The sequence below is a fragment of the Citrobacter sp. Cb028 genome (assembly GCF_030336705.1).
Taxonomy (GTDB): Bacteria; Pseudomonadota; Gammaproteobacteria; order Enterobacterales; family Enterobacteriaceae; genus Citrobacter; species Citrobacter braakii.
Window position 1 is genome coordinate 57,672 of the sequence record NZ_JAOWCZ010000025.1, and the last position, 57,354, is coordinate 115,025.

General features: G+C 52.7%; 54 protein-coding genes and 2 tRNA genes (2 of these 56 running past the window's edge). 35 read left to right on the forward strand and 21 right to left on the reverse strand.

The features are described 5' to 3' along the window. The 3 genes from codB to gltB all read right to left on the reverse strand — a co-directional run. Window positions 1-1,155, reverse strand: partial view of a cytosine permease gene (gene codB / locus OGV75_RS02495; RefSeq protein WP_016154697.1) — the 5' portion only. 96 nt of this gene lie to the left of the window's left edge; the window shows 1,155 of its 1,251 coding nt (coding positions 1-1,155); it begins with the start codon at window positions 1,153-1,155; its stop codon lies beyond the left edge, outside the window. 185 nt (window positions 1,156-1,340) lie between these two features. Further along, window positions 1,341-2,759: a glutamate synthase small subunit gene (locus tag OGV75_RS02500; RefSeq protein WP_016154696.1), complete on the reverse strand. Its 1,419-nt coding sequence runs from the start codon at window positions 2,757-2,759 to the stop codon at window positions 1,341-1,343. A 12-nt stretch (window positions 2,760-2,771) separates the two neighbouring features. After that, window positions 2,772-7,232: a glutamate synthase large subunit gene (gene gltB / locus OGV75_RS02505; protein ID WP_049040924.1), complete on the reverse strand. Its 4,461-nt coding sequence runs from the start codon at window positions 7,230-7,232 to the stop codon at window positions 2,772-2,774. Window positions 7,233-7,916: 684 nt separating this feature from the next. Between gltB and mnmL the strand changes: the two genes are divergently transcribed. The 4 genes from mnmL (at window position 7,917) to mtgA (ending at window position 12,949) form a co-directional block, all read left to right on the forward strand. Then, the gene (gene mnmL, locus OGV75_RS02510) at window positions 7,917-8,846 is read left to right on the forward strand and encodes a tRNA modification radical SAM protein MnmL/YtqA (RefSeq protein WP_137352392.1); all 930 of its coding nucleotides are present in this window, start codon (window positions 7,917-7,919) and stop codon (window positions 8,844-8,846) included. 167 nt (window positions 8,847-9,013) lie between these two features. Continuing rightward, window positions 9,014-11,350: an aerobic respiration two-component sensor histidine kinase ArcB gene (gene arcB / locus OGV75_RS02515; RefSeq protein ID WP_016154693.1), complete on the forward strand. Its 2,337-nt coding sequence runs from the start codon at window positions 9,014-9,016 to the stop codon at window positions 11,348-11,350. Between the two features lie 229 nt (window positions 11,351-11,579). Beyond that, complete coding sequence (gene elbB / locus OGV75_RS02520; protein WP_049040921.1) at window positions 11,580-12,233, forward strand: isoprenoid biosynthesis glyoxalase ElbB; 654 nt, start codon at window positions 11,580-11,582, stop codon at window positions 12,231-12,233. Further along, window positions 12,230-12,949, forward strand: coding sequence for a monofunctional biosynthetic peptidoglycan transglycosylase (gene mtgA, locus OGV75_RS02525; RefSeq protein ID WP_016157575.1), 720 nt, complete (start codon window positions 12,230-12,232; stop codon window positions 12,947-12,949). The genes elbB and mtgA overlap by 4 nt, the downstream gene beginning before the upstream one ends. 98 nt (window positions 12,950-13,047) lie before the next feature. On the opposite strand, the gene npr is transcribed toward mtgA, so the two are convergent. From npr to OGV75_RS02580, 11 genes are all read right to left on the reverse strand, one after another. After that, window positions 13,048-13,320, reverse strand: a complete 273-nt coding sequence (gene npr / locus OGV75_RS02530) for a PTS phosphocarrier protein NPr (protein WP_003828770.1) — start codon at window positions 13,318-13,320, stop codon at window positions 13,048-13,050. Beyond that, window positions 13,317-14,171: an RNase adapter RapZ gene (gene rapZ / locus OGV75_RS02535; RefSeq protein WP_003025085.1), complete on the reverse strand. Its 855-nt coding sequence runs from the start codon at window positions 14,169-14,171 to the stop codon at window positions 13,317-13,319. Before rapZ ends, npr begins: the two co-directional genes overlap by 4 nt. A 45-nt stretch (window positions 14,172-14,216) precedes the next feature. After that, window positions 14,217-14,708 carry a PTS IIA-like nitrogen regulatory protein PtsN gene (gene ptsN / locus OGV75_RS02540; protein WP_016154690.1) on the reverse strand — a complete coding sequence of 164 codons (492 nt, stop codon included), beginning with the start codon at window positions 14,706-14,708 and terminating at the stop codon, window positions 14,217-14,219. An 83-nt stretch (window positions 14,709-14,791) separates the two neighbouring features. Then, on the reverse strand, window positions 14,792-15,079 hold the full coding sequence (hpf, locus tag OGV75_RS02545; protein WP_003025078.1) for a ribosome hibernation promoting factor: 288 nt from the start codon (window positions 15,077-15,079) through the stop codon (window positions 14,792-14,794). A gap of 22 nt (window positions 15,080-15,101) precedes the next feature. Then, entirely contained in the window at window positions 15,102-16,535 is a 1,434-nt protein-coding gene (gene rpoN, locus OGV75_RS02550) for an RNA polymerase factor sigma-54 (protein ID WP_016154689.1), read from the reverse strand. A gap of 46 nt (window positions 16,536-16,581) precedes the next feature. Next, window positions 16,582-17,307, reverse strand: coding sequence for an LPS export ABC transporter ATP-binding protein (lptB, locus tag OGV75_RS02555; protein WP_003025073.1), 726 nt, complete (start codon window positions 17,305-17,307; stop codon window positions 16,582-16,584). Window positions 17,308-17,313: 6 nt separating this feature from the next. Continuing rightward, a complete protein-coding gene (gene lptA, locus OGV75_RS02560) occupies window positions 17,314-17,862 on the reverse strand; it encodes a lipopolysaccharide ABC transporter substrate-binding protein LptA (RefSeq protein ID WP_047358523.1) in 549 nt (182 codons plus the stop codon). Beyond that, window positions 17,831-18,406 (reverse strand): LPS export ABC transporter periplasmic protein LptC, encoded by a 576-nt coding sequence (gene lptC, locus OGV75_RS02565; protein ID WP_047358522.1) that lies wholly within the window; start codon window positions 18,404-18,406, stop codon window positions 17,831-17,833. The genes lptA and lptC overlap by 32 nt, the downstream gene beginning before the upstream one ends. Continuing rightward, a complete protein-coding gene (gene kdsC, locus OGV75_RS02570) occupies window positions 18,403-18,969 on the reverse strand; it encodes a 3-deoxy-manno-octulosonate-8-phosphatase KdsC (RefSeq protein WP_046276014.1) in 567 nt (188 codons plus the stop codon). The genes lptC and kdsC overlap by 4 nt, the downstream gene beginning before the upstream one ends. A 20-nt stretch (window positions 18,970-18,989) precedes the next feature. Continuing rightward, window positions 18,990-19,976 (reverse strand): arabinose-5-phosphate isomerase KdsD, encoded by a 987-nt coding sequence (kdsD, locus tag OGV75_RS02575; RefSeq protein WP_016154685.1) that lies wholly within the window; start codon window positions 19,974-19,976, stop codon window positions 18,990-18,992. Window positions 19,977-19,989: 13 nt separating this feature from the next. Further along, complete coding sequence (locus OGV75_RS02580) at window positions 19,990-20,967, reverse strand: calcium/sodium antiporter (protein WP_016154684.1); 978 nt, start codon at window positions 20,965-20,967, stop codon at window positions 19,990-19,992. Window positions 20,968-21,181: 214 nt separating this feature from the next. On the opposite strand from OGV75_RS02580, the gene mlaF reads away from it, so the two are divergent. The 7 genes from mlaF to murA all read left to right on the forward strand — a co-directional run bounded on the left by mlaF (window position 21,182) and on the right by murA (window position 26,030). Further along, window positions 21,182-21,994, forward strand: a complete 813-nt coding sequence (gene mlaF, locus OGV75_RS02585) for a phospholipid ABC transporter ATP-binding protein MlaF (protein ID WP_155574412.1) — start codon at window positions 21,182-21,184, stop codon at window positions 21,992-21,994. Window positions 21,995-22,001: 7 nt separating this feature from the next. Further along, window positions 22,002-22,784: a lipid asymmetry maintenance ABC transporter permease subunit MlaE gene (gene mlaE, locus OGV75_RS02590; RefSeq protein WP_003025053.1), complete on the forward strand. Its 783-nt coding sequence runs from the start codon at window positions 22,002-22,004 to the stop codon at window positions 22,782-22,784. A gap of 4 nt (window positions 22,785-22,788) precedes the next feature. After that, window positions 22,789-23,346 carry an outer membrane lipid asymmetry maintenance protein MlaD gene (gene mlaD / locus OGV75_RS02595; protein ID WP_016154682.1) on the forward strand — a complete coding sequence of 186 codons (558 nt, stop codon included), beginning with the start codon at window positions 22,789-22,791 and terminating at the stop codon, window positions 23,344-23,346. Between the two features lie 18 nt (window positions 23,347-23,364). Next, on the forward strand, window positions 23,365-24,000 hold the full coding sequence (mlaC, locus tag OGV75_RS02600; RefSeq protein ID WP_016154681.1) for a phospholipid-binding protein MlaC: 636 nt from the start codon (window positions 23,365-23,367) through the stop codon (window positions 23,998-24,000). After that, window positions 24,000-24,293, forward strand: coding sequence for a lipid asymmetry maintenance protein MlaB (mlaB, locus tag OGV75_RS02605; RefSeq protein ID WP_016154680.1), 294 nt, complete (start codon window positions 24,000-24,002; stop codon window positions 24,291-24,293). The genes mlaC and mlaB overlap by 1 nt, the downstream gene beginning before the upstream one ends. Before the next feature lie 169 nt (window positions 24,294-24,462). After that, window positions 24,463-24,717, forward strand: a complete 255-nt coding sequence (gene ibaG / locus OGV75_RS02610; RefSeq protein WP_003025040.1) for a BolA family iron metabolism protein IbaG — start codon at window positions 24,463-24,465, stop codon at window positions 24,715-24,717. Between the two features lie 53 nt (window positions 24,718-24,770). Then, a complete protein-coding gene (gene murA / locus OGV75_RS02615; RefSeq protein ID WP_003839949.1) occupies window positions 24,771-26,030 on the forward strand; it encodes a UDP-N-acetylglucosamine 1-carboxyvinyltransferase in 1,260 nt (419 codons plus the stop codon). 59 nt (window positions 26,031-26,089) lie between these two features. Here the strand turns inward: murA and sfsB are convergent, their stop codons facing one another. Then, the gene (gene sfsB, locus OGV75_RS02620; protein WP_046276013.1) at window positions 26,090-26,374 is read right to left on the reverse strand and encodes a DNA-binding transcriptional regulator SfsB; all 285 of its coding nucleotides are present in this window, start codon (window positions 26,372-26,374) and stop codon (window positions 26,090-26,092) included. A 221-nt stretch (window positions 26,375-26,595) separates the two neighbouring features. Next, window positions 26,596-27,567, reverse strand: a complete 972-nt coding sequence (ispB, locus tag OGV75_RS02625; RefSeq protein ID WP_046276012.1) for an octaprenyl diphosphate synthase — start codon at window positions 27,565-27,567, stop codon at window positions 26,596-26,598. Between the two features lie 257 nt (window positions 27,568-27,824). Between ispB and rplU the strand changes: the two genes are divergently transcribed. From rplU to cgtA, 4 genes are all read left to right on the forward strand, one after another. Beyond that, entirely contained in the window at window positions 27,825-28,136 is a 312-nt protein-coding gene (gene rplU, locus OGV75_RS02630; protein WP_003025032.1) for a 50S ribosomal protein L21, read from the forward strand. A gap of 19 nt (window positions 28,137-28,155) precedes the next feature. Beyond that, a complete protein-coding gene (rpmA, locus tag OGV75_RS02635; protein WP_003025030.1) occupies window positions 28,156-28,413 on the forward strand; it encodes a 50S ribosomal protein L27 in 258 nt (85 codons plus the stop codon). Window positions 28,414-28,540: 127 nt separating this feature from the next. After that, window positions 28,541-29,506, forward strand: coding sequence for a DMT family transporter (locus tag OGV75_RS02640; protein ID WP_016154677.1), 966 nt, complete (start codon window positions 28,541-28,543; stop codon window positions 29,504-29,506). Between the two features lie 15 nt (window positions 29,507-29,521). Next, on the forward strand, window positions 29,522-30,694 hold the full coding sequence (gene cgtA, locus OGV75_RS02645) for an Obg family GTPase CgtA (RefSeq protein WP_016154676.1): 1,173 nt from the start codon (window positions 29,522-29,524) through the stop codon (window positions 30,692-30,694). 95 nt (window positions 30,695-30,789) lie between these two features. Here the strand turns inward: cgtA and dacB are convergent, their stop codons facing one another. Further along, a complete protein-coding gene (gene dacB, locus OGV75_RS02650) occupies window positions 30,790-32,223 on the reverse strand; it encodes a serine-type D-Ala-D-Ala carboxypeptidase (protein WP_046276011.1) in 1,434 nt (477 codons plus the stop codon). Between the two features lie 248 nt (window positions 32,224-32,471). On the opposite strand from dacB, the gene greA reads away from it, so the two are divergent. Continuing rightward, entirely contained in the window at window positions 32,472-32,948 is a 477-nt protein-coding gene (gene greA / locus OGV75_RS02655) for a transcription elongation factor GreA (protein WP_016154674.1), read from the forward strand. 153 nt (window positions 32,949-33,101) lie between these two features. Here the strand turns inward: greA and yhbY are convergent, their stop codons facing one another. After that, window positions 33,102-33,395, reverse strand: a complete 294-nt coding sequence (gene yhbY / locus OGV75_RS02660) for a ribosome assembly RNA-binding protein YhbY (protein ID WP_003025016.1) — start codon at window positions 33,393-33,395, stop codon at window positions 33,102-33,104. 125 nt (window positions 33,396-33,520) lie between these two features. Between yhbY and rlmE the strand changes: the two genes are divergently transcribed. From rlmE to glmM, 4 genes are all read left to right on the forward strand, one after another. Next, a complete protein-coding gene (rlmE, locus tag OGV75_RS02665; RefSeq protein WP_003025015.1) occupies window positions 33,521-34,150 on the forward strand; it encodes a 23S rRNA (uridine(2552)-2'-O)-methyltransferase RlmE in 630 nt (209 codons plus the stop codon). Between the two features lie 99 nt (window positions 34,151-34,249). Then, window positions 34,250-36,184 (forward strand): ATP-dependent zinc metalloprotease FtsH, encoded by a 1,935-nt coding sequence (ftsH, locus tag OGV75_RS02670; RefSeq protein ID WP_019077783.1) that lies wholly within the window; start codon window positions 34,250-34,252, stop codon window positions 36,182-36,184. 98 nt (window positions 36,185-36,282) lie between these two features. Beyond that, on the forward strand, window positions 36,283-37,131 hold the full coding sequence (folP, locus tag OGV75_RS02675) for a dihydropteroate synthase (protein WP_016154672.1): 849 nt from the start codon (window positions 36,283-36,285) through the stop codon (window positions 37,129-37,131). Then, window positions 37,124-38,461: a phosphoglucosamine mutase gene (glmM, locus tag OGV75_RS02680; protein ID WP_016157569.1), complete on the forward strand. Its 1,338-nt coding sequence runs from the start codon at window positions 37,124-37,126 to the stop codon at window positions 38,459-38,461. Before folP ends, glmM begins: the two co-directional genes overlap by 8 nt. A gap of 44 nt (window positions 38,462-38,505) precedes the next feature. Here the strand turns inward: glmM and dcuC are convergent, their stop codons facing one another. Further along, entirely contained in the window at window positions 38,506-39,972 is a 1,467-nt protein-coding gene (gene dcuC / locus OGV75_RS02685; RefSeq protein WP_181547265.1) for a C4-dicarboxylate transporter DcuC, read from the reverse strand. Window positions 39,973-39,982: 10 nt separating this feature from the next. Beyond that, complete coding sequence (gene iadA / locus OGV75_RS02690) at window positions 39,983-41,116, reverse strand: beta-aspartyl-peptidase (protein ID WP_286480324.1); 1,134 nt, start codon at window positions 41,114-41,116, stop codon at window positions 39,983-39,985. 148 nt (window positions 41,117-41,264) lie between these two features. On the opposite strand from iadA, the gene OGV75_RS02695 reads away from it, so the two are divergent. The 3 genes from OGV75_RS02695 to OGV75_RS02705 all read left to right on the forward strand — a co-directional run bounded on the left by OGV75_RS02695 (window position 41,265) and on the right by OGV75_RS02705 (window position 42,754). Then, complete coding sequence (locus tag OGV75_RS02695) at window positions 41,265-42,158, forward strand: LysR family transcriptional regulator (protein WP_115190125.1); 894 nt, start codon at window positions 41,265-41,267, stop codon at window positions 42,156-42,158. Between the two features lie 167 nt (window positions 42,159-42,325). Then, window positions 42,326-42,658 (forward strand): preprotein translocase subunit SecG, encoded by a 333-nt coding sequence (secG, locus tag OGV75_RS02700; protein WP_003025000.1) that lies wholly within the window; start codon window positions 42,326-42,328, stop codon window positions 42,656-42,658. A 9-nt stretch (window positions 42,659-42,667) separates the two neighbouring features. Then, a tRNA-Leu gene (locus OGV75_RS02705) sits at window positions 42,668-42,754 on the forward strand. 204 nt (window positions 42,755-42,958) lie between these two features. Here OGV75_RS02705 and argG read toward each other — a convergent pair. Beyond that, window positions 42,959-44,302: an argininosuccinate synthase gene (gene argG, locus OGV75_RS02710; RefSeq protein ID WP_003024998.1), complete on the reverse strand. Its 1,344-nt coding sequence runs from the start codon at window positions 44,300-44,302 to the stop codon at window positions 42,959-42,961. Window positions 44,303-44,636: 334 nt separating this feature from the next. Between argG and OGV75_RS02715 the strand changes: the two genes are divergently transcribed. The 12 genes from OGV75_RS02715 to mtr all read left to right on the forward strand — a co-directional run. Then, a tRNA-Met gene (locus OGV75_RS02715) sits at window positions 44,637-44,713 on the forward strand. Window positions 44,714-44,920: 207 nt separating this feature from the next. After that, on the forward strand, window positions 44,921-45,373 hold the full coding sequence (rimP, locus tag OGV75_RS02720) for a ribosome maturation factor RimP (RefSeq protein WP_003024996.1): 453 nt from the start codon (window positions 44,921-44,923) through the stop codon (window positions 45,371-45,373). A 28-nt stretch (window positions 45,374-45,401) separates the two neighbouring features. Then, window positions 45,402-46,889, forward strand: a complete 1,488-nt coding sequence (gene nusA, locus OGV75_RS02725; protein ID WP_003024992.1) for a transcription termination factor NusA — start codon at window positions 45,402-45,404, stop codon at window positions 46,887-46,889. A gap of 24 nt (window positions 46,890-46,913) precedes the next feature. Further along, window positions 46,914-49,604 carry a translation initiation factor IF-2 gene (gene infB, locus OGV75_RS02730; protein WP_016154667.1) on the forward strand — a complete coding sequence of 897 codons (2,691 nt, stop codon included), beginning with the start codon at window positions 46,914-46,916 and terminating at the stop codon, window positions 49,602-49,604. Between the two features lie 220 nt (window positions 49,605-49,824). Next, on the forward strand, window positions 49,825-50,229 hold the full coding sequence (rbfA, locus tag OGV75_RS02735) for a 30S ribosome-binding factor RbfA (RefSeq protein ID WP_003024988.1): 405 nt from the start codon (window positions 49,825-49,827) through the stop codon (window positions 50,227-50,229). Then, entirely contained in the window at window positions 50,229-51,173 is a 945-nt protein-coding gene (gene truB, locus OGV75_RS02740; RefSeq protein ID WP_016157566.1) for a tRNA pseudouridine(55) synthase TruB, read from the forward strand. Before rbfA ends, truB begins: the two co-directional genes overlap by 1 nt. A 272-nt stretch (window positions 51,174-51,445) precedes the next feature. Beyond that, a complete protein-coding gene (gene rpsO, locus OGV75_RS02745) occupies window positions 51,446-51,715 on the forward strand; it encodes a 30S ribosomal protein S15 (protein WP_000059465.1) in 270 nt (89 codons plus the stop codon). Window positions 51,716-51,961: 246 nt separating this feature from the next. Beyond that, a complete protein-coding gene (gene pnp, locus OGV75_RS02750) occupies window positions 51,962-54,094 on the forward strand; it encodes a polyribonucleotide nucleotidyltransferase (protein ID WP_008785911.1) in 2,133 nt (710 codons plus the stop codon). A 109-nt stretch (window positions 54,095-54,203) separates the two neighbouring features. Next, on the forward strand, window positions 54,204-55,088 hold the full coding sequence (gene nlpI, locus OGV75_RS02755) for a lipoprotein NlpI (RefSeq protein ID WP_286480325.1): 885 nt from the start codon (window positions 54,204-54,206) through the stop codon (window positions 55,086-55,088). A 106-nt stretch (window positions 55,089-55,194) separates the two neighbouring features. Further along, a complete protein-coding gene (gene yrbN, locus OGV75_RS02760) occupies window positions 55,195-55,275 on the forward strand; it encodes a protein YrbN (RefSeq protein WP_010723222.1) in 81 nt (26 codons plus the stop codon). Beyond that, window positions 55,268-57,199, forward strand: a complete 1,932-nt coding sequence (locus OGV75_RS02765; RefSeq protein WP_016157565.1) for a DEAD/DEAH family ATP-dependent RNA helicase — start codon at window positions 55,268-55,270, stop codon at window positions 57,197-57,199. The genes yrbN and OGV75_RS02765 overlap by 8 nt, the downstream gene beginning before the upstream one ends. 153 nt (window positions 57,200-57,352) lie before the next feature. After that, a protein-coding gene (gene mtr / locus OGV75_RS02770; protein ID WP_016154664.1) for a tryptophan permease crosses the window boundary here: on the forward strand, window positions 57,353-57,354 show a 2-nt sliver of it. 1,243 nt of this gene lie beyond the right edge of the window; only 2 of the gene's 1,245 nt are visible here; the start codon is cut by the window's right edge — 2 of its three bases fall inside, at window positions 57,353-57,354; its stop codon lies beyond the right edge, outside the window.

The window sequence follows — 57,354 nt, forward strand, 5'->3', positions numbered from 1 at the left end:
GACGGGTACAATACCGGGAATATAGTGACCGGCGGCAATGCCCAGTGCAACGGACAGGATAGCTATCCAGTTTACGGAAATAAATTGTGCTTTGCTGAAGTCGGCATATCGGCGATGGTTCAGCAGATAGTCGGCGATAATCACTCCACCAATTGGAGGAATCGCTGCCGACAAAAATGTCAGCCAACCGACAAAGTTATTGTAAAGCCACAGTGCGCACAGTGTGCCGATAATACCGTTAGCCACCGACAGCGAACGGCTGGAAAGGCCGGTAATATTGGCAAATCCCAAACCTGAAGCGTAGAGCGCATTGTCGTTGGTGGTCCAGATATTCAGGCCGAGCACCACAATCGCGGGCAGCAGCAGGCCCTGAGCAATCATCACGTCAGAGATGTCCGCCTGTCCAACAGCGGCGGCACCCGCAGCGCCGAAGATAAACATCAACGAGTTGCCAAGGAAAAATGCCACCATGGCAATCAGTACCGCACCTTTGGCGTTGCGGCCAAAGCGGACAAAGTCGGCGGTTAACGTGCCTGCGCTGATAAATGAGCCGACCACCAGCGCCAGTGCGGTTGAGAAATTCAGCGGTGTCTGCGGCACTATCGCTTTTAAATGGTCTAAACCGCCAACATCGCTCACCGCCAGCCAGACGGAGTAGCTGCCAAGAACGACGATGGCAGGTACGGCGATGATAGATAAAACGGTCAGCGCCGAGATGCCAAAAAAGATAGTCAGGGTCATCAACAGACCGGAAACCGCAATCAGAACATTGACGTCAATCCCCGTCGCTTTGCCAACCGGGATAGCAAACATGGCCACACCAACGCCAAACCAGCCTACCTGTGTACCGCCTAAGAGCAGTGAGGGAAGCCATGAACCTTTCAAACCAAATGAGTAACGTGCCAGAAGGTGGGTTGAGAGCCCTGTTTTTGCGCCGATAAAACCGAGAAATGCAGTGTAAATACCGAGGAGAAGATTACCGAAGAGAACTGCAAGGAAGAAATCATTATAGGAAAGACCGGTACCGAGTGTGCCACCGGTCCACATACTGGCGGAAAAAAATGTGAGTCCCAACATGACAAACGTTAGTGGAATCACGCCCTTCCGCGCCGCCAGAGGGACGGGGCCCTGGCTATAATTGTTGTCCTGCGACACAACGCCTCCATGAATTTTGCCCAAAAAATCCGCCGCATAATATACAGTTCTCAGAATAAAGCAAACGTTTCCGTATGTTTTTTTAGTTCTCTTTCACGGTGTTGATAGAGGGGAGGGGGCAGGGGTATTGCGAGGAATCTGGCATCTCATCAGCGTTTGAAGATGAGATGCCAGAAGACGCTTACTTACACTTCCAGGTAGTTCAGGATACCGTCTGCCGCTTTACGACCTTCGGCAATCGCGGTGACTACAAGATCCGAACCACGCACGATGTCGCCACCAGCGAAGATTTTTGGGTTGCTGGTCTGGAAGGCGTTATCGCTGCGTTCCGGAGCAATAATACGGCCCTGAGAATCCAGCTCGACGCTGTGCTCTTTCAGCCACTCCATACTGTGCGGGCGGAAGCCAAACGCCAGTACCACCGCATCAGCTGGAACAACGTGCTCGGAACCGGCGACGATCTCCGCGCGGCGACGACCCTTCGCATCCGGTTCGCCCATTTCGGTGCGCGCCATTTTCACGCCGCACACTTTACCGTTGGCATTCACTTCCACGCCTAAAGGCTGGACGTTGAACTGGAACTCGACGCCTTCTTCACGCGCGTTTTTCACCTCGCGTTTGGAACCCGGCATGTTCTCTTCGTCGCGGCGATAGGCGCAGATTACGTGTGCCGCGTTCTGGCGAACCGAGGTCCGCACGCAGTCCATCGCGGTATCGCCACCGCCGAGAACAACGACGCGTTTGCCTTCCATGCTGATGTACGGCTCGTCACTGCTTTCGCCAAATCCCATCAACTGTTTGGTATTGGCGATCAGGAACGGCAGGGCATCAAATACGCCGGAAGCGTCTTCGTTTTCCAGCCCACCGCGCATCGACTGATAGGTACCTACGCCAAGGAACACGGCATCGTAATCCTTCAGCAGATCGTTAAGCTGCACGTCGCGGCCCACTTCCACGTTTAGTTTGAACTCAATGCCCATACCGGTGAAGATTTCACGGCGACGGGTCATGACCTCTTTCTCCAGCTTGAATGCCGGGATCCCGAAGGTCAGCAGACCGCCGATTTCCGGGTGGCGGTCAAATACCACCGCCTTCACGCCGTTGCGGGTCAGCACATCAGCACAGGCCAGGCCCGCCGGACCTGCACCGATGATCGCCACGCGCTTGTCCGTCTGGCGAACGCCAGTCATATCCGGACGCCAGCCCATCTCGAACGCTTTATCGTTGATATAGCGCTCTATGTTGCCGATAGTCACCGCACCGAACTCATCGTTTAGCGTGCAGGATCCTTCACAAAGACGATCCTGCGGGCACACTCGGCCACAGACTTCCGGCAGAGTGTTAGTCTGGTGCGACAGTTCTGCCGCTTCAAAAATACGTCCCTCATTCGCCAGCTTAAGCCAGTTCGGGATGTAGTTATGTACCGGGCACTTCCACTCGCAGTACGGGTTGCCGCAGGAAAGACAGCGATCTGCCTGTGCTTTGGCCTGGCCTTCAGAAAACGGCTCGTAGATCTCGATAAATTCGATCTTACGGATCTTCAGCGGTTTCTTCGGTGGATCAACGCGCTGCAGGTCGATAAATTGGTATACGTTCTGACTCATTGCTGCTACCCCTTACTGCGCCTGCACACGCAGCTCTGCTGCGCTACGACTACGGTGACCCAACAGTGCTTTCACATCACTGGATTTCGGTTTTACCAGCGCGAATTTCGCCGAGAATGCTGGCCAGTTCGCCAGGATCTCTTCGCCGTGTGAAGAACCGGTATGTTGTACGTGCTCGGTAATCAGACCGCGCAGGTGTTCCTCATGAATAGCCAGCGAGTCCACGCTCAGTACTTCTACCAGTTCCGGGTTCACGCGTTTGCGGAATTCACCGTCTTCGTCGAGCACGTAGGCGAATCCGCCGGTCATGCCCGCACCGAAGTTGACGCCGGTTTTGCCGAGAATACACACGATGCCGCCGGTCATATATTCACAGCCGTTGTCGCCAATACCTTCAACCACGGTAATAGCGCCGGAGTTACGCACCGCAAAACGCTCACCCGCACGACCCGCAGCAAACAGGCGGCCACCGGTAGCACCATACAGGCAGGTGTTACCAATGATGCTCGCCTCATGGCTACGGAAAGCAGAGCCAACCGGAGGACGCACTGCCAGCAGGCCGCCCGCCATGCCTTTACCGACATAGTCGTTGGCATCGCCTGTCAGATACAGCTCCACGCCGCCCGCGTTCCACACGCCGAAGCTCTGGCCTGCGGTACCGCTGAAGTGCGCTTTAATCGGGTCAGATGCCAGCCCCTGATCGCCATGCGTCTGAGCGATATAGCCCGACAGCGATGCGCCGACGGAACGGTCGGTGTTGCGGATATCGAACCAGAAGGTTTTGCTCTGGCGCTCGTCGACAAACGGTTTCGCCTGCTGTAACAGCTGGGCGTTCAGCACGCCGTTATCAAACGGCGGATTGTTTTCAGTGCAATGCAGCGCTTTACCTGGATGCGGTTCAGCGGTTTCCAGCAGACGAGACAGCTCCAGTTTCTGCTGCTTGGCGGTAAACCCTTCCAGCTCTTTGAGCAGGTCGGTACGACCAATCAGATCCACCAGACGTTTCACGCCCAGTTGCGCCATCAGCTCGCGGGTTTCGCGGGCGATAAATTCAAAGTAGTTAGTCACTTTGAACGGCAGGCCGTGATAGTGGTTCTTACGCAGTTTGTCATCCTGAGTTGCCACGCCGGTTGCGCAGTTGTTCAGATGGCAAATACGCAGGTATTTACAGCCCAGCGCAACCATGGGGCCGGTGCCGAAACCGAAGCTTTCTGCACCCAAAATTGCCGCTTTAATGATATCGACGCCGGTTTTCAGACCGCCATCGACCTGCAGACGGATCTTGTGACGCAGACCGTTAGCCACCAGCGCCTGCTGGGTTTCCACCAGACCGAGTTCCCACGGGCAGCCCGCATATTTCACTGAGGAGAGCGGACTTGCCCCGGTACCGCCGTCGTAACCGGCAATCGTAATCAGGTCCGCGTAGGCTTTCGCCACGCCGGTCGCAATAGTGCCGACGCCCGGTTCGGAAACCAGCTTCACCGAGATCATCGCTTTCGGGTTGACCTGTTTCAGGTCGAAAATCAGCTGCGCTAAGTCCTCGATAGAGTAGATATCGTGGTGTGGCGGTGGGGAGATCAGCGTCACGCCCGGCACCGAATAACGCAGTTTGGCGATGTACGGGGTGACTTTATCACCCGGTAACTGACCGCCTTCGCCCGGCTTCGCGCCTTGAGCGACTTTAATCTGAATGACATCAGCATTGACCAGGTACGCCGGGGTTACGCCAAAGCGACCGGAAGCCACCTGCTTAATGCGCGACACCTTGTTAGTGCCGTAGCGCGCCGGATCTTCGCCGCCTTCACCGGAGTTCGAGTTACCGCCGATGCTGTTCATGGCTTCGGCCAGCGCCTCGTGTGCTTCCGGGCTTAATGCCCCGATAGACATCGCTGCGGTATCAAAGCGTTTAAACAGTTCGGTTGCGGGTTCTACTTCGCTAATGCTTACGGCTTCATCGCCAGGTGTAATCGCCAGCAGATCGCGCAGCGTGGCCGCCGGACGCTCATTGACCAGCTTTGCATATTCCTGATAGTCGCTGTACTCGCCGCTTTGTACTGCCTGTTGCAGCGTGCGCACCACGTCCGGGTTGTAGGCGTGGTATTCGCCGCCGTGGACGTACTTCAGCAAACCGCCCTGGCTGATAGGCTTACGCGCCAGCCAGGCATGTTTGGAGAGGTTCAGCAGATCCTGCTGGAAGTCGGTAAAACCCGCGCCGCTGATGCGACTGACCACGCCCTGGAAGCATAAAGCCACAACATCATCGTGCAGACCAACGGCTTCAAACAGCTTCGAGCAGCGGTAAGAGGCGATGGTCGAGATGCCCATTTTGGACATGATTTTGTACAGACCCTTGTTGATGCCATTACGGTAGTTCAGCATCACGGTCCGGTAATCTTTGGCAATCGCCTGAGTGTCGATCAGACGTCCCAGCGTTTCATACGCCAGATACGGATAAATGGCCGTCGCGCCAAAACCGAGCAGAACGGCAAAATGGTGCGGGTCACGGGCGCTGGCGGTTTCAACGATGATGTTGGCATCGCAACGCAGGCTTTGTTCTACCAGACGTGTTTGTACTGCGCCAACGGCCATCGGTGCCGGAACCGGCAAGCGGTTTTTTGCGATATTACGGTCAGAGAGCACCAGCAGCACCGTGCCGTTACGCACCATCTGTTCAGCCTTATCGCACAATGCTTTGACGGTCTCTTCGAGCGTGGTTTCAGTCACGTCGAAGGTGATATCCAGTCGGTCAGCGCGATAATGCTCCTCTTTCATGGTGGTGAGCTGGGTGAAATCGGAGTACAGCAGGATCGGCGACTTAAAGCTCAGACGGTGCGCCTGACCTTCGGCTTCGCAGAAGACGTTCATCTCACGACCGATGCTGGTGGCCAGCGACATGACGTGCGCTTCACGCAGCGGGTCGATCGGCGGGTTGGTGACCTGGGCAAACTGCTGGCGGAAGTAGTCATAAATGATGCGCGGCTGGCTGGAGAGCACGGCAAACGGGGTATCATCACCCATTGAACCGACCGCTTCCTGACCATTTTCACCGAGCACGCGGATAACGGAATCCAGCTCTTCAGCGCTGTAGTTAAACTGTTTCTGGTAGCTGGCGAGGGTGTCATCGTCCAGTTCACGGCTGCCGACCTGATCGTCAGCCAGGTCTTCGAAAGGCACCAGACGGCGGACGTTCTTCTCCATCCACTCTTTGTAGGGGTGGCGGCTTTTCAGATCGTCATCGGTTTCAGCCGAATGCAGAATGCGCCCGCTGCGGGTATCGATAACCATCAGCTCCCCAGGGCCGACGCGACCTTTCTCAACCACTTCATCCGGCTGATAATCCCAGATCCCGACTTCAGAAGCGCAGGTAATCAGCTTGTCTTTGGTGATGACGTAGCGCGCCGGACGCAGGCCGTTGCGGTCAAGGTTACAGGCGGCAAAGCGACCGTCGGACATAACGATACCCGCCGGACCATCCCACGGCTCCATGTGCATGGAGTTAAAGTCGAAGAACGCGCGCAGCTCCGGGTCCATATCCGGGTTGTTCTGCCAGGCCGGCGGCACCAGTAAACGCATGGCGCGGATGATATCCATCCCGCCAGCCAGCAGCAGTTCCAGCATGTTATCCATTGAGCTGGAGTCGGAGCCGGTTTCGTTAACGAACGGTGCGGCGTCGTGCAGATCAGGGATCAGCGGCGTCTGGAATTTATAGGTACGGGCGCGCGCCCACTGGCGGTTGCCGGTGATGGTGTTGATTTCACCATTGTGCGCCAGGTAGCGAAACGGTTGCGCCAGCGGCCAGCGTGGTACGGTGTTGGTGGAGAAGCGCTGGTGGAACAGGCAGATGGCCGATTCCAGACGCAGGTCCGCCAGGTCCAGGTAAAAGCGCGGCAGATCCGCCGGCATACACAGACCTTTATAGATATTGACCAGGTTCGACAAGCTACAGACATAGAAGTCTTTATCTTCCTGGAGGCGTTTTTCGATACGACGGCGCGCGATGAACAGGCGACGCTCCATATCACGCGGACGCCAGCCCGCAGGGGCATTAACAAAAATTTGCTCGATACGAGGCAGGGAGGAGAGCGCAATTTCACCGAGAACACCTTCGTTAGTCGGCACGTCGCGCCAGCCGACAATCGACAGGGTCTCCTGCTGTAATTCTTCTTCTACAATGCGACGGGAAGCCGCTGCCAGCTCAGCGTCTTTATTTAAAAAGATCATGCCGACGGCGTAGTTTTTAGCTAAACGCCAGCCGCGCTCTTGCGCTACGATGCGGAAAAAGCGGTCAGGTTTTTGTAACAGCAGGCCGCAACCATCGCCGGTTTTTCCATCGGCAAGAATTGCGCCACGGTGCTGCATGCGGGCCAGTGCGTGTATGGCGGTACGCACTACCTTGTGGCTAGGTTCGCCTTCTATGTGGGCGATCAGGCCGAAACCACAGTTATCCCTCTCAAGGGATTTATCGTACAACATATCAGTGAACCTCCCCAGGCTCTGCGGGATTCCCATCTGGACCGTTGCGCACGGGCACACCAAGAGCATGGCGACGGGGTTTGCGTGTCATACGCTTACCTCGCATTCGCCCTCTTTATCCTTTTCGCACAGGTCAAACAAGTTTGAGGACTTGCTTCAGAGGGAATCTCAATTACTGCATAAATATGATGAGCAGACTGCTCATCCAGAAAGCTTCCAGCGGATTTCCAAGTTATCGGGAATCCACACACAGGTCAAATGGCAATCTTATTTATGCAAAAATGTGCTATCGGGTAATTAACTTTATGAAAATATTGAAATAAAAGGGTTTTATACATTGATATAACCTGAGGAGGATGCCCTGGGAAGTGTGATCTGTCTCACTGTAAGAGAGGCCGGATATCTCTCGTCCTCCCTTTGTTTATCGATATACTTGGCATTTTATGCTGGTTTTTAGAGTTTTAGCGTCTTAAAGATACTGTTTTTACGCTGAGAGTATAAGAAGATAAAAAAAACAGCTGGATATAAGGAAAAGTAATTATATTTTGAGTGAATGGAATTTCGATTATTTTGATTTGTTATGCAATAAATAAAGGCTCGCCAGGGCGATTGATCCAGGTCATCGCCGACTGGGGCAAAAAATGGCAGGCTTTGGCCTCTTTTCAAGGCGCGGTCTACCAGATTATGCAGTTACAGAAATTAGTCAATATGTTTGGTGGGGATCTTTCTCGCCGTTATGGGCAAAAGGTTCATAAACTCACGCTGCACGGCGGATTTAGCTGTCCAAACCGTGATGGCACCATCGGACGCGGCGGATGTACTTTCTGTAATGTCGCCTCGTTTGCCGATGAAGCACAGCAGCACCATTCAATTGCCGAGCAGCTTGAGCATCAGGCGCAGTTGGTCAATCGCGCCAGACGCTATCTGGCCTATTTCCAGGCTTATACCAGCACCTTCGCGGAAGTACAGGTGCTGCGTTCGATGTATCAACAGGCGGTCAGCCAGGCCAACATCGTTGGGTTATGCGTTGGGACGCGCCCCGACTGCGTGCCGGATGCGGTACTCGATCTGCTTTGTGAGTATAAAGACCTCGGCTATGAGGTATGGCTGGAGCTCGGTCTGCAAACTGCGCATGACAAAACTCTGCACCGGATTAACCGCGGCCATGATTTTGCCTGCTATCAGAACACCACGCGGCTGGCGCGCGAGCGCGGGCTGAAAGTGTGCTCACACCTGATTGTTGGCCTGCCGGGAGAAGGACAGGCAGACTGTCTGCAAACCATGGAACGTGTGGTGGAGACGGGCGTTGACGGTATTAAGCTGCATCCGCTGCATATTGTGAAAGGCAGTACGATGGCAAAGGCCTGGGAAGCCGGACGTCTGCACGGAATTGAACTGGATGACTACACGGTTACCGCCGGGGAGATGATCCGCCATACGCCGCCAGAGGTGATTTATCATCGAATCTCTGCCAGCGCGCGTCGCCCAATGCTGTTGGCTCCGCTATGGTGTGAAAACCGCTGGACCGGGATGGTCGAACTGGATCGCTATCTCAATGCTCATGGTGTTCAAGGCTCTGCGCTTGGCACTCCGTGGATTCAGCCTGGGAGCTAACCATCCGGCAATCTGCGCCTGCTTGCCTGATGACGCTACGCTTATCAGGCCCACGTTGAATCTCTCCTCGGTCATTTCACCGATAACCTCCGCATTTCTTGCACAATCTTCAACGTCACGCTGAGAATTGAGTATTATTGTGCCAAGTTGTCGTGAAGGAACCCTCTATGAAGCAAATCCGTATGCTGGCGCAATATTACGTCGACCTGATGATGAAATTGGGTCTGGTGCGCTTTTCGCTGTTATTGGCGCTGGCGCTGGTCGTGTTGGCGATTGTGGTGCAGATGGCTGTCACCATGGTGCTGCATGGCCAGGTAGAAAGCATTGATGTTATCCGCTCTATCTTTTTTGGTCTGTTAATTACCCCCTGGGCCGTCTATTTTCTGTCAGTGGTGGTGGAGCAACTGGAAGAGTCCCGGCAACGCTTGTCACGACTGGTACAAAAGCTGGAAGAGATGCGCGAGCGCGATCTCAAGCTCAATGTGCAGTTGAAAGATAATATTGCCCAGCTTAATCAGGAAATTGTTGAGCGCGAAAAAGCCGAAGCGGAGCGCCAGGATACGTTCGAGCAGTTGAAGGTTGAAATCAAAGAGCGCGAAGAAGCGCAGATTCAGCTTGAGCAGCAGTCTTCCTTTTTACGCTCTTTCCTTGATGCCTCGCCGGATCTGGTTTTTTATCGTAATGAAGATAAAGAATTTTCCGGCTGTAACCGTGCCATGGAACTGCTGACCGGCAAGAGCGAAAAGCAGTTGGTGAATTTAAAACCGGCTGATGTTTACTCCCCTGAGGCGGCAGAAAAGGTCATTGAAACCGACGAGAAGGTGTTCCGTCATAACGTCTCACTCACCTACGAACAGTGGCTGGACTATCCGGACGGGCGCAAAGCCTGCTTTGAAATTCGCAAAGTGCCTTACTATGACCGCGTAGGTAAGCGGCATGGTCTGATGGGTTTTGGGCGCGATATTACCGAGCGTAAGCGTTATCAGGACGCGTTAGAGCGCGCCAGCCGCGATAAGACCACCTTCATTTCTACCATCAGCCACGAACTGCGCACTCCGCTTAACGGCATTGTCGGCTTAAGCCGGATCCTGCTGGATACGGATCTGACCGCTGAGCAGGAAAAATACCTGAAAACAATCCACGTCTCTGCCGTGACGCTGGGGAATATTTTCAACGATATTATCGACATGGATAAAATGGAGCGACGTAAAGTTCAGCTCGATAACCAGCCGATCGATTTCACCAGCTTTATGGCGGATCTGGAAAACCTCTCTGGCCTGCAGGCGCAGCAAAAAGGGCTGCGTTTTGTACTTGAGCCGACGTTACCACTGCCGCATAAGGTCATTACCGACGGCACGCGTTTGCGCCAGATTCTGTGGAATCTGATCAGCAACGCCGTGAAGTTTACCCAGCAGGGGCAGGTAACCGTGCGGGCGCGCTATGACCAGGGGAATATACTGCATTTCGAAGTTGAAGATTCCGGGATCGGTATTCCGCAGGATGAGCAAGATAAAATCTTCGCCATGTATTATCAGGTGAAGGACAGCAATGGCGGCAAACCGGCAACGGGAACCGGGATTGGACTGGCCGTATCGAAGCGTCTGGCGAAAAACATGGGCGGTGATATTACGGTCTCCAGCCAGGCTGGCAAAGGCTCCATCTTTACGCTGACCGTGCATGCGCCTGCGGTAGCGGAAGAGATTGAAGACGCCTTTGAAGACGACGACATGCCGCTGCCAGCCCTGAATGTGCTGCTGGTGGAAGATATCGAACTGAACGTTATTGTCGCGCGTTCAGTGCTGGAAAAACTGGGCAACAGCGTGGATGTCGCCATGACCGGGAAAGCCGCGCTGGAAATGTTCACGCCGGGCGAATATGACCTGGTGCTGCTGGATATTCAGCTACCGGATATGACCGGTCTGGATATCTCGCGCGAGCTGACGCAAAAATACGCCCGTGAGGACCTGCCGCCGCTGGTTGCGCTTACCGCCAACGTTCTGAAAGATAAAAAAGAGTATCTGGACGCGGGAATGGACGACGTGCTGAGTAAGCCGCTGTCGGTTCCGGCGTTAACCGCCATGATCAAAAAATACTGGGATACCCGAAACAAAGAGGAGAGCACTGTGACATCTGAAGAGAGCAGTAAATCGCAAGCGCTGTTAGATATTCCTATGTTGGAACAATACCTCGAGCTGGTGGGACCGAAGTTAATAACCGACGGGCTGGCGGTGTTTGAGAAGATGATGCCGGGATATTTGAGCGTGCTGGAGTCCAATCTGACCGCACGGGATAAAAAAGGCGTTGTTGAGGAAGGCCATAAAATTAAAGGCGCGGCAGGTTCCGTGGGGCTGCGCCACCTGCAACAGTTAGGTCAGCAAATCCAGTCGCCAGATCTTCCAGCCTGGGAAGATAATGTTGCTGAATGGATTGAAGAGATGAAGCAGGAGTGGCAGCACGACGTGGCGGTATTGAAGGCCTGGGTGGCGAGCGTGGAAAAAAAATGACCCCGGCTTGACCGGGGTGCGCGAATACTGCGCCAACACCAGGGAAATCGTGGCTGCGCCGTAAATTATTATCATTGTTTACAAGGGCGCAGCCCTAATTTTCAGGCCGCACGCAGTTAAGATAGCAAATCTTAAATAATTTGTTACATGAATCAGTTAAATGTGTGAAGCGTAGCATTTAAATCATAATAACTAATATGTTTCAGCCAGTTGAGAAAGGAGTATCACGATGAAAAAAGTGGGTGTAGTGCTCAGCGGATGCGGCGTGTATGACGGCGCAGAGATCCATGAAACTGTTCTCACGCTTCTGGCGATTGCCCGCAACGGCGCTCAGGCCGTCTGTTTCGCACCGGATAAACAACAAGCGGATGTGATTAATCATCTGACCGGTGAGCCGATGCAGGAAACGCGTAATGTGCTGATTGAAGCCGCCCGTATAACACGCGGTGATATTCGCCCACTTGCTCAGGCAGTCTCAACGGAACTGGATGCGTTGATTGTGCCAGGCGGGTTTGGCGCGGCCAAAAATCTGAGCAATTTTGCCAGCCAGGGAAGTGAGAGCCGGGTTGATAGCGACTTAGCTGCGCTGGCGGTGGCTATGCATCAGGCGGGTAAGCCGCTGGGATTTATGTGCATTGCGCCTGCAATGTTACCTAAAATTTTTGACTTTCCGCTGCGTCTGACTATCGGTACTGATATTGATACGGCAGAGGTGCTGGAAGAGATGGGCGCAGAACATGTGCCTTGTCCGGTTGATGACATTGTCGTTGATGAAGACAACAAAATCGTCACCACTCCCGCCTATATGCTGGCGCAGGACATCGCTCAGGCCGCGAGTGGTATCGATAAACTGGTATCACGTGTGCTGGTGCTGGCTGAATGAGAAAAGGAGTTACCGCCTTTCTGCGACGTATCTTTCTGCGGGCGGTCGTTGTCCTCGCCGTATTTTGGGGCGGGGGCATCGCACTTTTCAGCGTGATGCCAGTCCCTTTCTCTGCCGTGATGGTCGAGCGGCAACTGAGCGCATGGCTGTCCGGTGATTTCGGTTATGTGGCGCACTCAGACTGGGTGAGCATGGATGAGATCTCACCGTGGATGGGACTGGCGGTGATCGCCGCGGAGGACCAGAAGTTTCCCGAGCACTGGGGATTCGATGTTTCCGCCATAGAGAAAGCGCTGGCGCACAACGAACGTAATGAAAACCGTATTCGCGGGGCGTCGACGTTATCGCAACAGACGGCAAAAAACCTCTTTCTGTGGGATGGACGTAGCTGGGTGCGTAAAGGTCTCGAAGCCGGGCTAACGCTGGGTATGGAAACCGTTTGGAGCAAGAAGCGTATTCTGACCGTTTACCTGAATATTGCTGAGTTTGGTGATGGGGTTTTCGGCGTGGAGGCAGCGGCGCAGCGCTATTTCCATAAGCCAGCCAGTCGGCTGAGTCTGTCTGAAGCGGCCTTGCTGGCGGCGGTATTACCCAATCCTTTGCGTTTTAAAGCGAATGCGCCTTCTGGTTATGTACGTAGCCGTCAGGCGTGGATTATGCGCCAAATGCGCCAGCTAGGCGGTGAGTCGTTTATGCGGGAAAATAAGCTGTATTAACGGGTTTATTGCCGGATACGGCGTAAATGCTTTATCCGGCCTACGGGAGTGTGACGTTGCCGTGTAGGCCTGATGAGCGCAGCGCTTCAGGTACTCGACTAATCTTCATCAAATCCTGAATTAAACAGGGCAATCACCGCTGCCAGGGCTTCCACTTCCTGTGGACCCGTGGCTTCAACTTCTATCTGACGCCCTTTGGCGGAATCCAGCATCAGCAGAGCGATAACACTGTTTGCCTCGGCTTCCGTTCCTTCATCATTACGCAGCAAAACTTCTGCTTCAAAACCCTGCATCAATTCAAACAGTTTCATGGCTGGGCGAGCATGCATACCCAGCTTATTCGTGATTTCAACGGTTTGCTTCACGGTCATGATTTACGTTTTTCCAGCGTACGATGGCGTGACTGTACGTTTTTACCGCGTGAGCGGAAGTAGTCTGCCAGCTGCTCTGCAATATACACCGAACGGTGTTTCCCGCCGGTACAGCCGATAGCTACGGTGAGGTAGCTGCGGTTGTTGGTCTCCAGCATGGGTAACCATAGCTCAAGATAGCTGCGAGTCTGGTAGATAAAATTGTGTACTTCTGTGTGCCTGTCAAGGAAGGCGGCAACGGGGCGGTCAAGACCGGTCATCGGGCGCAGCTTCGGATCCCAGTGCGGGTTAGGCAGGAAGCGCACGTCAAAGACGTAATCCGCGTCAATTGGGATACCGTGTTTGAAACCAAAGGATTCGAATACCATCGTCAACTCGCGTTCGCGCTTGCCTAGCAGGCGAGTACGCAACATTTCCGCCAGTTCGTGCACGGACATTTCGGAGGTATCCACGATCAGGTCAGCACGAGAGCGCAGCGGCTCCAGCAAATCGCTTTCCTTATCGATAGCGCTCTCCAGAGATAAGTTCTTGCTGGAAAGAGGATGCAGGCGACGCGTGTCGCTGTAGCGGCGAATCAGGGTGTTACGATCGGCGTCAAGGAACAGCAACTGTGGTGAGAAGCCTTCAGGCAGATTGTTCATTGCCTGCTCGAAAATCTCTGGGGACTCAGGCATGTTGCGCACATCAATGCTGACGGCCGCAGAAATCTGGCGATCGGCCAGAGTACGAGCCAGATCGGGCAACAGCACTACGGGAAGGTTATCCACGCAGTAAAAACCCATATCTTCCAGCGCTCGCAGGGCGACAGATTTTCCTGACCCCGAACGACCGCTGACGATCATCAGTACCATGTACTGTTTCTCCTCACAACGACAAAAAAGGATGCCATTGGGTTGTTATGCTTCATCCAGTCCACCTTCGGTGTCCGTGATGATTTGATACAACTCCTGGTCACTCTGTGCTGCGCGCAGGCGGCGGCAGATGGTTTTATCGGCCAGACGTTTGGCGACCAGCGACAACGTATGCAAATGCGTCTTGGTTTGGTCTGCCGGAACCAGCAGGGCGAAAAGCAGATCGACGGGTTGATTATCAATGGCGTCGAAAGCAATTGGCGTTTCAAGTTGCACAAACACGCCAACTGCGCGCATCGTGTCTTCTTCCAGCTTTCCGTGCGGGATAGCAATTCCATTACCGATGCCGGTACTGCCCATTTTTTCACGCGTCAGAATGGCTTCAAATACCACCTGAGAGGGCAAGCTGAGCTGTTTTGCCGCCAGTTCGCTGATGATTTCCAGCGCGCGTTTCTTGCTTTGGCAGTGAACGCCAGCGCGTGTACATTCCTGGTTAAGAACATTGCTCAGTTGTAGAGTCGTATCGTTATTTGTCATAATTTCACCTAAGCGCTAACTGTACAAATGGCCCGTTGTGCTACACAACAGGCCGTCCTGCACCCGCTAACTGCCCGGACAAGTTAGTGCTGTTTCAGTTTATCTTTATGTTTTGTTAACTGCCGAGCCAGTTTATCAATTAAACCGTCAATGGCGGCGTACATATCCTGACCTTCCGCGCTGGCATGAATTTCGCCACCGTTCACATGCAGTGTTGCATCCGAGATATGTGTCACCTTCTCCACTTTCAACACAATATAGACCTGATTAATCCGGTCGAAATATTGTTCTAGCTTGGCGAATTTTGTATTAACAAAATCGCGTAAGGCTTCAGTGATTTCGACGTTGTTTCCAGTGATGTTGAGCTGCATAGTGTCTTCCTTATCGGTTGGGTCAGACCAGCTGTTTGCGCTGGTTCGACGGCGGAATGGATAAAGACTCTCGGTACTTCGCAACAGTGCGGCGTGCCACCATGATACCCTGTTCTGACAGCATAGAGGTTAACTTGCTGTCACTCAGCGGTTTCGCGGGGTTTTCCGCAGCAATTAATTTCTTCACCAGTGCACGGATAGCTGTGGATGAGGCTTCGCCTCCGCCTTCAGTGTTAACGTGACTGGAAAAGAAATACTTCAATTCAAAAATGCCGCGCGGACTGTGCAGATACTTTTGCGTGGTCACTCGGGAAATGGTCGATTCGTGCATCTCGACGGCCTGGGCGATATCCGCCAGCACCATCGGTTTCATAAACTCTTCGCCTTGATCAAAGAAGGCTTGCTGCTGTTCAACGATACAGCGACTGACGCGCAGCAGCGTATCATTGCGACTTTCCAGGCTTTTAATCAGCCACTTTGCATCCTGCAGATTGCTACGAATAAACTGGCTGTCAGCATCGTTGCGCGCGCTGTTGCACATGGCGGCGTAGTGCTGGTTAATCTGCAACCGTGGAATGCTGTCGCCGTTGAGTTCGACCACCCAGCGATCGTTATGCTTACGCACCAGTACATCCGGAATAACGTATTCTGGCTCCCCGGTCTGGATAGACTGCCCAGGTCTGGGGTCCAGGGACTGAATAAGATTGACGGCTTCTTTCAGCACATCTTCTTTCAGCCGGGTTACGCGCATCAGCGTGCGGAAGTCATGGTTGGCTAACAGATCGAGGTGATCGCTGATGATCAGGCGCGCTTCTTCCAGCCACGGCGTGGCTTTATCAAACTGTGAAAGTTGGATCAATAAGCAGTCGCGGAGATCTTTGGCCGCCACGCCCACGGGATCAAAACGCTGAATGCGTTTAAGCACGGCTTCGATTTCGTCCATGCCGACGTCGTCATCGCCCATGCTTTCGAGAATATCGTCCAGGGTTACGGTGAGATAACCGGTTTCGTCTACCGCATCAACAATGGATGTCGCAATCGCCCGATCGGTATCCGAGAACGGGGTCAGCTCCACTTGCCACATCAGGTAATCCTGCAGTGATTGCGTGGTCTCCCCCTGATACACAGGCAGTTCGTCGTCGATGTAATCCCCGCTGGTGCCAGAAGGTGTACCGGCGGTGTAAATTTCATCCCAACTGGCGTCAAGCGGCAGCTCCTCTGGCATCTCTTTTTGTTCGAGAGCATCTGCGGTGTCGAGGGATTCGCTGTCCTGTTTTTCCTGGGTATCAATTTCGTCGTGAAGATCGGTTTGCTCGAGCAGTGGGTTACTTTCCAGCGCTTGCTGAAGTTCTTGCTGAAGTTCCAGCGTGGACAGCTGCAACAGACGGATAGCCTGTTGTAGCTGAGGCGTCATCGCCAGTTGTTGGCTAAGCCTGAGTTGCAAACCTTGCTTCATGTTCAGAGTTGTTCTCTCCTGCGGTGACGTGAAGTCTTCTACCCTATCAGAGTCTGAAGTCTTCCCCAAGGTATACGCGTTTAACGTGCTCATCCTGCAGTATTTCTGTTGGCGTGCCATGCGCGATCAGGTGGCCCTGACTCACGATGTAGGCGCGCTCACACACTGCCAGCGTTTCGCGAACGTTATGGTCGGTAATCAGCACCCCAAGCCCGCTGTCGCGCAGGTGTTCGATGATCCGTTTGATATCAATAACGGAAATCGGGTCAACACCGGCAAACGGTTCATCCAGCAGGATAAATTTCGGATTCGCGGCCAGTGCGCGGGCGATCTCCACGCGGCGTCGTTCACCACCGGAGAGCGACTGCCCCATGCTGTCACGCAGGTGTTCGATGTGGAACTCTTCCATCAGCTCGTTGGCGCGATCTTCCCGCTGCTCGCTGGTAAGATCGTCACGAATTTGCAGCACCGCCATCAGATTATCAAACACGCTCAGGCGACGGAAAATAGACGCTTCCTGCGGCAAGTAGCCGATGCCGCGACGCGCGCGCGCATGCAGAGGCAGTAGGCTGATGTCTTCGTCATCAATGATAATGTTGCCCGCATCACGTGGGACAATGCCGACCACCATGTAAAAGGTCGTTGTCTTGCCCGCACCGTTAGGACCGAGCAGACCGACGATCTCCCCGGAGTTGACGGTCAGACTGACATCTTCCACCACACGGCGGCCCTTATAGGCTTTTGCAAGGTTCTTTGCAGTTAATGTTGCCATAACGAATCAGTTACCTTTTTTCTCTGCCGGAGCCTTGTTTTTGTCCTGCAACTGCGACGGTACCAGAACGGTGGTGACGCGTTTGCCTTTATCGCTGAAGGCCTGCATTTTCTGCTCTTTCACCAGATAGGTGATCTTATCGCCTGTGATGTTGCTATCGAGCTGTTCCAGGTAAGCCTTACCGGTGAGAACGACGAAGTCTTTCGCCAGTTCATAATGCATGTGTGAGGCGTGGCCTTTAACTGGTTTACCGTTGTCCTGCATCTGGTAAAAGGTTGCAGGATTACCGTAGCCATCAATGACTTCTTTACCGTCTTCACCGCCAGGGCGGGTTACGACGACTTTATCGGCGTTAATTTTGATGGTGCCCTGAGTCACAATCACATTGCCAGTAAAGGTCACCACGTTGCCTTGCATATCAAGAGACTGCTGGTCCGACTCAATGTGAATCGGCTGCTCGGTATCGCCGGTGACGGCGAATGCCGGGATGCTGGCGGCCAGAAGTGAGCTGGCAAGCACAAGATTAAGGCTGAGTTTGTTTGTTTTGGATTTCATATGAGGTTCTAACCTTTTCAATCAGCTCGGCGTTCTTGCTGCGTAAGTTGCCGCGCATCTTCAGTCCGCTGGAGTTAAATGTTGTGCCATATAACGTGACGAGATCATCGGAAGTGACGTCTTGTGTCACCAGGTTAATCTGTGCGTTATCGGTCGTCATTCTGCGTAGTTGAGAGTCGGGCACCAGGGCGTTGACCTCAACATGGCCGTACAGATATAGCATCCGATCGTTGGTCAATTTGGCTTTATCAGCCTTGATCGTCCAGGTCGGTACTTTATCCTTATCAAATGTGGTTAATACCGGTTGAGTAAACCACGAAACCGCTTGTTCCGAATAATATTCAACGTTTTGCGCGATCAAGTGATAGCTCAGTGCGCCTTCGGGACTATACACAACGGTATCAGTATGTTCGCTCTTATAGGTTGGCTCGTTGTTATTTACGACGACCTCAGCGGTGTCGTCTTTGTCTGCCAGATTAATACCAATCATCACAAGGACAGCCAGCGACAGTAGAATGATAACCCAACGTCTGGTTTTGCTCATATCGATTGCCCTTTGGCCTCGTCCAGTTTGCCCTGCGCCAGGAGTAATAAATCGCAGACTTCACGTACCGCGCCGCGTCCCCCATCGATGCGGGTGACATAATCAGCCCGCGGGATCAGCAAAGGATGAGCATCCGCCACCGCCACGCTTAATCCCACTTGTGCCATCACCGGCCAGTCGATCAGATCATCGCCAACGTACGCAACATTTTCAGGAGCGATCGCCAGTTTGCTAAGGAGATCGTTAAAGGCGACCAGTTTGTCTGACTGCCCCTGATACAAATGCGTGATCCCCAATGTGGCACAGCGATCTTCTACAAGTTTAGCCTTTCGTCCGGTAATAATGGCAACCTCGATACCGGAAGTGAGCGCACAGCGAATTCCGTAACCATCGCGGACGTTAAAAGCCTTTAGCTCTTCACCGTTGTTGCCCATATAAATCAGACCATCAGACAGTACGCCATCCACATCCAGGATCAGCAAACGGATGTTCTCTGCCCGGGTGATAACGTCTGTGCTGACGGGTCCATAACAGGTCGCAAGCGACGCACCTGCTTTACTCATTTTCTTTATCCTTGAGTTTCTTACACTACACCTGCACGCAGCAGATCATGCATATGTAACACACCAAGTAACCGGTCGCCATCAGCAACCATTACCGAGGTGATATGGCGGGACTGCATTAAGTTCAGGGCATCGACGGCAAGAATGCCCGGACGCACGCGAATGCCGCCAGGGGTCATCACATCGGCAATGCCTAACTGGCGAACATCAACGCCCATATCGAAGACGCGACGTAAATCGCCATCGGTGAAAATACCGTCAATCTTCATGTCATCATCGCAAATGACGGTCATGCCGAGATTTTTACGCGTGATCTCAAGTAAGGCGTCACGCAGGCTGGCGCTTTTAGTCACATGCGGGATCTCATCGCCCGTATGCATAATATCGTTAACGCGCAGTAAAAGCTTACGGCCTAGTGCGCCACCGGGATGAGATAACGCAAAATCCTCCGCGGTAAAGCCACGCGCTTTTAATAATGCCACGGCTAGCGCATCGCCCATCACCAGCGTTGCGGTCGTGCTGCTGGTCGGCGCCAGGCCTAACGGGCAAGCTTCCTTGGGCACTTTAACACACAGATGCACATCTGCCGCACGCGCCATGCTGCTTTCCGGACGACCGGTCATGCAGATAAGCGGTACATGAAGACGTTTTAACACCGGGATTAACGCCGCTATCTCATTGGATTCACCGGAGTTAGAGATGGCGATGACTACATCCTGCGGCGAGACCATGCCCAGATCGCCATGTGCGGCTTCGCCTGGATGCACGAAAAATGAGGGGGTGCCGGTGCTGGCAAATGTGGCCGCCATTTTCCGCCCGATATGTCCAGATTTCCCCATCCCCATCACTACAACTTTGCCCGGGCAGCTGAATATTTTCTCGCAGGCGAGAGTAAAATTTTGGTTGATGTACTGATCAAGCTCCGCCAGGCCTTCACGTTCAATTGCCAGGACTTCCTTGCCTGCTTGCTGAAAGTCAAAACCCGGTTGCAACTCTAAGTGCGACATAATGCGTTTCCAGTTATCCAACGAGAAGTGGCGATAACCAATACAGCATCGCCAGCCATATGATAAAACCGCCGGTCAGCAGCGCACCCGCGCCGCGACCAATCTGGCGCGGACGTCGCCAGCAGAGTAGTGCAAAAATTACGCTCACCAGCAGCATGACGCTATAGTCACGGGTGAAGGCCATCGGATTAACTTCCCCCGGCGTAATCAGCGCCGGCAGTCCGAGGACGATAACAATATTAAAAATGTTCGCGCCGATGATGTTGCCGACGGCAATATCGTTTTCACCTTTACGCAGACCCGCAATTGCCGTTGCCAGCTCCGGCAGGCTGGTACCAATGGCGACCACAGTCAGCCCGATGGTGAGTTCGCTCATGGCGAAGTAGTTCGCCAGTACGGTTGCGTTATCTACCACCATACGCGTTGCCATTGGCATAATAATTAGCGCAATACCCAACCACAAAAATGCGACCGGTAACCCGCCTTCGCGTGGCAGTTCCGCGATCTGCTCGCGGGTCAGGCTGTCGTTACCTTGTCGCTCAGCCAGACGGGCGATTTTAACAATGAATAACAGCCATAGCACGGCCAGAAGCAGAAGAAAGAAACCATCGCTGCGACTCAATTGCCCGTCATACAGGACCGATGCGGCTAAGATGCTTACCAGCAACATTAGCGGTAATTCACGACGCAGAACATCAGAATGCACGGTAAAAGGATGAATCAGCGCCGACAGGCCTAAAATAAGCAGAATGTTGGTAATGTTAGAGCCGATGGCGGTACCGACGGCTAAATCAAGCTGCCCGTTCATCGATGCGGCAACGGAGACAATTATCTCGGGTAACGATGTACCAATGCTGACCACGGTCATCCCGATGATAATGGGGGGAATACCAAAGTTTCGACATAAAATGGATGCGGCAAATACCAGTCGGTCGGCACCGTAGACCACCAGAAGTAAACCAATTATTAACAGCGCCGTCGCTAAAAGCATCTAAAGTCCTTTCTTCAGGTATACTCGCCGGTCCACTTGAAGGATTTCTGGAAGCCGTCACGAATTCTTAATTTTGACTTTATGCGGCTAAAAAGTAAAACAAATGCCAGCTTTCGCTAACCAGGACAGGTAATAATCTGTAAATATGTTGGGTTCAGGGCTAAATTGAGCGCCAAACTCTTCGATCAACGAGGCAATAGTAAAGGATGAATCAATGGGTCAGTCTGTGGCGAATCTAATCGATATGCGCGATGTCAGCTTTTCCCGAGGCGACCGCTGCATCTTTGATAATATTTCCCTGACGGTGCCGCGTGGTAAGGTGACGGCGATCATGGGGCCATCAGGCATCGGCAAAACGACGCTGTTGCGTCTGATCGGCGGACAAATCTCCCCCGATAAGGGCGAGATCCTGTTTGACGGCGAAAATATCCCGGCCATGTCCCGTTCGCGTTTATTTACCGTGCGTAAGCGCATGAGCATGCTATTCCAGTCTGGTGCGCTGTTTACTGATATGAATGTGTTTGACAACGTTGCATACCCGTTGCGCGAGCATACAACGCTGCCTGCGCCGCTGCTGAAAAGCACGGTAATGATGAAGCTCGAGGCCGTTGGCCTGCGGGGCGCGGCAAAATTAATGCCTTCTGAATTATCCGGTGGGATGGCGCGTCGTGCCGCGTTAGCACGTGCTATCGCGCTGGAGCCAGACCTTATTATGTTTGATGAGCCGTTCGTCGGCCAGGATCCCATCACCATGGGCGTGCTGGTGAAGCTGATTTCTGAACTGAACAGCGCACTGGGCGTCACCTGCGTGGTGGTTTCCCATGATGTGCCAGAAGTGCTGAGTATTGCGGATTACGCCTATATTATGGCGGACAAAAAAATAGTGGCCTACGGTAGTGCTCAGGCGCTGCAAGAAAATGCCGATCCGCGTGTGCGTCAGTTCCTCGATGGCATTGCCGATGGACCGGTTCCGTTCCGTTACCCGGCGGGCGACTACCACATCGATTTACTCAAAACAGGGAGTTAAGCCACCCATGTTGTTAAATGCGCTGGCATCACTCGGACATCGGGGAATAAAAACCCTCAGGACGTTCGGGCGAGCCGGATTAATGTTGTTCAATGCAGTTGTCGGCAAGCCGGAGTTTCGCAAACATGCGCCGCTGCTGATACGCCAGCTCTATAATGTCGGTGTCTTATCGATGCTGATCATTATTGTTTCTGGTGTGTTCATCGGCATGGTGCTGGGGTTGCAGGGATACCTGGTGCTGACGACCTACAGTGCGGAAACCAGCCTCGGTATGCTGGTGGCGCTGTCATTGCTACGTGAGCTGGGGCCGGTGGTTGCGGCGCTGTTGTTTGCCGGACGGGCCGGATCGGCCTTAACCGCAGAGATTGGCCTGATGCGGGCGACCGAGCAGCTTTCCAGCCTGGAAATGATGGCCGTCGATCCACTGCGCCGAGTGATCTCCCCGCGTTTTTGGGCCGGTGTCATTTCATTGCCGCTGCTGACGATTATATTTGTCGCGGTAGGGATCTGGGGTGGGTCGTTGGTTGGCGTAAGCTGGAAAGGTATTGATGCAGGCTTTTTCTGGTCGGCTATGCAAAATGCCGTCGACTGGCGTCTGGATCTGGTCAACTGCCTGATTAAGAGCGTGGTGTTTGCCATTACGGTCACCTGGATTGCATTGTTCAATGGTTATGATGCTATCCCGACCTCTGCCGGGATTAGCCGGGCAACGACACGCACCGTAGTGCACGCCTCTCTTGCCGTTCTGGGGCTGGATTTTGTGCTGACCGCACTGATGTTTGGGAATTGAGTTCATGCAAACGAAAAAAAATGAAATTTGGGTCGGGTTATTCCTGCTGGTTGCGCTGCTGGCCGCGCTGTTTGTCTGCCTGAAGGCGGCGAACGTCACCTCAATGCGTACTGAACCGACTTATACGATTTATGCGACCTTTGATAATATCGGCGGTCTGAGAGAGCGCTCTCCGGTGCGGATTGGCGGGGTCGTGGTAGGACGCGTATCGGACATATCGTTAGATCAGAAAACGTACCTGCCGCGCGTGACGCTGGAAATTGAATCGCGTTTTAACCATATTCCTGACACCAGTTCTCTGAGCATCCGTACTTCCGGTCTGTTGGGCGAACAGTATCTGGCATTGAACGTAGGTTTTGAAGATCCTGAGCTGGGAACGTCTATCCTCAAAGATGGCGGTACGATTCAGGACACGAAATCTGCGATGGTGCTGGAAGATATGATTGGTCAGTTCCTTTACAACAGCAACAGTAAAGGTGATGACAATAAGAATTCTGGCGATGCGCCAGCCGCAACTGAAGGCAATAATGAAGCCACTACGCCTGCGGGCGCAACGAAATAATCTCAGGAGAATCGACGTATGTTTAAACGATTGATGATGGTGGCTATGCTGGTGATTGCTCCACTTAGCGCGGCAACCGCAGCGGACCAGACGAACCCGTACAAACTGATGGATGAGGCGGCGCAGAAGACGTTTGACCGTCTGAAGAACGAGCAACCTAAAATCCGTTCCAACCCGGATTACCTGCGTCAGGTGGTCGATCAGGAACTGCTGCCTTACGTGCAGGTTAAGTATGCAGGTGCACTGGTACTGGGCCGCTACTACAAAGATGCGACACCGGCTCAGCGTGACGCCTATTTCGCCGCATTCCGTGAATATCTGAAGCAGGCTTACGGTCAGGCGCTGGCGATGTACCACGGCCAGACCTATCAGATTGCCCCTGAGCAGCCGCTGGGTGATGCGACCATCGTGCCTATCCGCGTAACCATCATCGATCCAAACGGTCGTCCTCCGGTACGTCTGGATTTCCAGTGGCGTAAAAATTCCCAGACGGGTAACTGGCAGGCGTATGACATGATTGCTGAAGGCGTAAGTATGATCACCACCAAACAGAATGAGTGGAGCGACCTGCTGCGTACGAAAGGTATTGATGGCCTGACGGCACAGCTGAAATCTATTTCTCAGCAGAAAATCACGCTGGAAGAGAAAAAATAATGACGCAGTCACTCACCTGGATGCGTGAAGGCGACAAGCTGGTGCTGGTGGGAGAGCTGGATCAGGACGTGTTAAACCCATTATGGGATGCGCGAGTTGAGGCGATGAAAGGGGTATCCTGCATCGACCTGAACCAGATTTCCCGGGTGGATACCGGTGGTCTGGCATTACTGCTGCACCTGATTAATGAGGGCAAGCAGCAGGGGAACAGCGTTTCGCTCGCTGGCGTTAACGATAAAGTGTACACGCTGGCGCAGCTTTACAATTTGCCTGACGACGTTCTTCCGCGTTAATTTTTGTAAGCCGGATAAGGTCTTGTGCCGCCATCCGGCAACTCCTCTGCGGGGGATCTGCCACTAAAGCCTTGTCTGATTTATCAGCGGGGCTTTTTGCTTATTTATGACAGCGCCACTTTGCTCTAAGATGTTGGGCTGTTTTCACTATCTGACGAATGAAGAGCCCATGGAAAATAATGAAATTCAGAGCGTGCTGATGAATGCACTCTCCCTCCAGGAAGTCCACGTTTCTGGCGACGGCAGTCACTTTCAGGTTATTGCCGTGGGTGAGATGTTTGAAGGCATGAGCCGGGTCAAGAAACAGCAATCGGTCTATGGCCCGTTGATGGAGTACATTGCGGACAACCGCATTCATGCCGTGTCGATTAAGGCGTTTACTCCAGCGGAATGGGCGCGCGATCGCAAACTTAACGGTTTTTGAGCTACGGGTGATATGCCGGTAGCGAAGATAAATTCTTAACAGAGAACAGAATAATGGATAAATTTCGTGTTCAGGGGCCAACCAAGCTCCAGGGCGAAGTCACAATTTCAGGCGCTAAAAACGCCGCGCTGCCGATCCTGTTTGCGGCGCTGCTGGCTGAAGAACCTGTAGAGATCCAGAACGTCCCGAAACTGAAGGATGTTGACACCTCAATGAAGCTGCTGAGCCAGTTGGGGGCGAAAGTTGAGCGTAATGGTTCTGTGCACATTGATGCGCGTGACGTGAACGTCTTCTGTGCGCCGTACGATCTGGTCAAAACCATGCGTGCATCCATCTGGGCGCTTGGGCCACTGGTTGCCCGCTTTGGCCAGGGCCAGGTTTCACTGCCGGGCGGCTGCACCATCGGCGCGCGTCCGGTTGACCTGCACATTACTGGTCTGGAGCAGTTAGGCGCGACTATTAAGCTTGAAGAAGGCTATGTGAAAGCGTCCGTTGATGGACGTCTTAAAGGCGCGCATATCGTCATGGACAAAGTGAGCGTCGGCGCGACGGTCACTATCATGTGCGCAGCAACGCTTGCCGAAGGCACTACCATCATCGAAAATGCCGCGCGTGAACCGGAGATCGTGGATACCGCGAACTTCCTGATTGCGCTGGGCGCAAAAATCACAGGCCAGGGTACCGATCGTATTACCATCGAAGGCGTTGAGCGCCTCGGCGGCGGTGTGTATCGTGTTCTGCCTGACCGCATCGAAACCGGTACTTTCCTGGTCGCAGCGGCAATTTCTCGCGGCAAAATTATCTGCCGCAATGCACAACCTGACACGCTGGATGCCGTTCTGGCGAAGCTGCGTGATGCGGGAGCGGATATCGAAGTCGGTGACGACTGGATCAGCCTGGACATGCACGGTAAACGTCCGAAAGCGGTCAATGTGCGCACGGCGCCGCACCCGGCGTTCCCTACCGATATGCAGGCCCAGTTCACGTTGCTGAACCTGGTGGCAGAAGGTACGGGCTTCATCACGGAAACCGTGTTTGAGAACCGCTTTATGCACGTGCCTGAGCTGAGCCGTATGGGCGCTCACGCAGAAATCGAAAGCAATACCGTGATTTGCCACGGCGTGGAAACGCTCTCCGGAGCACAGGTTATGGCGACCGATCTGCGCGCATCTGCAAGCCTCGTGCTGGCAGGGTGTATTGCTGAAGGTACGACGGTAGTCGATCGCATTTATCACATCGATCGCGGCTATGAGCGCATCGAAGATAAACTGCGCGCGCTGGGCGCAAACATTGAGCGCGTGAAAGGCGAGTAATCGTCTACGTCTCTTGTAACCCCCAGTTCTGTGAACCGGGGGTTACTACTCATCAGTGTTCATTCAGGATTATGTTTCTCTTTGCGTCCCCTCATCATCCGCGTTCTGTCGATAAACTCATGTGTTTTTGCATCGTGATAGCGTGACGGCCAAATCACCCACGGGTCGGTTCCCAACGATCGGGCGATAATCAACTCACCTTTTGGCCATGGGCGTGTTAACGCATTGGCCAGCGTTGATGAGCTTAATCCATTTTTACGTGATTCAGCGGCCATTGAGGTCCCTTTCTTGCGCAGTCCGGCGATGATATCGGCCGGATGCCAGTCAATCAGCTTGTTTTCCATAAACTCATCTCTCCTTTGGTTATCGACTTATGGTTCCACGATCGGTTGTGGAGATACTATAACGCCCGGAGAACGAATGTTCTAAAATGTTCATGTAAAGTGTGAGTATATTCAGAATATGCCAAATTTATGCGAAGATTGCTGGAGAGGGGGAAGTATTTATTGGAATTTATAAAAGCATCCCGTGCAGGGCACGGGATGATGAAAGATGCCGCAGGGTATTAACGGTCGCGCTGTACGGCGATATGCGCCAGACCAATCAGCGCTTCTCTCCACGGCGTATCAGGCAGTACCTGCAGCGCAGCGATGGCCTTATCAGCCTCTTCTTCTGCACGTTGGCGAGTCCACTCCAGGGAACCACAGGCGTTCATCGCTTCCAGAACAGGCTCCAGAAGGTGACGGCCATTACCCTGCTCAATAGCCTGGCGGATCATTTGTGCTTGTTCAGGGGTGCCGTGGCGCATGGCATGCAGCAGCGGCAGCGTTGGTTTGCCCTCGTTGAGGTCATCACCGACGTTTTTACCCAGTTGCTCACCATCCGCGTTGTAATCCAGCAAATCGTCAATTAACTGGAAAGCAGTACCGAGATAACGGCCATAATCCTGCAACCCTTTCTCTTGTTCTTCGCTGCAACCAGCCAGAATGCCAGAGCATTGGGCAGCCGCTTCAAACAAACGCGCGGTCTTACTGTAGATAACGCGCATATAGTTTTCTTCAGTGATGTCCGGGTCGTTGACGTTCATCAACTGTAAGACTTCACCTTCGGCGATGACGTTGACCGCTTTCGACATGACTTCCAGCACTTTCAGCGAACCGAGGCTGGTCATCATCTGAAAAGCGCGGGTATAGATAAAATCGCCGACCAGCACGCTGGCCGCATTGCCAAACGCCGCATTCGCCGTGGCTTTTCCGCGGCGCATGTCGGACTCATCCACAACATCGTCGTGCAACAGGGTCGCGGTGTGGATAAACTCGATGAGGGCTGCAATCGTAACGTGTGCATTTTGCTGGTAGCCAACTGCACGCGCGGCGAGTACGGCGATCATTGGGCGAATGCGTTTTCCGCCGCCGCTAACGATGTAGTACCCCAGTTGATTGATCAGCTGCACGTCGGAATTGAGCTGTTCAAGGATTGTCGCATTGACCCCCGCCATATCTTGCGCGGTTAACTCATTGATTTTTTCTAAATTCATCGCAAAAGCCGGGCTTCTCGCCCCGATTACCTCACTGTATCGGAAGGTAACGTCGGGTTTAGGGTTATAAATATATGCTGATTGTACTGAAAAAACGCCATAGATAAACGTTACCGTACGTGTTGTGTTTTTTTTCTTCATGTATTGACGTAGCACTTGTCAAAGGCTCGCGTTTTGCGTAATATTCGCGCCCTATTGTGAATATTTATAGCGCACTCTGAATCATCAAAAAGGTGTGCGCGGAAGCGGAGTTTTTTATGTACGCGGTTTTCCAAAGTGGTGGTAAACAACACCGAGTAAGCGAAGGTCAGACCGTTCGCCTGGAAAAGCTGGACATCGCAACTGGCGAATCTGTTGAATTCGCAGAAGTTCTGATGATCGCAAACGGTGAAGAAGTCAAAATCGGCGTTCCTTTCGTTGATGGCGGCGTTATCAAAGCTGAAGTTGTTGCTCACGGTCGTGGCGAGAAAGTTAAAATTGTTAAGTTTCGTCGTCGTAAACACTACCGTAAGCAGCAGGGCCATCGTCAGTGGTTCACTGATGTAAAAATCACTGGCATCAGCGCTTAAGTTAAGGGGAGCAGATTAAATGGCACATAAAAAGGCTGGCGGCTCGACTCGTAACGGTCGCGATTCAGAAGCTAAACGTCTGGGCGTAAAACGCTTCGGCGGTGAAACAGTTCTGGCTGGTAGCATCATCGTTCGTCAACGTGGTACTAAATTCCACGCTGGTTCCAACGTTGGTTGCGGCAAAGACCACACTCTGTTTGCTAAAGCAGACGGTAAAGTGAAATTTGAAGTGAAAGGCCCGAAAAACCGTAAATTCATCAGCATCGTTGCTGAATAAGTTTTTCGCGTCCCGGTAACGGATAAAAGCCCCGCAACACGTTGCGGGGCTTTTTACATTCGACGGCCGGTAAATACGCTCGTCGCGCCGTGATAACCCGGAAACGAGCCCTTGCAGGGAATACGGCATGAAGCAGCAGGCAGGTATTGGTATTCTGTTAGCACTCACAACGGCAGTATGTTGGGGCGCTTTGCCAATAGCGATGAAGCAAGTGCTGGAGGTGATGGAGCCTCCTACCGTGGTGTTCTACCGTTTTTTAATGGCAAGCATTGGCCTTGGCGCTATTCTTGCGGTTAAAAAAAAGCTCCCTCCGTTGCGTATTTTTCGCAAAGCGCGTTGGCTGATCCTGTTGGCTATCGCTACCGGTGGGTTGTTCGGTAACTTCATTCTGTTTAGTTCATCCTTGCAATATTTGAGCCCAACGGCTTCGCAGGTTATCGGTCAGCTGTCACCGGTTGGTATGATGATTGCCAGCGTCTTTATCCTAAAAGAAAAGATGCGCGGTACGCAGGTGATTGGCGCCATTATGCTTCTGAGCGGCCTGGTTCTGTTTTTTAACACCAGTCTGATCGAAATTTTTACCCGTCTCACCGATTACACCTGGGGCGTTATCTTTGGTGTTGGTGCGGCGATGGTCTGGGTGAGCTATGGGGTCGCGCAAAAGGTGTTATTGCGCCGCCTGGCATCACCGCAGATCCTGTTTTTACTGTACACTTTATGTACGATTGCGTTGTTGCCGTTGGCTAAACCCGGTGTCATCACGCAGCTCAGTGACTGGCAGCTGGCATGCCTTGTATTCTGCGGCCTGAATACGCTGGTAGGATACGGTGCTCTCGCGGAAGCGATGGCGCGTTGGCAGGCGGCACAGGTGAGCGCCATTATTACGCTCACTCCGCTGTTTACGTTGTTATTTTCAGATTTATTATCACTGGCCTGGCCCGATTTCTTCGCCAGACCGATGCTAAACCTATTAGGTTATCTCGGTGCGTTTATCGTGGTTGCGGGCGCGATGTATTCCGCCATTGGTCATCGAATTTGGGGCGGTTTACGTAAGCATGAAACGGTGGTTTCGCAGCCTCGCTCAGGCGAATGATTTACGGAGAGTAAAATGAAGTTTGTTGATGAAGCATCGATTCTGGTCGTTGCAGGTGATGGCGGTAATGGTTGCGTCAGCTTCCGCCGCGAAAAGTACATCCCAAAAGGCGGTCCGGACGGTGGAGACGGTGGTGATGGTGGTGACGTTTGGCTGGAAGCCGACGAAAACCTGAACACGCTGATCGATTACCGTTTTGAAAAATCATTCCGCGCGGAACGTGGACAGAATGGCGCGAGCCGTGATTGCACCGGCAAGCGTGGTAAAGATGTCACGATTAAAGTGCCTGTAGGTACGCGTGTAATCGATCAGGGCACGGGCGAAACCATGGGCGACATGACCAAACACGGTCAGCGTCTGATGGTCGCTAAAGGCGGCTGGCACGGTCTGGGCAACACCCGTTTCAAATCCTCAGTCAACCGTACTCCGCGTCAGAAAACGATGGGTACACCGGGCGATAAACGCGATCTGATGCTGGAGCTGATGCTGCTGGCGGACGTGGGGATGCTGGGCATGCCAAACGCCGGTAAATCGACGTTTATCCGTGCGGTGTCCGCGGCGAAGCCGAAAGTCGCTGACTATCCGTTCACCACTCTGGTTCCGAGCCTGGGTGTGGTACGTATGGACAACGAAAAGAGCTTCGTGGTTGCCGACATTCCGGGTCTGATTGAAGGCGCGGCTGAAGGCGCAGGCTTGGGTATCCGCTTCCTGAAACACCTGGAACGCTGCCGCGTACTGCTACACCTCATTGATATCGATCCGATTGACGGTTCCGATCCGGTTGAAAATGCCCGTATCATTATTGGCGAGCTTGAGAAATACAGCCAGGATCTGGCGTCTAAACCGCGTTGGTTAGTGTTCAACAAAATTGATTTGCTGGACAAGGCTGAAGCGGAAGAGAAAGCGAAAGCGATCGCCGAAGCGTTAGGCTGGGAAGGTAAATATTACCTGATCTCCGCCGCCAGCCAGTTGGGCGTGAAGGATCTCTGCTGGGATGTGATGACCTTTATCATCGAGAACCCGATTGTTCAGGCTGAAGAAGCGAAACAGCCAGAGAAAGTCGAGTTCATGTGGGATGATTATCACCGCCAGCAACTCGCTGAAGTCGAAGACGAAGCAGAAGATGACTGGGATGACGATTGGGACGAAGACGACGAAGAAGGCGTTGAGTTCATCTACAAGCGTTAATCACATTAAAAACCCCGGCCATGTTGCCGGGGTTTTGTTTCCAGGTTTCAGAAGGCCGGATTAGGTGCGTTAGCGCTGCCATCCGGCAAACATACTCAGTTATTCTGATAAATATCCTTGTATAACCGGCTCTCGAAGCGGACCAGTGGAATACGGCGATTACGCTGATCAGCTGGCTCTACCGCATAACCAGACAGATACTGCACAAATGCCATGCGCTGACCGCTTGCCGTGGTGATGAAGCCTGCCAGGTTATAGACCCCCTGCAGTGAGCCTGTCTTCGCCGATACTTTGCCATCTACGCCAGCCTGATGCAGACCCGCACGGTATTGCAAAGAGCCGTCATGGCCTGCCAGCGGTAGCATGGTGATAAAGTTCAGCTCGTTATCGTGCTGAGCGATATATTGCAGCACCTGCATCATGGTCGCTGGGGCAATCAGGTTATGGCGCGAGAGACCAGAACCGTCGGCAATAATGGTGTTGCCGATATCAATACCCGCTTGCTGACGCAGAATCTGGCGTACGGCATCAGAACCTGCTCTCCAGGTGCCAGGCACGTTAAATCGTGCATGGCCAATCATACGGAAAACGGTATCAGCAATCATGTTGTCCGATTTTTTCAGCATAATCTTAAGCAGGTCGTGCAGCGGCGCCGACTGCTTACTGGCTACCACGGTCCCCGGCTCGTTGACCAGCGTCTGGCGCAGCAGAGTCCCGCTGTAAGTGATACCGGCTTGTTTTAGCTCATCTTTGATAATCGCCCCGGCATAGCTGGCGCCGTCCTGAATAGCGAATGCCAGCGGCAGCGGATCGGCTCGTTGGGGCAGGCATCCGGTCAACGTAAAGCGGTTGAGATCGCCTGGAACCACGTCCAGTTCACAATATTGCGCTTCGGCAGAGCCACGAGCGAGAGTACGCACCTGACTGAACATGGTGACCGGGTAGTAAGATGCCACGCGGATAAAGGCGAGATCGTTAGGTTTTTGCGCGCTATAGAGTGAAACCGAGAAACAGTTACGATCGACAATAGCCGCCGCGGGCGGTGCGCTAAAACACTGCGTCATGTCGTTCCAGGGCCAGCCAGGCGCTTTATCATGGCTGGCGAAAATGGAGGTGTCGATCATGACATTTCCGGCAATTTGCGTCACGCCTGATTTTTTCAGGGTTGCCACCATATTGCGAATATCCTGACGTTTTAGCGTCGGATCGGCACCAAATCGCGCCACTAAGTCACCTTTCAAAACGCCGCCTTCCACGTTGCCTTTAGTCTCAAGCGTGGTGGTAAAACGAAAGTCAGGCCCGAGCTGAATCAATGCCGCCAGCGCGGTGATCACTTTCTGGGTACTGGCCGGCAGAGCCATCTGCTGGCTATGGTAATCAATAGCAGGAGCAGGTGCGCCAACCTTCTGTACCATAAGGGCGAGGTTGGCCCCGGCAGGGAGCTGATTGATATACTCGTCGACGTTCGCAGCCTGAACGCTGAACGCTATACTGGCAGTCAATCCAATGGTAAATCTGGAAAATCGCATAATCTCGCGCTAACAACCTGGAAACAGGCCGTCATACTACGGCGCAACGCCCCAAAAAGTAAACGATGACCCATAGGGAACTCCAGGGTAAAATGATCATCAAATAGAGAATTGTAGCTGACCTGGGACCCTGAGCCCCGGGTCGGTATTTTTTTGCTTCTGACTCTGGCATGGCGTATGCCAGAGTGGGCTTAGCAGCCGGGGTGAGAGCAGCCGCCCCCTACAGGAATGTTCAAGAGGTATAACAAATGCAAGCTATCCCAATGACCTTACGTGGTGCTGAAAAACTGCGCGAAGAACTGGATTTTCTGAAATCGGTGCGCCGTCCTGAAATCATTGCCGCTATCGCAGATGCGCGCGAGCATGGCGACCTGAAAGAAAATGCAGAGTATCACGCGGCGCGCGAACAGCAGGGTTTCTGCGAAGGGCGCATTAAAGATATCGAAGCTAAACTGTCCAACGCGCAGGTTATCGACGTCACAAAAATGCCGAACAATGGTCGTGTAGTTTTCGGCGCAACGGTTACCGTGCTGAATCTCGATAACGACGAAGAGCAGACCTGGCGTATTGTCGGCGATGATGAAGCCGATTTTAAACAGAACCTGATTTCGGTGAACTCGCCTATTGCTCGTGGCCTGATCGGTAAAGAGCAGGATGACGTGGTGGTTATTAAAACGCCGGGCGGTGAAGTTGAATATGAAGTAACGAAGGTAGAATATCTGTAATTCGCATCTTGGTTAAGATGTTGATACATTGTAAAGAAAGGAAAAAGGCCGCATAGCGGCCTTTTATCAACGAAGAGAGCGTGGCATTTTGCTCTCCTGCTAGCGGAAAATCCCGCGTTTTACACAAACTTCGTGTGCAACTTTGGGATATTCTTAGCGTGGCAGCGAGATTTTACGTTCTTTAGTCGGGCGATACAGTACCAGCGTTTTACCGATGACCTGTACATTGCAGGCGCCGGTTTCGCGTACGATAGCTTCCACGATCAAGGTTTTAGTATCGCGATCTTCCGAGGCGATTTTCACCTTGATAAGTTCATGGTGCTCTAACGCTTGTTCAATCTCGGCCAGTACCCCTTCGGTCAAACCATTGTTGCCAAGCATAACTACAGGCTTGAGCGGATGTGCCAGACCTTTCAGGTGCTGTTTTTGTTTAGTACTCAGATTCATCGTATATTTTTGCTTACGTTGGGATTGAAAACGGGTCATTCTACCGCCATCTCCCATATATCGCCAAATAGCTGTGTAGAAATTTACACCATTGGTTACGATGAACTGCCCTTTGGGAATGTGAAATGACAGGTAAAAAGCGTTCTGCCAGCTCGAGTCGCTGGCTTCAGGAACACTTTAGCGATAAATATGTTCAGCAGGCGCAGAAAAAGGGGTTACGTTCCCGTGCCTGGTTTAAACTTGATGAAATACAGCAAAGTGACAAAATTTTTAAACCGGGGATGACGATTGTTGATCTCGGTGCTGCACCCGGTGGCTGGTCGCAATATGCGGTTACGCAGATCGGCAACACTGGCCGCATTATCGCTTGCGATCTTTTACCTATGGATCCAATCGTTGGTGTGGACTTCCTTCAGGGCGACTTTCGTGATGAATTAGTCCTGAAAGCGTTACTTGAGCGCGTAGGTGACAGTAAAGTACAAGTTGTCATGTCTGATATGGCGCCAAATATGTGTGGAACACCGGCGGTGGATATTCCCCGGGCCATGTATCTGGTAGAGCTGGCGCTTGGAATGGCTCGTGATGTATTAGCGCCAGGTGGTAGTTTTGTAGTGAAGGTGTTCCAGGGCGAAGGCTTCGATGAGTATCTAAGAGAGATTCGCTCCCTGTTTACGAAGGTCAAAGTTCGTAAGCCGGACTCTTCTCGCGCCCGTTCGCGTGAAGTGTATATTGTAGCGACCGGGCGTAAACCATAACCGGTAGATTTCAAACGAAAGTTTGAAAGAAACTGGATATAGAGTATCCTGACGCTGTTTTTAACACAGTTGTAATATGAGGTTAATCCCTTGAGTGACATGGCGAAAAACCTAATTCTCTGGCTGGTCATTGCCGTTGTGCTGATGTCAGTATTCCAGAGCTTTGGGCCCAGCGAGTCTAATGGCCGTAAGGTTGATTACTCTACCTTCCTGCAAGAGGTCAATCAGGACCAGGTTCGTGAAGCGAAGATCAACGGACGTGAGATTAACGTTACCAAGAAAGATAGTAACCGTTACACGACCTACATTCCGGTTAACGATCCGAAGCTGCTTGATAACCTGCTGACCAAAAACGTCAAGGTTGTTGGTGAACCGCCAGAAGAGCCGAGCCTGCTGGCTTCTATCTTCATTTCCTGGTTCCCAATGCTGCTGCTGATTGGTGTCTGGATCTTCTTCATGCGTCAAATGCAGGGCGGTGGTGGCAAAGGTGCCATGTCGTTCGGTAAGAGCAAAGCGCGCATGCTGACGGAAGATCAGATCAAAACGACTTTTGCAGACGTTGCTGGTTGCGACGAAGCAAAAGAAGAAGTTGCTGAGCTGGTTGAGTATCTGCGCGAACCGAGCCGTTTCCAGAAGCTGGGCGGTAAAATCCCGAAAGGCGTCCTGATGGTCGGTCCTCCGGGTACGGGTAAAACCCTGCTGGCGAAAGCTATCGCAGGTGAAGCGAAGGTTCCTTTCTTCACCATTTCCGGTTCTGATTTCGTGGAAATGTTCGTGGGTGTCGGTGCATCTCGTGTGCGTGACATGTTCGAACAAGCCAAGAAAGCGGCACCGTGCATCATCTTCATCGATGAAATCGACGCCGTAGGCCGCCAGCGTGGTGCAGGTCTGGGCGGTGGTCACGATGAACGTGAGCAGACGCTGAACCAGATGCTGGTTGAGATGGACGGCTTCGAAGGTAACGAAGGCATTATCGTTATCGCGGCAACTAACCGTCCGGACGTTCTTGACCCTGCGCTGCTGCGTCCAGGCCGTTTCGACCGTCAGGTTGTGGTTGGTCTGCCGGATGTCCGCGGTCGTGAACAGATCCTGAAAGTGCATATGCGTCGCGTACCGCTGTCTCCGGATATCGATGCGGCAATCATTGCACGTGGTACGCCCGGCTTCTCCGGTGCAGATCTCGCGAACCTGGTCAACGAAGCGGCGCTGTTTGCAGCTCGTGGCAACAAGCGTGTTGTATCGATGGTTGAATTCGAGAAAGCGAAAGACAAAATCATGATGGGTGCGGAACGTCGCTCCATGGTGATGACGGAAGCGCAGAAAGAATCTACCGCGTATCACGAAGCAGGCCACGCGATTATCGGTCGCCTGGTACCGGAACACGATCCGGTGCACAAAGTGACGATTATCCCGCGCGGTCGTGCGCTGGGTGTGACCTTCTTCCTGCCTGAAGGCGACGCAATCAGCGCCAGCCGCCAGAAACTGGAAAGTCAGATCTCCACGCTGTACGGCGGTCGTCTGGCGGAAGAGATCATCTACGGTGTTGAACATGTTTCTACCGGTGCGTCGAACGACATTAAAGTTGCGACTAACCTGGCGCGTAACATGGTTACTCAGTGGGGCTTCTCTGAGAAACTCGGTCCGTTGCTGTACGCTGAAGAAGAAGGCGAAGTGTTCCTGGGACGTTCTGTGGCGAAAGCTAAACATATGTCCGATGAAACGGCTCGTATTATCGATCAGGAAGTTAAACTTCTGATTGAGCGTAACTATGACCGTGCGCGTCGTCTGCTGAACGAAAACATGGACATTCTGCACTCGATGAAAGATGCGCTCATGAAATATGAGACCATCGATGCGCCGCAGATTGATGATCTGATGGCTCGCCGCGAGGTACGTCCGCCAGCGGGTTGGGAAGAACCGGGTTCTTCTAACAACAACTCTGGCAGCACCGGCAAGCCGAGTGCGCCGCGTCCGGTTGATGAACCGCGTGCGCCGGACTCTGGCACCATGTCAGAGCAACTGGGCGACAAATAAGTTATCGTTGATGATGACCGTGTTCTAATTTAAAACCCTGGGGCTTGCCCCGGGGTTTTTCTTATTTGTATATTCAAGATGTTATCAGGGATAAAACTATGAAACTCTTTGCTCAGGGGTCTTCACTGGATCTCAGCCATCCGCACGTCATGGGGATTTTGAACGTCACGCCAGATTCCTTTTCCGATGGTGGTGCGCACAACTCTCTGGTTGAGGCGGTAAAACACGCAAACCTGATGATTAACGCCGGGGCGACTATCATTGATGTGGGTGGTGAATCCACGCGTCCAGGCGCGGCAGATGTGAGCGTGGAAGAAGAGTTGCAGCGAGTGATCCCGGTGGTGGAGGCGATTGCTCAACGTTTTGAAGTGTGGATTTCGGTCGATACTTCAAAAGCAGAAGTGATTCGCGAGTGCGCCAGAGTCGGCGCACATATCATTAATGACATTCGCTCACTCTCGGAGCCTGGGGCGCTGGAAGCCGCAGCAGAAACCGGATTACCGGTTTGTCTGATGCATATGCAGGGTCAGCCGAAAACCATGCAGGAAGCACCAAAGTACGAGGATGTTTTTGCTGATGTAAATCGTTACTTTGTTGAACAAATAGCACGCTGCGAGCGGGCTGGAATCACAAAAGATAAATTGTTGCTCGACCCCGGGTTCGGATTCGGTAAAAATCTCACTCACAACTACACATTACTGGCACGTTTGGCTGAGTTTCATCATTTTAATCTGCCATTGCTGGTTGGGATGTCACGAAAATCAATGGTTGGCCAGTTGCTGAATGTGGGGCCATCCGAACGCCTGAGCGGTAGCCTTGCGTGTGCGGTCATTGCCGCAATGCAAGGGGCGCATATCATTCGTGTCCATGACGTCAAAGAAACCGTAGAAGCGATGCGTGTGGTGGAAGCCACATTGTCTGCAAAGGAAAATAAACGCTATGAGTAATCGTAAATATTTTGGCACCGATGGGATCCGTGGTCGCGTAGGCGACGCCCCAATTACCCCTGACTTTGTGCTCAAACTGGGTTGGGCTGCAGGAAAAGTGCTGGCACGTCATGGTTCACGTAAAATTATTATCGGCAAAGATACGCGTATTTCTGGCTATATGCTGGAGTCCGCACTGGAAGCGGGTCTGGCTGCCGCCGGACTGTCGGCTTCTTTCACAGGCCCAATGCCAACACCTGCTGTTGCATATCTGACGCGTGCCTTCCGTGCTGAAGCCGGGATTGTTATCTCCGCTTCGCACAACCCGTACTATGACAACGGGATTAAATTCTTCTCCATCGATGGGACCAAACTGCCGGATGCGGTTGAAGAAGCTATCGAAGCCGAAATGGAAAAAGCGATCACCTGCGTGGACTCGGCTGAACTGGGTAAAGCTACCCGCATCGTTGATGCTGCCGGTCGTTATATCGAGTTTTGCAAAGGCACCTTCCCGAATGAATTGAGTCTGAGTGAGCTTAAAATTGTGGTGGATTGCGCTAATGGTGCGACGTACCACATTGCGCCAAATGTACTGCGTGAGCTGGGCGCAAACGTGATTGCTATTGGCTGTGAGCCAAACGGTGTGAATATCAATGAAGAAGTCGGCGCTACCGACGTCCGTGCCCTGCAGGCGCGCGTGATGGCGGAAAAAGCTGATCTGGGTATTGCGCTGGATGGTGACGGCGACCGCGTCATTATGGTTGACCACGAAGGCAATAAGGTCGATGGCGATCAGATCATGTACATCATTGCCCGTGAAGCCCTGCGTCAGGGGCAACTGCGCGGTGGCGCGGTAGGCACGCTGATGAGCAATATGGGCCTCGAGCTGGCGCTGAAACAGTTGGGTATTCCGTTTGCCCGTGCGAAAGTCGGCGACCGCTACGTACTGGAAAAAATGCAGGAAAAAGGCTGGCGTATCGGTGCTGAAAACTCAGGCCATGTGATCCTGCTGGACAAAACCACCACCGGTGACGGTATCGTTGCAGGTCTGCAGGTACTGGCGGCGATGGTGCGTAACCATATGAGTTTGCACGACCTGTGCAGCGGCATGAAAATGTTCCCGCAACTGCTGGTTAACGTACGTTACACCGCAGGTAGCGGCGATCCGCTGGAACATGAAAACGTGAAAGCGGTGATGGCTGAAGTTGAAGCTGCACTGGGCAATCGCGGACGTGTTCTGCTGCGTAAGTCAGGTACTGAACCGTTAATTCGCGTGATGGTTGAAGGTGAAGATGAAGCGCAGGTGACTGAATTCGCTCACCGTATTGCCGATGCCGTCAAAGCGGTGTAATCACTAAAGACAGTGAAAACCGGAGTCTGGGACTCCGGTTTTTTTTACTGTACGGGAAGCGATTGTTTATGTCGGCGCTGCCAGAAGTAACCACCGATCATTAATATTACAAGGACTGCCAGCCACGGCAGAACCGCCAGCAAATGCCCTGACCGGGCAAAGGTCAGCGCAATCATCAGTAACCAACCGCCCAGCATCGGAATCGCGGTGCGCTTAACAATGTCCACAGGTGAGACGCCTGCAATTCCCGCGATAGCAATGATGACGCCGGCAATGGGGGATAACGTACGACCAATACCCGCCGATATCTGGATAGGCAACATCATGACTGCGATGTCGCTACCGATATGACGGCTGATGTCCGGTACCATTGGGGCGAAGGAGAAAAACGCCGCATTTCCGGAGCCCATTAGCGCTGAAATTGCAAAGGTGATAAGGGTCATCAGCAGGATAATAGAGGCGGCGCTGAGGCCAAATTCACCGGAAAGCGACAGCAGCGCATCGACGGCGCCAATAGCTTTCAGTCCGGCTGAAAAGACTTCACCGGCGATAATCAGCGTGACGACGGTGGCAAAAACGCTGCCCATGCTGTCAAAGACTTTTTGTACGCCTGCCATCACCTCGCGTGCCTTACGATGACGGCAATACTCACAAACCAGGGTAATGGCGAGGCTTATCAGTACGGCGGTATCCAGCGTAATTTTGAGCGAACTGAATACTAAATCACTGCACACCAGCATCAACACCAGAGGTAGCATGGGCAGAAAAAGCCAGGCGATCGGTGCTTCAGTTTCATCGGTCGACGTTAATGTCTGCATCTGCTGAGCCACACCGTCACTGCTTTCCCGATGGTCGAAAAAGCGTTGCACAACAATATGTAACAGGGCGATGAACAGAATAACGGGGACGACGATCGGTAACTGATCCTGCACGAAATAGTTCACCACCTCGATGCCTGCGGTTTTGGCGGCGAGAACCGAGTTGCCGGAACCTGGACCAAATTCAACCGCACAGGTACTGGCGATAACGGCGGCAACGGCAGCGCGGCTACAGCCAAGACGGGTCAGCAGCGGGTAGAGCGTCGCCATCAACAGCAGACCCAGCCCGGTGGCGCTGCTGATAAACAGCGACAGGAATTGACCCAGCAACAGCGCCAGTCCCAACAGCAGATACGGTGAGTTCAGGCGTTGCAAAGGGCGAGACGTCACCCGAACCAACACCTGGCTTGCGCCAATGGCCGACATATATGTAGCGAAACCACCAATCAGCATAATTTGCAGCCCAAGGCCGCCGAGGCGCACGCTCAGGGTATCGCGAATAAACTCAAAGGCATCAAAGGGGCCGAATCCGGTGCTTTTTTTCACCAGGCTACTGAGCGTGGTCATCCCGCTAAAATGCGCGATAAGCAGCAGCACAATCCCGGTCAACAGCAACACTGACTGGGGGTGATATTTTTTGAGGATCAGACGTCCGGCAAAAATGATGGCAATTAGCGCCAGTAATAATGACATTCTTGCCCCCTTACTCGAAGTTGCCAGTAACCAGGCACTCGCCATCCCGCAGCAACGGCTTACCCGCAGCGAACAGATGGGCCAGCGAGAGGTCATCATTGAGTACACAGATATCGGCACGTTCCCCGGCGCAGAGCACGCCGCCGGAAATACCCAGCGAGCGCGCAACGTTTGCCGTCAACATCGCGATCGCTTGTGGCACTGGGATCCCCACATCAATCAGACGAGGAAGAAGATTAAGGTTACCTGCGACCGGTGCCGCGCTTAAGCCTTCCACAATACCCTGGGCGTTAAAGCGCGGAACGCTGCCATTACCATCAGAGCTGATCGTGATGCGATCGGCTGGAACCTGGGCTTCCAGAGCGTGGAGGATTGCCTGCTCCTGAGGCATAAAGCGACTACCGCCAGACGTAACGTCGATATGGCCGCCACGATGAGCGAACGCAATCGCCTGTTCGAACAAGGGCGCTGTTCTCGCAACATGGGTCGGTGAAATGTGGTGAATCGGAATGTCTGCATCACACAGCTCAATAAGCTGTGACATCCCTTCCGGCAGATTCCCAAGATGTACATGCAGTAACCCTTTTTTGCCTGCCAGCAGGGAAGCCACGCGGATATCACTTACTATTCTCAGCAATTCCTGGAAAGAGGGGTAAGAACCACGGTGATCGGCGAGGGCGATTTTGACGCCAAGTATCGCTGGAATAAAGGTCATGTCATCGCGGATGGATCGCGTAATGGTTGGGCTGGGTACCGCGTAGGCTCCCGTATGCATAAATGCGCGTAATCCCTCAAGGTTGAGAGACTGCATTTTGGCGTAGAGGTCTTTGGGCGAACGAGAAATGGCATCGGTACCTAACACGCCGACAACCGTGGTAATACCTGCCTGAATCAGATCGCGTAGCTTGACGGCTGGCGTTCGGCTGGCAAATCCAGCCTCGCCACCGCCACCGGTAAGATGGACATGCTGATCGATTATGCCTGGGATAACCCATTTGCCATGACAATCGATGACCTCGTCAACGCCATCAAACAGGGAAAGATCTTTTTCTACCGCCACAATTCGGTCGGCATGAATGAGCAGGGAGCAGAGGCCTAAATCCTCGGGAGAAAAAACACGGGCATTGGTCAATAAAGTAAACATATCGGTCCTGTCAAACGTCGTGGGTGAGAGTCGGCAGGTGAAAAGGAATATTGTTGTTATGATGCCCACCATAAAGCCATTACTATAACTATGACTATTACCGATTTGGTATTGGAGGATGCGGTTATGGCATGGTGGAGAGTTCAACGTGGATTGTAAGTGGCTGGAAGATTTTCTGGCATTGAGTCAGCATGGAAACTACTCTCAGGCCGCGGCGCAGCGGCATATTACTCAACCCGCACTCAGTCGGCGTATAAAGGCGCTGGAAGAGGTGTTAGGGGTGCCGTTGTTTGACCGGACCACGACCCCCGTTACGCTGACACGCTATGGTGAACGCTTTGAACCCTATGCCCGGCACGTCCTCAGTACACTAACAGAGGCGCGCCACGAGCTATCGGCGATGACGCCAGCAACGGACAATACGCTGGTGATGGTTAGCCTGCATACGCTGTCGGTGAATATCCTGCCGGATATGATCAACTATCTGCGACAGAGTGAACCGCAGTTAAATTTTACGGTTAATGCCAGTATTCAGGGGATAGACAACCATTTTAACGCCTTGATAGATCGGCAAATCGATCTGCTGGTGACCTACGATTTACCATCTTCGCAGCCGGGGCTGGAGATTGCCGGAGGGTTAAAACGTTCACTATGGCGGTATGAGCGATTTATACCGGTTATTTCTGCGCAGTTGGCTAATGCGCTTAACGATCCGCATGCGCCGATCCCATGGCTATGCTATAGCGACTACACCTTTGTCAGACGCATTATTGAGCCAGCTGAACAACGCGTCCGCCCACGTCTGAAAAAAGTGTTTGAGAGTGGTTTAAGCGAAACGATACGAGAAATGGTGCTGCGGCATATGGGGATGGCATGGTTACCCGAATCGATGGTGGCGGAAGAGTTGGTGAACCAGCAAATTATTCACTGCTGGCCAGAAAACGCTGACCTGATTTGTGAAATCCCCGTTGTGGTATGGGCGAATCTTGACGATCAACGCACCGTCATGCAGAGATGCTGGGAGAAGTTGCTGCGTTTTTGATTGATATGGCGATTTTTTCCGCAGTTGATACAATGCCAACAAATTGCCCTTGCGAAGGTTATTCGCTTTGGTTAGTATTCACACCCGCTTCAGTGGGAAACAGTAAACATTCCCGCTTTAATGGTCGAAGCATTGTACGCGGCAACTCCGCAAGGAACAGGTTGATTATGCACGAAGCTCTTTTAGTAGTTTTCCTTATTGTGGCAATTGGCCTGGTAGGCTTGATCATGCTGCAGCAAGGCAAAGGCGCTGATATGGGAGCCTCTTTTGGCGCAGGCGCTTCTGGTACTCTGTTTGGTTCAAGTGGTTCTGGTAACTTCATGACCCGCATGACAGCTGTATTGGGAACCTTGTTCTTCATCATCAGTCTGGTGCTGGGTAACATGAACAGCAATAAGACCAATAAAGGAAGTGAGTGGGAAAATCTGAGTGCACCGGCGAAAACCGAGCAAACTCAGCCAGCTGCTCCGGCTCAGCCGACCAGCGATATCCCACGCTAAGTATTCTGTACCGAGGTGGTGGAATTGGTAGACACGCTACCTTGAGGTGGTAGTGCCCTAACGGGCTTGTGGGTTCGAGTCCCATCCTCGGTACCAAATTCCAAAAAAAAGACGCTGCAAAGCGTCTTTTTTTTCGTCTGTCATTTGTGGTAGTTCTGTAGGTCGGATAAGACATTTAGGACGCCGTCCGACTATTACAATACCTGATGATGCCTGGCTTATCAGGCCTCAGGGTCACAGAACATCCCTATTTTCTGCGCATAAAAAAGGCCGCTTTCGCGGCCTTAAGATGATGAATATTTACTTCGCCTTGTTTTCCAGATTCTCAACCTGCGGCAGGCCGGTTGTGGAAGAGGCGGTCAGCAGACCAGACTGCGCATAACCGAACAGCTTCTCGCGGGTATCAGTGATATCCAGATTACGCATGGTCAACTGACCGATACGATCATCCGGAGAGAATACTGAGTCGCCTTTTTCCATCGTCAGACGTTCTGGTTTGTAAGTCAGATTGTCAGACACGGTGTTGAGGATGGAGTAATCATTACCGCGACGCAGTTCCAGCGTCACTTCACCCGTAATCTGGCTGGCAACCCAACGCTGTAGACCGTCACGCAGCATCAGCGCCTGAGAGTCAAACCAGCGGCCCTGATACAACAGACGACCAAGCTGGCGACCGTGCGCGTGATACTGCTCGATGGTGTCTTCGTTGTGAATCCCGGTCAGCAGACGCTCATAGGCGATGTGCAGCAATGCCATCCCCGGAGCTTCGTAGATGCCCCGGCTTTTCGCTTCAATGATACGGTTTTCAATCTGATCGCTCATACCCAGACCGTGACGGCCGCCGATGCGGTTGGCTTCCAGCATCATCTCAACGTCGTCGCTGAAGGTTTTACCGTTCAGCGCTACCGGATGACCCTGCTCAAAACGCACGGTGACTTCTTCTGCCGGGATCTTCACGCTCTCATCCCAGAATTTCACGCCCATAATCGGGTTGACGATTTTGACGCTGGAGTTCAGAAATTCGAGATCTTTTGCTTCGTGGGTCGCCCCGAGCATATTGGAGTCCGTGGAGTACGCTTTCTCAACGGACATCTTGTAGTCAAAACCACAGGCAATCATAAATTCGGACATCTCATGGCGACCGCCGAGTTCATCGATAAAATCGGTATCCAGCCATGGTTTGTAAATCTGTAGTTCGGCGTTGGTCAGCAGACCGTAACGATAGAAACGTTCAATATCGTTACCTTTATAGGTGCTACCGTCACCCCAGATATTTACGCCATCTTCTTTCATGGCCGCAACCAGCATGGTGCCGGTGACAGCACGGCCCAGCGGAGTGGTATTGAAATAGGTCAGTCCGCCGGTGGTGTTGTGGAATGCACCGCACTGAATCGCAGCAATCCCTTCGGCAACCAGCTGCTTACGGCAATCTACCAGGCGAGCATTCTCAGCACCATATTCCATTGCACGGCGAGGAATGGCGTCATAGTCATCCTCATCCGGCTGGCCCAAATTCGCAGTATATGCATATGGGACAGCCCCTTTTTGTCGCATCCACAGCAGTGCTGCACTGGTGTCCAGGCCGCCGGAAAAAGCGATACCAATACGTTGACCTACCGGGAGATGCTTGAGAATCGTCGTCATAAAATAAAACCCTGCTTGATAGACTGGTGAAGAGATCGGCTTATTATACTAATTGCATTTTTATGCAAAATAAGTGAGTTTTCATTTAATCATCTTTTCTGGATGACAGGAAGAGTTTAGTGATAATTTCGTTAAATAACGGCGCGGGTGACACATTTATCTGGCCGAACATTCGCTGGGCAGCATTCATTGATTTGCATAGTCGTAACAAGGTTGACATACCGCATAGTGAATCAATATACTGTGCGCAGATTTTACGTCCCGTCCTCGGTACCAAATCCCAGCAGTATTTGCATTTTTTACCCAAAACGAGTAAAATTTGCCACGTTTCAGGCGCGGGGTGGAGCAGCCTGGTAGCTCGTCGGGCTCATAACCCGAAGGTCGTCGGTTCAAATCCGGCCCCCGCAACCACTTTCCCTTAGAGTTCTTTTTCAAATATACTGTGAAGACTTAGGCCTTCGTAGCTGGATTTGAAAAAAATTCTTTCGGAAGGTTTTCCGAACCGCAGGTGCGGTTATAGGGTTCAGTTATATAAAGCCCCGATTTATCGGGGTTTTTTGTTATCTGACTACAGAATAACTGGGCTTTAGGCCCTTTTTTTATGTCTTGGGGGTGGGCTTGTCCACATTAGAGCAAAAATTAACAGAGATGATTACAGCGCCAGTTGAAGCCCTGGGCTACGAGTTGGTCGGCATCGAATTTATTCGTGGTCGCACATCCACACTGCGCATCTATATTGATAGTGAAGATGGCATCAATGTTGATGATTGTGCTGATGTGAGCCATCAGGTAAGCGCCGTGATGGATGTCGAAGACCCAATCACCGTTGCCTACAACCTGGAAGTCTCCTCTCCGGGTCTCGACCGTCCTCTGTTCACAGCTGAACACTACGTGCGTTTCCTGGGTGAAGAAGTGACGCTGGTTCTTCGTATGGCGGTACAAAACCGTCGTAAATGGCAGGGCGTTATCAAAGCGGTGGATGGTGAGATGATCACGGTCACAGTCGAAGGTAAAGATGAAGTGTTCGCGCTGAGTAATATCCAGAAGGCGAACCTGGTTCCCCACTTTTAACAGTCTGGATTGAGGTGAAAAGCCCGCGATGAACAAAGAAATTTTGGCTGTTGTTGAAGCCGTATCCAACGAAAAAGCGCTGCCACGCGAGAAAATTTTTGAAGCGCTGGAAAGTGCGCTGGCTACAGCAACAAAGAAAAAATATGAGCAAGAGATCGACGTTCGCGTAGAAATCGATCGTAAAAGCGGTGATTTCGATACCTTCCGTCGTTGGGTAATCGTAGAAGAAGTTACTCAGCCGACCAAAGAAATTACGCTGGAAGCGGCACGCTTCGAAGACGAAAGCCTGAACGTGGGCGAATATGTTGAAGATCAGATTGAATCTGTCACCTTTGACCGTATCACCACCCAGACCGCGAAACAGGTTATCGTACAGAAAGTACGTGAAGCCGAACGCGCAATGGTTGTCGATCAGTTCCGCGAACACGAAGGCGAAATCGTCACCGGTGTGGTGAAGAAAGTTAACCGCGACAACATTTCTCTGGATCTGGGCAGCAATGCTGAAGCTGTGATCCTGCGTGAAGACATGCTGCCGCGTGAAAACTTCCGCCCAGGTGACCGTATCCGTGGCGTTCTTTACTCTGTACGCCCGGAAGCGCGCGGTGCCCAGCTGTTCGTAACCCGTTCCAAACCGGAAATGCTGATAGAGCTGTTCCGCATTGAAGTGCCGGAAATTGGCGAAGAAGTGATCGAAATTAAAGCGGCTGCTCGCGATCCGGGCTCACGTGCGAAAATCGCCGTTAAGACCAACGACAAGCGTATTGATCCGGTCGGCGCCTGTGTGGGTATGCGCGGTGCGCGCGTTCAGGCGGTTTCTACCGAACTGGGCGGCGAGCGTATCGATATCGTCCTGTGGGATGATAACCCGGCGCAGTTCGTGATTAACGCAATGGCGCCAGCAGACGTCGCTTCTATCGTGGTGGATGAAGACAAACACACCATGGATATCGCGGTTGAAGCCGGTAACCTGGCTCAGGCGATTGGACGTAATGGTCAGAACGTCCGCCTGGCTTCACAACTGAGCGGTTGGGAACTCAACGTGATGACCGTTGATGACCTGCAGGCGAAGCATCAGGCTGAAGCACATGCAGCCATTGATACCTTCACCAAATATCTCGATATCGATGAAGATTTCGCGACGGTTCTGGTAGAAGAAGGTTTTGCGACGCTGGAAGAACTGGCCTACGTGCCAATGAAAGAGCTGCTGGAAATTGACGGCCTGGATGAACAGACCGTTGAAGCGCTGCGCGAGCGTGCTAAAAACGCACTGACCACTCTGGCACTGGCCCAGGAAGAAAGTCTCGGTGATAACAAACCGGCTGACGATCTGCTGAATCTGGAAGGATTGGATCGTGAGATGGCCTTCAAACTGGCTGCCCGTGGTGTTTGTACGCTGGAAGATCTCGCTGAACAGGGCATTGATGATCTGGCTGATATCGAAGGGTTGACCGACGAAAAAGCCGGTGAGCTGATTATGGCTGCCCGTAATATTTGCTGGTTCGGCGACGAAGCGTAATAAACTGTAGCAGGAAGGAACAGTATGACAGATGTAACCGTAAAAACGCTGGCTGCAGAGATACAGACCTCCGTGGATCGCCTGGTACAGCAATTTGCTGATGCAGGTATCCCGAAGTCTGCTGACGACTCTGTGTCCGCACAAGAGAAACAAACCTTACTGGCGCATCTGAACCGTGAAAACGGCTCAGCGCCCGATAAGTTGACATTGCAGCGTAAAACGCGCAGTACTCTCAATATTCCAGGTACCGGTGGAAAAAGCAAATCGGTACAAATCGAAGTCCGCAAGACACGCACCTTTGTGAAACGCGATCCGCAAGAGGCTGAACGCCTTGCCGCGGAAGAGCAGGCGCAGCGTGAAGCGGAAGAGCAAGCCCGTCGTGAGGCAGAAGAAGCTGCCAAACGCGAGGCGCAACAAAAAGCCGAACGTGAGGCCGCAGAACAAGCTAAGCGTGAAGCCGCTGATAAAGCGAAACGTGAAGCTGCGGAAAAAGACAAAGTGAGCAATCAACAGACCGACGATATGACTAAAACCGCCCAGGCCGAAAAAGCCCGCCGTGAAAATGAAGCCGCAGAACTGAAGCGTAAAGCGGAAGAAGAAGCACGTCGCAAGCTTGAAGAAGAAGCGCGCCGCGTAGCGGAAGAAGCTCGCCGTATGGCGGAAGAAAACGAGAAGAATGGTGTGAATAACGCTGAACCTGTTGAAGATACCAGCGATTATCACGTCACCACCTCTCAGCATGCTCGCCAGGCAGAAGACGAGAACGATCGCGAAGTAGAAGGCGGTCGTGGTCGTACTCGCAGCACGAAAGCAGCGCGTCCGGCGAAGAAAGGTAACAAACACGCTGAATCTAAAGCTGACCGTGAAGAAGCGCGTGCAGCGGTTCGCGGCGGTAAAGGCGGTAAGCAGCGTAAAGGTTCCGCTCTGCAGCAGGGCTTCCAGAAGCCGGCTCAGGCCGTTAACCGTGACGTTGTGATCGGCGAAACCATCACCGTTGGCGATCTGGCGAACAAGATGGCAGTCAAAGGTTCTCAGGTCATCAAAGCGATGATGAAGCTGGGCGCAATGGCGACCATTAACCAGGTCATCGACCAGGAAACCGCACAGCTGGTTGCCGAAGAGATGGGCCACAAAGTTATCCTGCGTCGTGAAAACGAGCTGGAAGAAGCAGTAATGAGCGACCGTGACACCGGCGCTGCGGCAGAACCGCGCGCACCGGTAGTGACCATCATGGGTCACGTTGACCACGGTAAAACGTCTCTGCTGGACTACATTCGCTCCACGAAAGTTGCCTCTGGCGAAGCGGGCGGCATTACTCAGCACATCGGTGCGTACCATGTTGAAACTGACAACGGTATGATCACCTTCCTGGATACCCCGGGTCACGCCGCGTTTACCTCCATGCGTGCTCGCGGTGCTCAGGCAACGGATATCGTTGTTCTGGTTGTTGCAGCAGATGACGGCGTGATGCCGCAGACTATCGAAGCTATCCAGCACGCGAAAGCGGCAGGTGTGCCGGTAGTGGTTGCAGTCAACAAAATCGATAAACCAGAAGCGGATCCAGATCGCGTTAAAAACGAACTGTCCCAGTACGGCATCATGCCGGAAGATTGGGGCGGCGAGAGCCAGTTCGTCCACGTTTCTGCGAAAGCGGGTACCGGTATTGACGAACTGCTGGATGCTATCCTGCTGCAGGCCGAAGTACTGGAACTGAAAGCTGTGCGTAAAGGTATGGCGAGCGGTGCGGTTATCGAATCCTTCCTGGATAAAGGTCGTGGTCCGGTTGCTACCGTGCTGGTACGTGAAGGTACGCTGAACAAAGGCGACATCGTACTGTGTGGTTTCGAATACGGCCGCGTTCGTGCGATGCGTAACGAACTGGGTCAGGAAGTACTGGAAGCGGGTCCGTCTATTCCGGTGGAAATCCTGGGTCTGTCCGGTGTTCCGGCTGCGGGTGACGAAGTTACCGTTGTTCGTGACGAGAAGAAAGCCCGTGAAGTTGCACTGTACCGTCAGGGCAAATTCCGTGAAGTTAAACTGGCTCGTCAGCAGAAATCTAAACTGGAGAACATGTTCGCCAACATGACCGAAGGCGAAGTTCACGAAGTGAACATCGTTCTGAAGGCCGATGTTCAGGGTTCTGTAGAAGCGATTTCCGACTCTTTACTGAAACTGTCTACCGACGAAGTAAAAGTGAAGATTATCGGTTCTGGCGTAGGTGGTATCACCGAAACCGACGCGACCCTGGCTGCGGCATCCAACGCGATTCTGGTTGGCTTCAACGTCCGTGCTGATGCCTCTGCACGTAAAGTTATCGAATCAGAAAGCTTGGATCTGCGTTACTACTCCGTCATCTATCATCTGATCGACGAAGTGAAAGCAGCGATGAGCGGCATGCTGTCTCCGGAACTGAAACAGCAGATCATTGGTCTGGCTGAAGTTCGTGATGTGTTCAAATCACCGAAATTCGGCGCTATCGCAGGCTGTATGGTTACCGAAGGCACGATTAAACGTCACAACCCAATCCGCGTACTGCGCGACAACGTGGTTATCTATGAAGGCGAGCTGGAATCCCTGCGCCGCTTCAAAGATGACGTCAACGAAGTCCGTAATGGCATGGAATGTGGTATCGGCGTTAAGAACTACAACGACGTTCGCGTTGGCGATATGATCGAAGTGTTCGAGATTATCGAGATCAAACGTACCATCGCATAATCTTCGTCGTCTTTTGGGCCGCAACTGCGTTGGCTGCGCTCGATCACCCCGGTCACATAGTTATCTATGCTCCCGGGGATTTACGAGTTTGCCGCCTTACTGCAAACCAAAATCCTTAGAAGATGATTAAGTGTAGGCTGGGGAAGCGAAGCGCCACCCGGCAAGAAATTTAAAAAGGGGCTTATGGCCCCTTTTTTGTCTTTATTCTGGAGAATTTATTATGGCGAAAGAATTTGGTCGCCCACAGCGTGTCGCGCAGGAGATGCAGAAAGAAATCGCACTCATCCTGCAACGCGAAATCAAAGACCCGCGTGTTGGTATGATGACCACCGTATCGGGTGTTGAGATGTCCCGAGACCTGGCATACGCTAAAGTGTTCGTGACTTTCCTCAACGATCAGGACGAAGCTGCCGTGAAAAACGGCATTAAGGCACTGCAGGAAGCCTCTGGTTTTATCCGCTCTTTGCTGGGTAAAGCAATGCGTCTGCGTATCGTGCCTGAGCTGACCTTCTTCTACGACAATTCGTTAGTTGAAGGGATGCGCATGTCCAACCTGGTGACCAGCGTGGTGAAACATGACGATGAGCGTCGTGTGAACCCAGCGGACGACAGCAAGGAGGACTGATGAGTCGTCCTCGTCGTCGTGGTCGCGACATTCACGGTGTTCTACTGCTGGATAAGCCGCAGGGCATGTCCAGCAATGACGTACTGCAAAAAGTAAAGCGCATCTACAATGCCAACCGCGCGGGACATACCGGCGCGCTGGATCCGCTGGCAACAGGCATGCTGCCTATCTGCCTCGGTGAAGCGACTAAGTTTTCCCAGTATTTGCTGGATTCTGACAAACGCTATCGTGTGGTTGCCCGTCTGGGCCAGCGTACCGACACCTCCGATGCCGATGGGCAAATCGTGCAGGAGCGTCCGGTAACCTTCAGCGCAGAGCAGCTTGCGAGCGCGCTGGAGACTTTCCGCGGCGATATCGAGCAGATTCCGTCAATGTATTCGGCACTGAAGTACCAGGGTAAAAAGCTGTACGAATATGCGCGTCAGGGCATTGAAGTGCCGCGTGAAGCGCGCCCGATTACCGTCTATGAGCTGCTGTTTATTCGCCACGAAGGTAACGAGCTGGAGCTGGAAGTTCACTGCTCCAAAGGCACTTATATTCGCACCATCGTTGACGATCTCGGTGAGAAGCTGGGCTGCGGCGCGCACGTAACGTATCTGCGTCGTCTGACGGTCAGCAAGTATCCGGTGGATCGTATGGTTACGCTGGAACATCTGCATGCGCTGGTTGAACAGGCCGAACAGCAGAACATTCCGGCGGCGCAGCTGCTTGATCCTTTGCTGATGCCAATGGACAGTCCTGCATCGGACTACCCTGTTGTTAATTTGCCTTTAACATCCTCGGTTTACTTTAAAAATGGTAACCCGGTACGGACGTCAGGTGCGCCGCTTGAAGGGCTGGTGCGCGTGACGGAAGGCGATGACGGCAAGTTTATCGGCATGGGGGAGATGGACGATGAAGGTCGTGTCGCCCCTCGTCGCCTGGTGGTTGAGTATCCTGCATAGCGCTCTCTGTCTTGCGATAAAAGGGCGCTGCGAGTAGAATACTGCCGCTTAACGTCGCGTAAATTGTTTAACAATCTGCGTGGCGTGTACACAAAATCATTCGAGCTGCATCAAGGCGGCAGGTCTGAGGATCCTCAGGAGCTTACTCAGGTAAGTGACCGAGGTGAGCGGACACAGCCAGCGCAGGGTCAGTTTGAAGAAGGCGTGTATACACTGGGATAGCTGAATTAGAGATCGGCATCCTTTCATTCTTAACACTTTGGAGTTTTAAAATGTCTCTAAGTACTGAAGCTACCGCTAAAATCGTTTCTGAGTTTGGTCGTGATGCAAACGACACCGGTTCTACCGATGTTCAGGTTGCTCTGTTGACTGCACAGATTAACCACCTGCAGGGCCACTTTGCAGAGCACAAAAAAGATCACCACAGCCGTCGTGGTCTGCTGCGCATGGTTTCTCAGCGTCGTAAACTGCTCGACTACCTGAAACGTAAAGATGTTGCACGTTACACCGCGCTGATCGAGCGTCTGGGTCTGCGTCGCTAATTCTTTCGAGTTTCAGAAAGAGGGGGCCTTCATGGCCCCTTTTTTCCAGCAGATGGCAGCAATTCGCTGGAAACTAATGTATTGTTGCTATGAATGATCTTCCGTTGCAGAGGTTCGCGCGGCTAATGAGAGGCTTTACTCATGCTTATGGGTTAGGGTTGTCATTAGTCGCGAGGATGCGCAGAAGATCGGGTATTAACGATGGCGCAAAAATGTGTCGTCAAAAAATAGAGAAAGGATATTAATTTGCTTAATCCGATCGTTCGTAAATTCCAGTACGGTCAGCATACCGTTACGCTGGAAACCGGCATGATGGCGCGTCAGGCGACTGCCGCTGTTATGGTTAGCATGGATGACACTGCGGTATTCGTTACCGTTGTTGGCCAGAAAAAAGCGAAACCAGGCCAGGACTTTTTCCCACTGACCGTTAACTATCAGGAGCGTACCTACGCTGCTGGCCGTATCCCGGGTAGCTTCTTCCGTCGTGAAGGCCGTCCGAGTGAAGGCGAAACTCTGATCGCGCGTCTGATTGACCGCCCGGTTCGCCCGCTGTTCCCGGAAGGCTTCGTTAACGAAGTTCAGGTTATCGCGACCGTTGTTTCCGTTAACCCGCAGGTTAACCCGGATATCGTGGCAATGATTGGTGCATCTGCTGCGCTGACTCTGTCTGGTATCCCGTTCAACGGCCCGATCGGTGCTGCACGTGTTGGTTACATCAATGACCAGTACGTACTGAACCCGACTCAGGACGAACTGAAAGAAAGCAAGCTGGACCTGGTTGTTGCTGGTACTGAAGCTGCCGTACTGATGGTTGAATCCGAAGCTGAACTGCTGAGCGAAGACCAGATGCTGGGCGCTGTAGTATTCGGCCACGAACAGCAGCAGGTTGTTATTCAGGCTATCAACGAGCTGGCGAAAGAAGCTGGCAAACCGCGTTGGGACTGGCAGCCAGAAGCCGTCAACGAAGCGCTGAACGCACGCGTTGCCGCACTGGCAGAAGCTCGTCTGAGCGATGCTTACCGTATCACTGACAAACAAGAGCGTTACGCTCAGGTTGACGTGATCAAATCTGAAACCATCGCGACTCTGGTGGCTGAAGACGAAACCCTGGACGCTAACGAACTGGGTGAAATCCTGCACGCTATCGAGAAAAATGTTGTTCGTAGCCGCGTACTGGCAGGCGAGCCGCGTATCGATGGTCGTGAAAAAGATATGATCCGTGGTCTGGACGTGCGTACTGGCGTTCTGCCGCGTACCCACGGTTCCGCACTGTTCACCCGTGGTGAAACTCAGGCGCTGGTTACTGCGACCCTGGGCACCACTCGTGATGCGCAGAACCTTGACGAGCTGATGGGCGAGCGTACTGACAACTTCCTGTTCCACTACAACTTCCCTCCGTACTGCGTAGGTGAAACCGGTATGGTCGGTTCTCCGAAGCGTCGTGAGATTGGTCACGGTCGTCTGGCGAAGCGTGGCGTACTGGCAGTGATGCCGGAACTGGATAAATTCCCGTACACCGTACGTGTGGTTTCTGAAATCACCGAATCTAACGGTTCTTCTTCCATGGCTTCCGTATGTGGTGCTTCTCTGGCGCTGATGGACGCAGGCGTGCCGATCAAAGCTGCCGTTGCGGGTATCGCGATGGGTCTGGTGAAAGAAGGCGACAACTTTGTTGTTCTGTCTGACATCCTGGGCGACGAAGACCACCTGGGCGATATGGACTTCAAAGTGGCGGGTTCCCGCGACGGTATCTCTGCACTGCAGATGGATATCAAAATTGAAGGTATCACCAAAGAGATCATGCAGGTTGCTCTGAACCAGGCTAAAGGTGCGCGTCTGCACATCCTGGGTGTGATGGAACAAGCGATCAACGCACCGCGTGGTGACATTTCTCAGTTCGCTCCGCGTATCCACACCATCAAGATCAGCCCGGACAAGATCAAAGACGTTATCGGTAAAGGCGGTTCTGTTATCCGTGCTCTGACCGAAGAAACCGGCACCACCATTGAAATTGAAGATGATGGTACTGTGAAGATTGCTGCGACCGACGGCGAGAAAGCGAAATATGCTATCCGTCGTATCGAAGAGATCACCGCAGAGATCGAAGTAGGCCGTATCTACAATGGTAAAGTGACCCGTATCGTTGACTTTGGCGCATTCGTTGCCATTGGTGGCGGGAAAGAAGGTCTGGTACACATCTCTCAGATCGCTGACAAACGCGTTGAGAAAGTGACCGATTACCTGCAGATGGGCCAGGAAGTACCGGTCAAAGTTCTGGAAGTAGATCGCCAGGGCCGTGTACGTCTGAGCATTAAAGAAGCAACTGAGCAGTCTCAGCCTGCAGGCGAACCGGAAGCTCCGGCAAGCCAGGGCGAGTAAGGTTGCCATTGCCCTCCGTGAAAGCGGAGGGCTTTTAACCCGGCAGGACGCCTTGTTAGCAACCGGGGAACCTGGACGTTCATTCAATCGTTGTCTTCGGGAGTGGGAAATGAAGCCTTTTTTGCGCTGGTGTTTCGTTGCGACAGCACTCACGCTGGCTGGATGCAGTAATTCCGCCTGGCGTAAGAGTGAAGTCCTCGCAGTACCATTGCAACCGACTTTGCAGCAGGAAGTGATTCTGGCACGTATGGAACAAATTCTTGCCAGTCGGGCTTTAACCGATGACGAACGCGCACAGCTTTTATATGAGCGCGGAGTGTTGTATGATAGTCTCGGTCTGAGGGCACTGGCGCGAAATGATTTTTCACAAGCGCTGGCAATCCAACCAGATATGCCTGAAGTATTCAATTACTTAGGTATATATTTAACGCAGGCAGGCAATTTTGATGCTGCCTATGAAGCGTTTGATTCTGTACTTGAGCTTGATCCAACTTACAACTACGCGCACTTAAATCGCGGTATCGCATTGTATTACGGCGGTCGCGACAAGTTAGCGCAAGATGATCTGCTAGCGTTTTATCAAGACGATCCCAATGATCCTTTCCGTAGTCTGTGGCTTTATCTCGCCGAGCAGAAGCTCGATGAGAAGCAGGCTAAAGAAGCGTTAAAGCAACGCTTTGAGAAATCGGATAAAGAGCAATGGGGATGGAACATTGTCGAGTTCTACCTGGGCAACATTAGCGAAGCAACGCTGATGGAACGCCTAAAGGCGGACGCAACGGATAACACCTCGCTCGCTGAGCATCTCAGTGAAACCAACTTCTATTTAGGTAAGTACTACCTAAGTCTGGGGGATTTGGACAACGCTACGGCATTGTTCAAACTGGCGGTGGCTAACAACGTTCATAACTTTGTTGAGCACCGATACGCATTGTTGGAATTATCGCTCCTGGGCCAGGACCAAGATGACCTGGCAGAATCGGACCAGCAATAGCTGACGTACACATCAGCCCGTAATCTTTTTTGATTGCCATCACCTTCACGGGTGAGGGCGTTGTTGTTCGTTAATACACCTACTTTGAGCCGGTTCACACTTTTCAATGAAAATTGCAGATCAATTTCATGATGAGTTATGTAGACTGGCCGCCATTAATTTTGAGGCACACGTACTACATGGCTGAATTCGAAACCACTTTTGCAGATCTGGGCCTGAAGGCTCCTATCCTTGAAGCCCTTACCGATCTGGGTTACGAAAAACCATCTCCAATCCAGGCAGAGTGCATTCCGCATCTGCTGGGCGGCCGCGATGTTCTGGGTATGGCCCAGACGGGTAGCGGCAAAACTGCAGCGTTCTCTTTACCGCTGCTCAACAATCTTGATCCTGAGCTGAAGGCACCTCAGATTCTGGTGCTGGCACCGACCCGCGAACTGGCGGTTCAGGTTGCAGAAGCCATGACGGATTTCTCTAAACACATGCGCGGCGTGAACGTGGTTGCCCTGTACGGCGGCCAGCGTTATGACGTGCAATTACGTGCCCTGCGTCAGGGACCACAGATCGTTGTCGGTACGCCGGGCCGTCTGCTGGATCACCTGAAGCGCGGTACTCTGGACCTCTCCAAACTGAGCGGTCTGGTACTGGACGAAGCTGATGAAATGCTGCGTATGGGCTTCATCGAAGACGTTGAAACCATCATGGCGCAGATCCCGGAAGGTCATCAGACCGCTCTGTTCTCCGCGACTATGCCGGAAGCGATTCGTCGTATTACCCGCCGCTTTATGAAAGAGCCGCAGGAAGTACGCATTCAGTCCAGCGTAACTACCCGTCCTGACATCAGCCAGAGCTACTGGACCGTCTGGGGCATGCGTAAAAATGAAGCGCTGGTGCGTTTCCTGGAAGCAGAAGACTTTGATGCGGCGATTATCTTCGTTCGTACCAAAAATGCGACCCTGGAAGTGGCAGAAGCGCTGGAGCGTAGCGGTTATAGCAGCGCTGCACTGAACGGCGACATGAACCAGTCCCTGCGTGAGCAGACTCTGGAGCGTCTGAAAGATGGCCGTCTGGATATTCTGATTGCTACCGACGTTGCGGCCCGTGGCCTGGACGTTGAGCGTATCAGCCTGGTTGTTAACTACGACATCCCGATGGATTCCGAATCTTACGTTCACCGTATCGGCCGTACCGGTCGTGCGGGCCGTGCGGGTCGTGCGCTGCTGTTCGTTGAGAACCGTGAGCGTCGTCTGCTGCGTAACATCGAACGCACCATGAAGCTGACTATTCCGGAAGTAGAACTGCCGAACGCAGACCTGCTGGGCAAACGCCGTCTGGAAAAATTCGCCGCTAAAGTACAGCAGCAGCTGGAAAGCAGCGATCTGGATCAGTACCGTGCTCTGCTGGCGAAAATGCAGCCGGAAGAAGAACTGGATATCGAAACGCTGGCAGCCGCACTGCTGAAAATGGCTCAGGGCGAACGTCCGCTGATCCTGCCGCCAGATGCGCCGATGCGTCCGAAACGCGAATTTCGCGACCGTGACGATCGTGGTCCGCGTGACCGCAACGATCGTGGCCCGCGTGGTGACCGTAATGACCGTGGTGGTGAAGACCGTCCGCGTCGTGAACGTCGTGACGTTGGCGATATGCAGCTGTACCGCATTGAAGTGGGCCGTGATGACGGTGTTGAAGTCCGTCATATCGTTGGTGCGATTGCTAACGAAGGCGATATCAGCAGCCGTTACATCGGTAACATCAAGCTGTTTGCTTCCCACTCAACCATCGAGCTGCCGAAAGGTATGCCGGGCGACGTGCTGCAGCACTTTACCCGTACTCGCATCCTGAACAAGCCGATGAACATGCAGCTGGTTGGCGATGCAGTTCCGCACACCGGTGGTGAGCGTCGTGGCGGTGGCCGTTTCAGCGGTGAGCGTCGTGAAGGTGGTCGTGGCGAAGGTCGTGGTTTCAGCGGTGAGCGTCGTGAAGGCGGTCGTAGCGAAGGTCGTCGTTTCAGCGGCGAACGTCGTGAAGGCAACCGCGGTCCGCGTCGTGACGATTCTTCTGCTCCGCGTCGTGATGATTCCGCTGGTCGTCGTCGTTTCGGTGGTGATGCGTAATCCATGCGAAATTACGGTTTAATACCGTAAAGTAAAATATACAGCCCCGATCTCAACAATCGGGGCTTTTTTTATTTCATTTGTACTCGTGTACTGGTACAGTGCAGCACATTGAAATGTAGTCACAATATAAATGACTGGAGAGATGGCTAAAT

What these genes read in the sequence shown, in the direction of transcription:
- OGV75_RS02500 (WP_016154696.1), bottom strand. Translation starts at nt 2,759, where the DNA reads ATGAGTCAGAACGTATACCAATTTATCGACCTGCAGCGCGTTGATCCA.
- gltB (WP_049040924.1), bottom strand. Translation starts at nt 7,232, where the DNA reads ATGTTGTACGATAAATCCCTTGAGAGGGATAACTGTGGTTTCGGCCTG.
- mnmL (WP_137352392.1), top strand. Translation starts at nt 7,917, where the DNA reads ATGCAGTTACAGAAATTAGTCAATATGTTTGGTGGGGATCTTTCTCGC.
- arcB (WP_016154693.1), top strand. Translation starts at nt 9,014, where the DNA reads ATGAAGCAAATCCGTATGCTGGCGCAATATTACGTCGACCTGATGATG.
- elbB (WP_049040921.1), top strand. Translation starts at nt 11,580, where the DNA reads ATGAAAAAAGTGGGTGTAGTGCTCAGCGGATGCGGCGTGTATGACGGC.
- mtgA (WP_016157575.1), top strand. Translation starts at nt 12,230, where the DNA reads ATGAGAAAAGGAGTTACCGCCTTTCTGCGACGTATCTTTCTGCGGGCG.
- npr (WP_003828770.1), bottom strand. Translation starts at nt 13,320, where the DNA reads ATGACCGTGAAGCAAACCGTTGAAATCACGAATAAGCTGGGTATGCAT.
- rapZ (WP_003025085.1), bottom strand. Translation starts at nt 14,171, where the DNA reads ATGGTACTGATGATCGTCAGCGGTCGTTCGGGGTCAGGAAAATCTGTC.
- ptsN (WP_016154690.1), bottom strand. Translation starts at nt 14,708, where the DNA reads ATGACAAATAACGATACGACTCTACAACTGAGCAATGTTCTTAACCAG.
- hpf (WP_003025078.1), bottom strand. Translation starts at nt 15,079, where the DNA reads ATGCAGCTCAACATCACTGGAAACAACGTCGAAATCACTGAAGCCTTA.
- rpoN (WP_016154689.1), bottom strand. Translation starts at nt 16,535, where the DNA reads ATGAAGCAAGGTTTGCAACTCAGGCTTAGCCAACAACTGGCGATGACG.
- lptB (WP_003025073.1), bottom strand. Translation starts at nt 17,307, where the DNA reads ATGGCAACATTAACTGCAAAGAACCTTGCAAAAGCCTATAAGGGCCGC.
- lptA (WP_047358523.1), bottom strand. Translation starts at nt 17,862, where the DNA reads ATGAAATCCAAAACAAACAAACTCAGCCTTAATCTTGTGCTTGCCAGC.
- lptC (WP_047358522.1), bottom strand. Translation starts at nt 18,406, where the DNA reads ATGAGCAAAACCAGACGTTGGGTTATCATTCTACTGTCGCTGGCTGTC.
- kdsC (WP_046276014.1), bottom strand. Translation starts at nt 18,969, where the DNA reads ATGAGTAAAGCAGGTGCGTCGCTTGCGACCTGTTATGGACCCGTCAGC.
- kdsD (WP_016154685.1), bottom strand. Translation starts at nt 19,976, where the DNA reads ATGTCGCACTTAGAGTTGCAACCGGGTTTTGACTTTCAGCAAGCAGGC.
- OGV75_RS02580 (WP_016154684.1), bottom strand. Translation starts at nt 20,967, where the DNA reads ATGCTTTTAGCGACGGCGCTGTTAATAATTGGTTTACTTCTGGTGGTC.
- mlaF (WP_155574412.1), top strand. Translation starts at nt 21,182, where the DNA reads ATGGGTCAGTCTGTGGCGAATCTAATCGATATGCGCGATGTCAGCTTT.
- mlaE (WP_003025053.1), top strand. Translation starts at nt 22,002, where the DNA reads ATGTTGTTAAATGCGCTGGCATCACTCGGACATCGGGGAATAAAAACC.
- mlaD (WP_016154682.1), top strand. Translation starts at nt 22,789, where the DNA reads ATGCAAACGAAAAAAAATGAAATTTGGGTCGGGTTATTCCTGCTGGTT.
- mlaC (WP_016154681.1), top strand. Translation starts at nt 23,365, where the DNA reads ATGTTTAAACGATTGATGATGGTGGCTATGCTGGTGATTGCTCCACTT.
- mlaB (WP_016154680.1), top strand. Translation starts at nt 24,000, where the DNA reads ATGACGCAGTCACTCACCTGGATGCGTGAAGGCGACAAGCTGGTGCTG.
- ibaG (WP_003025040.1), top strand. Translation starts at nt 24,463, where the DNA reads ATGGAAAATAATGAAATTCAGAGCGTGCTGATGAATGCACTCTCCCTC.
- murA (WP_003839949.1), top strand. Translation starts at nt 24,771, where the DNA reads ATGGATAAATTTCGTGTTCAGGGGCCAACCAAGCTCCAGGGCGAAGTC.
- sfsB (WP_046276013.1), bottom strand. Translation starts at nt 26,374, where the DNA reads ATGGAAAACAAGCTGATTGACTGGCATCCGGCCGATATCATCGCCGGA.
- ispB (WP_046276012.1), bottom strand. Translation starts at nt 27,567, where the DNA reads ATGAATTTAGAAAAAATCAATGAGTTAACCGCGCAAGATATGGCGGGG.
- rplU (WP_003025032.1), top strand. Translation starts at nt 27,825, where the DNA reads ATGTACGCGGTTTTCCAAAGTGGTGGTAAACAACACCGAGTAAGCGAA.
- rpmA (WP_003025030.1), top strand. Translation starts at nt 28,156, where the DNA reads ATGGCACATAAAAAGGCTGGCGGCTCGACTCGTAACGGTCGCGATTCA.
- OGV75_RS02640 (WP_016154677.1), top strand. Translation starts at nt 28,541, where the DNA reads ATGAAGCAGCAGGCAGGTATTGGTATTCTGTTAGCACTCACAACGGCA.
- cgtA (WP_016154676.1), top strand. Translation starts at nt 29,522, where the DNA reads ATGAAGTTTGTTGATGAAGCATCGATTCTGGTCGTTGCAGGTGATGGC.
- dacB (WP_046276011.1), bottom strand. Translation starts at nt 32,223, where the DNA reads ATGCGATTTTCCAGATTTACCATTGGATTGACTGCCAGTATAGCGTTC.
- greA (WP_016154674.1), top strand. Translation starts at nt 32,472, where the DNA reads ATGCAAGCTATCCCAATGACCTTACGTGGTGCTGAAAAACTGCGCGAA.
- yhbY (WP_003025016.1), bottom strand. Translation starts at nt 33,395, where the DNA reads ATGAATCTGAGTACTAAACAAAAACAGCACCTGAAAGGTCTGGCACAT.
- rlmE (WP_003025015.1), top strand. Translation starts at nt 33,521, where the DNA reads ATGACAGGTAAAAAGCGTTCTGCCAGCTCGAGTCGCTGGCTTCAGGAA.
- ftsH (WP_019077783.1), top strand. Translation starts at nt 34,250, where the DNA reads ATGGCGAAAAACCTAATTCTCTGGCTGGTCATTGCCGTTGTGCTGATG.
- folP (WP_016154672.1), top strand. Translation starts at nt 36,283, where the DNA reads ATGAAACTCTTTGCTCAGGGGTCTTCACTGGATCTCAGCCATCCGCAC.
- glmM (WP_016157569.1), top strand. Translation starts at nt 37,124, where the DNA reads ATGAGTAATCGTAAATATTTTGGCACCGATGGGATCCGTGGTCGCGTA.
- dcuC (WP_181547265.1), bottom strand. Translation starts at nt 39,972, where the DNA reads ATGTCATTATTACTGGCGCTAATTGCCATCATTTTTGCCGGACGTCTG.
- iadA (WP_286480324.1), bottom strand. Translation starts at nt 41,116, where the DNA reads ATGTTTACTTTATTGACCAATGCCCGTGTTTTTTCTCCCGAGGATTTA.
- secG (WP_003025000.1), top strand. Translation starts at nt 42,326, where the DNA reads ATGCACGAAGCTCTTTTAGTAGTTTTCCTTATTGTGGCAATTGGCCTG.
- argG (WP_003024998.1), bottom strand. Translation starts at nt 44,302, where the DNA reads ATGACGACGATTCTCAAGCATCTCCCGGTAGGTCAACGTATTGGTATC.
- nusA (WP_003024992.1), top strand. Translation starts at nt 45,402, where the DNA reads ATGAACAAAGAAATTTTGGCTGTTGTTGAAGCCGTATCCAACGAAAAA.
- infB (WP_016154667.1), top strand. Translation starts at nt 46,914, where the DNA reads ATGACAGATGTAACCGTAAAAACGCTGGCTGCAGAGATACAGACCTCC.
- rbfA (WP_003024988.1), top strand. Translation starts at nt 49,825, where the DNA reads ATGGCGAAAGAATTTGGTCGCCCACAGCGTGTCGCGCAGGAGATGCAG.
- truB (WP_016157566.1), top strand. Translation starts at nt 50,229, where the DNA reads ATGAGTCGTCCTCGTCGTCGTGGTCGCGACATTCACGGTGTTCTACTG.
- rpsO (WP_000059465.1), top strand. Translation starts at nt 51,446, where the DNA reads ATGTCTCTAAGTACTGAAGCTACCGCTAAAATCGTTTCTGAGTTTGGT.
- nlpI (WP_286480325.1), top strand. Translation starts at nt 54,204, where the DNA reads ATGAAGCCTTTTTTGCGCTGGTGTTTCGTTGCGACAGCACTCACGCTG.
- yrbN (WP_010723222.1), top strand. Translation starts at nt 55,195, where the DNA reads ATGAAAATTGCAGATCAATTTCATGATGAGTTATGTAGACTGGCCGCC.
- OGV75_RS02765 (WP_016157565.1), top strand. Translation starts at nt 55,268, where the DNA reads ATGGCTGAATTCGAAACCACTTTTGCAGATCTGGGCCTGAAGGCTCCT.